Origin of the sequence: Streptomyces sp. NPDC090442, assembly GCF_044769405.1 — a bacterium.
In the GTDB taxonomy this organism is placed as follows: Bacteria; Actinomycetota; Actinomycetes; order Streptomycetales; family Streptomycetaceae; genus Streptomyces.
The window spans coordinates 1-55,013 of record NZ_JBIVXW010000033.1; the positions used below are offsets into that span (position 1 = coordinate 1).

Here is a 55,013-nt window from a genome sequence, read left to right on the forward strand (position 1 = left end):
CCGATGGTACTGCAGGGGGGACCCTGTGGGAGAGTAGGACGCCGCCGAACTCCTTTTGAAAGAAGCCTCGTTCTCCGAGTTTTACTCGGGGAGCGGGGCTTCTTTGCGTTGTGGTTGTGGTTGGAGCCTCGTTCCCGGGTTTGGGGGCGGGGCTCTTTTTGCGTTGTAGGGGTGGGTGGTCAGGGGGTGGGGAGGGAGGCTGAGGTGAGGAGGAGGGTGGGGGTGGTGTGCCAGTTGCCGAAGAGGGTGGGGTGGTGGGGGAGTTGGAGGCGGGCGGTGAAGGTGTGGGTGGTGGGGGCGAAGGTGATTTCGGCGTCGTCGAAGTCGAGGGGGCGGGGGGCGAGGGGGGCGTAGGTCTTGTAGACCGACTCCTTGGCGCTGAAGAGGAGGCGGTCCCAGGCGATGTCGGGGTGGGTGGTGGTGAGGTGCTGGAGGTGGTGGCGTTCGGTGGGGGTGGTGATGCCCTCGCGGACGGTGGGGGGTAGAGGGGCGTGGGGTTCGGCGTCGATGCCGAGGTGGGGGAGGTCGGTGGTGCGGGTCACGGCGGCGGCGCGGTAGCCGTCGCAGTGGGTGATGCTGCCGGTGATGCCGGGGGGCCAGGCGGGGGCGCCGGTCGGGCCGGGGAGGAGCGGGGCCGGCGGGAGGCCCAGGCGGGCCAGGGCGCGGTGGGCGCACTGGCGGGCGGTGACGAACTCGCGGCGGCGCTTGTCGCCGGCGTAGGCGATCGCGCGTTCCTCCTCCGGGAAGAGGCCGGTGGGGGCGGTGGGCGGTGGGTCACCGAGGGCGTCCTCGCCGACGGCGTGCGGGGGGAGGACGTGCTCGATGAGCATGCGGTGGCTCAACTCCTCGGTGGGGCGCGGTAGTAGACGGTCCGTGGGCTGACGACTCTATGTGACGGGGACGACAACGACGGCCGTTGTGAATCTAGGTCGCGTGACCTAGTGTCTGGGGTGTGGACGATGACCTGCAGCTCGATGTGAATGGTCCGGTGCTCGTGGTCGGCGGTTATGGGACCGTCGGCGGCGAACTGACCCGGCTCGCCGCCCCCTCCTGGCCCTTGCTGTTGACCGGGCGCACGCCCGAGCGCGGGCGGGCGTTGGCCGATGAGGTCGGGGCGGAGGTGCGGCGCTGGGACCTCAGCGATCCGGAGCCGTTCTCGGCGAAGGTCCGGGCCGTGATCAGTACGGTGAACGACCCGGACGACCGGGTGTTGCTGGCCGCCCTCCGGGGCGGGGTGCCGTATGTGGACATCACGCGGTGGACGGCGCGGTTGCAGCGGGCCGTCGCGATCGCCGCGGTCCATCCGCCGAAGGCGCCGGTGCTGTTGTCGTCGAGCTGGATGGGCGGGGTGACCACGCTGGTCACCGCGGCGCTGGCGGCCGAGCTGGGCGGGGCGGCCGGGGTGCAGATCGCGATCCGGTACGACCTGAAGGACCGGGCCGGGACGGACTCGGTGGAGTTCATGGACCGGCTGGGGCTGGACTACGAGGTCGTGGAGGACGGCGAGCGGCGGTCGATCATGCCGTTGAGCGACGCCGGGTTCGTGGACATCGGCGGGTACCGGACGAAGGTGGCGCGGCTCGACACGCCGGAGCAGTTCACGCTGCCGTTGGTGTTGGGGGTGGACACCGCCATCACGCGGATCGGGTTCAGCGCCAACTCGTCGACGTCGTCGCTGCTGGCGTTGAAGAAGACCGGGTTCTTCCGGTGGGGGCGGGGCGAGAAGTTCGAGAAGACTCGCCGGTCGATGTTGTACTCGCCGGGCGAGGGCGGTAGCGCGCTGCTGCGGATCGAGGTCCTCGGGCGGGGCGGGGAGCGCCGGACCGCGATGGTCAAGGACGCCGCGGGACAGGCCCATCTCACCGCCCTGGGCGGGCTGTTGGGGCTGCGCCGGGTGCTCGGGACGGACGGGACCGAGGCGCCGCGCGGGGTGGTGTTCCCGGAGATGACGCCGGCGCCGCAGGACGTGCTGGCCGAGCTGGAGAAGGCCGGGGTCGAGGTCACGGTGTCATGAGCGAGGAGAGGGACGGCGGCAAGCCGCACTTGACCCGGCAGGGCAGCCTGCGGCGGACGAGTCTGCTGGATGCCGCCGAGTCCGTGCTGGTCGCCAAGGGCAATGCGGACGCGTCGCTGCGGGCCATCGCCGGTGAGGCGGGTGTCCGGGTCGGGCATCTGCAGCACTACTTCCCGACCCGGGCGGACCTGATAAAGGCCGTGCTGGAGCGGGCGTTGGACCGTTCGCTGGAGCGGCTGGCGGAGACGACCGGGCTGCGGTTGGACCCGGCGGACCCCTCGGTCATCGAGGTGACGGAGGGGAGCCGGGCGGACGCCGCCGAGGTGGTGGCGGTGGTCCTGGCCGAGCAGGAGGACCCGCAACTGGTTCGGCTGTACGTCGAGGTGTGGGCGCTGGCGGCGCGGGACGAGGAGATCGCCGCGGTGGTCCGGGAGTTCTACCGGAAGTACGTCGCCTATGTGGAGGCTTTCGTGCAGCAGGGGCGGCCGGAGTGGTCGGCCGACCTCTGCCGGGCGCGGGCCGAGACGTTCGTGGCGTTGGTCGAGGGGGCGGCCCTGATGCGGTCGGGGATCGCCGGGAGCCGGTCGGGTGCGTTGGACGAGCAACTCGCCCGCCAGGCAGTGGGTTTGCTCCGGGACTGAGGAGTCGTTCCGGCGCGTGCAGTGCCGGCCGCCGGACATCAGGGCTCCGGGGTCGGGTCTCTTCGGGGTCGGTCGGCCCACGTCCGTCGCGGGATGCCGCGGGGCGGGGCCGGCGCCCGTCAGTCATGGCAGTTCTAGGGGGAGTTCGTCATGTCCGAAGTCATCGATCTGGCCGAGCTGGCGGCCACGCCGGGTCTGGAGCGGGAGCTGGAGCGGCTCGCCGCGGACCACGAGATCATCCGTACGCGGCAGTTGAACCAGCAGGAGACCTGGACGGTGCTGGGGGCCGCGCTGACCCGGGAGCTGTTGAGCGATCCGCGGCTCTCCAACGACGTGCACGCGCACGCGCCGCACGGGGCGCTGGTGCCGGGGCTCCAGGTGATGCTGCTGGAGCAGGACGATCCGGCGCACGCCCGGTACCGGCGGCTGGTGAGCGCGGCGTTCGCGTCCAAGGCGGTGCGGCAGCTGGAGCCGCGCATCGTGGAGATCACCCGGCAGTTGCTGGAGAAGCTGGGCGACAGCGGGACGGCGGACTTCATCGACGCGTTCACCTATCCGATGCCGCTGGAGGTGATCTGCGATCTGCTGGGGGTGCCGGGCGAGGACCGGGACCCGTTCCGGAAGTGGGCGATGGACATCTCCGCGGCGCCGTCGCTGGAGGCGATGCAGGCGTCGGCGGGCGAGCTCTTCGCGTACTGCATCGGGCTGATCCGGGCGAAGCGGGAGCGGCCGACGGAGGACCTGCTGAGCGAGTTGATCGCGGCGCGGTTCGAGGACGGCGGGGCGCTGACGGACGAGGAGTTGTCGTCGTTCGCCGCGGTGCTGCTGATCGCCGGGCACGACACGGTGACGAACCTGCTGGCCAACGCGTTGCACGAGCTGCTGACGCACCCGGAGCAGTTGGCCTCGCTGCGCGCGGACCGGTCGCTGGTGGGTCCGGCGGTCGAGGAGGCGCTGCGGTTCCGCGGGTCGGCGATGACGACGGTCAACCGGGTGGCCCTTGAGGACTTCGAGGCCGGCGGGGTCACCATCCGCAAGGGCGAGTTGGTGCGGTTCCTGCTGAACGCGGCCAACCGGGACGCGGAGGTGCGGGCGGACGGCCACACCTTCGACATCGGGCGGGCCACCGCGCAGCACATGGCGTTCGGGATGGGGCCGCACTTCTGCCTGGGGCAGCGGCTGGCCCGTCAGGAGGCGACGATCGCGCTGAACGAGATCCTGGACCGGTTCCCGACGCTGGAGTTGGGGGTGCCGGCGGGGGAGGTGCGGTGGCTGGCCTCGGACGCGATCCGGGGGCTGGCGGAGCTGCCGCTGCGGTACGCGCGGGAGACGGTGTAAGGGCGTAGTGCCCCCGCGGTCGGTGGTGCGCCGCCGGCCGCGGGTGGGCGCGGCGGGTCGATGCCCGTCGCGCAACGGCGTGATCCATAGGGGAGTTGGGGGAGGCAGGCATGCGGATCAAGGTCGATTACGAGCTGTGTGACGGGCTGGGGCAGTGCGCGCTGGTGGCGCCCGAGGTCTTCGCGCTGGACGACGACGAGCAGTTGGTGGTCGCGGCGGACCCGGCGCCGGAGCTGGCGGGGAAGGTGGCGGCCGCGGTGCGGGCGTGTCCGGTGCGGGCGATCTCGGTCGAGGGGGCCTGAGGGCCGTGCGCGAGGTCGTCGTGGTGGGCGCGGGGCTGGCGGGCGTCCGGGCCGGTGAGGCGCTGCGGGCCGGCGGCTTCACCGGGGCGCTGACGGTGGTGTCGGAGGAGGCGGAACTGCCCTACGACCGGCCGCCGTTGACCAAGCAGTTGGTGGCCGGGACGCTCACCGAGGCGGACATCCGGCTGGCGGGCGCCGAGGACTTCGGCGCCCGCTGGGTGCGGGGGACGGCGGCGGTCGGGCTGGACCGGGAGCGGCGCCGGGTGCGGCTCGCCGACGGGGCGGAGCTGCCGTACGACGGGCTGGTGGTGGCGACCGGGGCGCGGGCGCGGGAGTGGCCAGGGGAGGTGCCGGCCGGGGTGCTGACGGTGCGGGGGCTGGACGACGTCCGGGCGCTGCGCGCGGCGGTGGACGGCGGGGCCCGTGAGGTGGTCGTCGTCGGGGCCGGGTTCGTCGGGGTGGAGTTGGCGTCGTCGCTGGTCGGGCTGGGGCTCGGGGTGCGGGTGACGTTGGTGGAGCCGTTCGGGCGGCCGTTGCGGGTGTTGGGCGGGACGGTGCCGGACGTGGTGGCGGACGCGGCGGGCCGGGCCGGGGTCGTGTTGCGGCTGGGCGCCGGGGTGACGGGGTTCCGTGCGGAACGGGGTCGGGTCGCCGGGGTCGAGCTGGCCGACGGGGGTGTGCTGCCGGCCGCGTTGGTGGTGGTGGCGATCGGGATGGTGCCGGCGACCGGGTGGTTGCTGGGGTCCGGGTTGGCGCTGCCGGCGGGGCGGGTGCACTGCGACGAGCGGCTGTTCGCGCGGGCGGCGGGGGTGGCCGTGGCGCCGGATCCGCGGATCGTGGTGGCCGGGGACGTGGCCCGGTGCGATGCGGTGCGGTCGGCGGACGGGCCGGTGGCGTTGGAGCACTGGAGCAATGCGGCGGCGCAGGGGGAGTTGGCGGGGCGGAACCTGCTGGCGGGGCCGGCGGGAGCGGAGCCGTATGTGCACGTGCCGTCGTTCTGGACGTCGGCGTTCGGGCTGCGGATCAAGTCGGTGGGGCTGCCGGGGAGCGGGGACCGGGTGGTCGTGGAGGAGGGGGAGCCGGGGTCGGAGAAGGTGGTGGAGGCGCACTATCGGGACGGGCGGTTGGTCGGTGCGGTGAGTGTGAACCTGGGGAAGCGGTTGGCCGGATATGCGCGGCGGCTCCAGGCGGAGCGGGAGCTTCCGGCGGCGGGGGCGGAGGTCGCCGGGTGAGGGCGGCGCGGTCGGGCGGGTGGCCGGGAAGTGTCGGCCGTGGCCGGAATCGAGTGGACCTCTCGCGGAGTTTACGCGCGGTAACCCGCCGCCTTCCTGGGGTTTTTCGCGAGACCAGTCCCGTGTGAATTGCGCGTTAATTTTCGCGTTACCGCGAACCGTTCGTGGTTAACCCTTTCTTGCGTCGCTGGGTCACGTGACCTATCGCACAAACGAGTGACGCTCGTATGGGCCTCTGGTAACGTTTTTGTCGCGCCTCCAGTAGTGGGGCGGGACGGGCTTTGTGGGTGTGCCACAACGAAGTGGTCGCCGACCACGACTGCTCGTTCTTGGCAAGCAGGTGTCGGGGGATCATTTGCTACGGGGGATGGCCATGTGTAGCGCCTACGCAGGCGTCTAAATTCGGGGATTCCTAAGCTGGAATGTTCCCTTTCTCTTGTGCCCACGGGGCGAGTCTCTTGTGCCACGGGCCTAGCGCGTCGGGTTGACGACGCCATGTCACGCCCAGCGGGGCAAACCACCACATACCTTTCATTCACCTTTGCCGTGCGGCAGCCTGCCGTGGCGCTCGTCGACTGAAACTCGGCGCGACGTCACCAAGGTTCGCCAAGCGGGCTCCTAGTATCGCGCATTCATCGCGCTGCGCGTTTTCCGAAGCCGGTGGAACGCGCGTGAAAACACGCTGCCGAGTAATTTCTGCTGCCGTTTTCCGGGAATTTTCATGGCCGGTCGACGGTGGTGTCGAAAGCGCTCAGAAACAAGGAGAGAGCCATGCAGAACCCCTATGCGGCCGAGCAGATCCACGACATCGTGCGGGAGGGGTTGGCCCAGGTCCTGGGCACCGGCGTCGACGAGATCACCGCGGACGCCACCCTGGTCGGTGACCTGGGCGCGGAATCCCTCGACCTGGTCGAATTCCGCTTCGAGATGGAGACCAAGCTGGGCGTGACGCTGCCCAAGTCGAATGTCCTGGACCAGCTCGCGAACGCGCTCGGCGGCTCCGAGCGGCTCTACGACGAGCGCGGCGGGATCACCGAGCTCGCCGCCGACGTGCTGCGCCGCAGCGCCTTCGGCTACTCCGTGGAACAGGTGCACGCCGGCCAGCGCCCGCACGAGGTCGCCGCGGCGGCCACCAGCGCGCACTGGGCCGCCTTCACCCACGCGATCTTCGACCACCTGCCCGAGCAGTGCACCGAATGCGGCGCGGACAAGGCCGAGTTGGCGGCGTCCGGCAAGGCGATCTGCGCCGGCTGCGGCGCCGCGCTGGAGGCGGCCACCGGTGACGAGGTGATGGCCGAGGGCGTGCGGGCCGCGCTCGCCGCCGTCGGGGACGCCCAGCCCGTCGGCTGACCGCAGCGAGGCCGGTGCGGAAGGCGTCGCTCGTCGTGCGAGTCGTGCGAAAGGAAAGCAAGTGACACCCCACTCAACCAACGGGGCCGAACTCCCGACCAACGGGTCAGGGCCCGTGGCCCACGGGGCCGAACACGAGGTCGTGGTGACCGGGATCGGTCTGGTCGCCGGGCAACTCACCGACCCGGAGGCGCTGTTCGAGCACCTCGCGGAAGGACGCACGCTCATCGGTGAGCACCCGCTCCACTCGGAGTGGGGCGTCCCCTGCGCCGTCTCGGCGCACCTCGACCCCGAGGTCCAGCGGGAGCTGGCCGGGGCGGCGCCGGCGGAGGCCGGGCCGCTGGGGCCGGCCGGCGTGCTGGCCTGGCACGCCGCCGCCCAGGCGTGGGAGCGCAGCGGACTGCCGCGGCGGCTGGAGACCGAGCGCGGCGGCGTCTTCCTCGCCTGCAACCGCATGGTCATGGAGCCGGCCGAACTCACCGCGCTGGCCGCCCACGTGGACCACGACGCCGGCGCCCTGGACCTGGACGGCTACCTGGACCGCCTCGACGACGCGGGCACCGACGGCGGGCTCGACCCGCACCGGCACCAGAAGATCCAGCCGGACACCGCCACCGCCGCGCTCGCCGACTACTTCGGCGCGACCGGCGTGCTGGAGACCCGCGCGGACGCCTGTGCCGCCGGCGGCATGGCCATCGGCAGCGCCTACCGCTATCTGCGCAGCGGCGTGCTCGACGTGGCGCTGGCCGGCGGCGCGGAGACGCTGACCACGCTGGCCTCGGTCACCGCCTTCTACGGGGTGGGCGCGCTCGCCCCGGCGGCGGGCAAGGAGCCCGGCGAACTCAGCCGGCCCTTCGACAAGGACCGTTCGGGCTTCGTCATCGGGGACGGCGCGGCCTTCCTCGTCCTGGAGTCCCGGGCGCACGCCGAGGCACGCGGCGCCCGCATCCTCGCCAGGGTCGCCGGGTACGCCGGGGTGACCGAGGCCGGGAAGATGACGTCCAGTTCGCGGGACGGCTCGGACTACGCGGTGTGCATGCGGGCCGCGCTGACCGACGCGGGCCTCGCCCCCGAGGACATCGACCACATCAACGCCCACGGCACCTCGACCGAGGCCAACGACACCTGTGAGGCGGCGGCCCTGCACACCGTCTTCGGGGCGGGGGTCGGGGACGTCCCGGTCACCGGCAACAAGTCCGCGATGGGGCACTCGTTGGCCAACAGCGGGGCGGCCGAGGCGGTGCTGTCGGTGCTCAGCCTGCAGCGCCAGACGCTGCTGCCGACGCTCAACTTCGCCGAGCCCGACGAGGTCACCGCCGGGCTGGACGTCGTCACCGAGCGGCGCCCGGCACGGGTGCGGACGGTGCTGTCCAACTCCTTCGGCTTCGGGGGCCAGAACTGCTCCCTGATCCTGGCCCAGGCGGGGTGAGCGCGGCCATGACCACACACGACGTGCGACTGACCGCGCCCGGCCTCTACACGGCGGCCGGCACCGACCCGGGCGACCTGTGGGAGGCCCTGGTCGCCGGCAAGGACACCCGGCGGCCGGTCGCGGAACTCGCCGGTCCCTGGCCGGAGTTCGACTCGGCCTATTTAGTGGACGACCCGGACGCGGCCACCCTCGGGGTGCACCGCAGGGTGCTGCGCACCTCGGAGAAGCAGGCCCGGATGGCGCTCTACGGGGCGCGGTTGGCCCTGGCCGGCCCGGCGGAGGCCGGTCCGGTGGGCGGGCCCGGATGGGGGCTCTACCTCGGACTGCCCACGGTGGACGAGGAGTTGCTGCGGTTCGGCGCGCTGGAAGGGCTGCACCGGGCCGCCGGTTCGCCGGCCGAGGTGGCCGCCCTCTACGGCCGGGAGGTCCCGCCGTTCAGTGGGCTGTCCCACCTCAACAGCACCGCGGCCGCGCACATCTCGGCGGTCTTCGGGCTGACCGGGGCGATGGCCGCGTACTCGCCGTTCTCCGACGCGGGCCTGACGGCCCTGATCGACGGGGCGCTGTCGATCGCCGAGGGGGAGAACGAGGCGGCGCTGATCGGGGCGGTGAGCCCCAAGGTGCATCCGCTGCTCTTCGTCCAGTACGAGGAGTTGGGGTGGAACGGGGCCGTTCCCGGGGAGGGCGCGGCCTTCCTGCTCGCCGAACGGGCCGACGGCGACCCCGCCGGCACCGACGGCCCCCGGGCGACCGCCGCGGCCCCGGGGGCGCGGCTGGCCGGCTACGGGCGGGCCTTCGGCGCCGGGGAGGAGGACCGGGCCGAGGCGCTCGCCGAGGCCGTCCACGCGGCCCTGGAGACGGCCGGCACGGACGCCGACGGGATCGGCTGGGTGCTGCCCGACGCCGCCTGGACGCACACCGCCGCACGGGCCCAGGAGGCCGCGTTGGAGCGGGTCTTCGCCGGCGCCGCGGACCGGCCCGCGCACTTCACCGCCGAGCGGGCCACCGGGGTGCTCGGTCCCGCCCACCCGCTGGCGCACACCCTGCTGGCGCTGCACGGCCTGGCCACCGGCCGGCGGCTGGTCGCCGACGGCGACGCGGTCCGCGAGGAGCCGCTGCCTGCGCCGCGGGCCCTGGTGCTGGCCTGTGGCGCACGCGGCCAGGTGGGCGCCGTCGTACTGGAAGGAGCCGAGAAATGAGCCGCCGCGTCGTGGTGACCGGGCTGGGCGCCGTCTGCGGACTGGGGCTCGACTGGGAGACCATGTGGGAGGGGCTGATCGCGGGCCGCTCGGCGATCCGCGCCTGGCAGTTGCCCGGCGCCCCGGACTTCCCGGTGCGCTACGCGGCGCCGGTCGACGACGCGGCGTTCGCCGCGCGGTACGGCGCCGACGAGGGCCTGGCGGGGCCGCTGGAGCGGCGCACCCGGTTCGGGCTGGCCGCCGCCGCGCAGGCGCTGGCCGACGCCGGCGTCGCGGACCCGGGCGCGGTCGGCCGGATCGGTACCGCCGTCGGCTCCGGCGTGCCCGAGCGGGACCCCTACGAGCTGCTGCACGCCATCGGGGCGGACGGCCGGCCCAGTTGGCGCACGCTCTTCGAGCGGCGCGACCAACTGGACCGCGCCAGCGGCCTGTTCTGCACCAACGACGCGCTGGCCGCCGGGATCGCCGCCCGCCATCGGCTGCGCGGCCCGGCGCTGAACTTCTCCACCGCCTGCGCCGGGGCCACCCACGCCATCGGCCACGGCTTCCGGATGATCCGGCGCGGGGAGGTGGACGCGATGCTGGTGGGCGGCGCCGACTCGGTGCTCAACCTGCCGACCATGACTGGGCTGCACCTGCTGGGTGCCCCGTCCACCTCGGAGTTGTTCGGGGACCGGCTGTGCCGGGCCTTCGACCGGGACCGCAGCGGACTGGTGGCCGCCGAGGGCGCCGCCATGCTGGTGCTGGAGAGCGAGGAGAGCGCCCGCCGGCGCGGCGCCACGATCTACGCCGAACTGGCCGGTTTCGGCAGCTCGTTGGACGCCTACCAGGTCACCGCCCCGCACCCGGAGGGCCAGGGCGCCGCGCTGGCGATGCGCCGGGCGCTGGCGGACGGCGAGGTGGCGCCAAAGGCCGTGGACTCCATCAACGCGCACGGCACCTCCACCCCCCTGAACGACCCGATCGAGACCCGGGCGATCAAGGACGTGTTCGCGGCCGGCGAGCACTACCGGAAGCTGGCGGTCACCGCCAACAAGACCATGCTGGGCCATCTGATCGCCGCCGCCGGTGCGCCCGAGCTGATCGCCACCGTGCTGTCCGTACGGGACGGCATCGTGCCCCCGACGCTGAATCTGGAGAACCCGGATCCGGCCTGCGACCTGGACTACGTGCCCGAGAAGGCGCGGTACCAGGAGGTGTCGGTGGCGGTGAGCAATTCCTTCGGCTTCGGCGGCCTCAACGCCAGTCTGGTGGTGCGTGGTTATGAGCACTGACATCGATTCGAGCACCGAGACCCGGCCCGGCGCCGGGCGCGGTGCGCCCGACCCCGGCGCCTTCGACCCCGACGCGATCGTCGTCACCGGCATCGGCGCCGTACTGCCCACCGGGCGCGGGCCCGAGGCCCTGTGGACGGCCTGGCGCGAGGGCCGGCCCGCGCTCGTCCCCTACCAGGACCCCTACGTCCGGACGAAGAAGATCACCCACTTCGGGCACGTGCCCGCCGACCTCCAGCAGGCCAGCCGGGACAGCGTCCCCCACAAGCTGCGGAAGTTCGGCACCGCGTTCACCTTCAACGCGGTGCTGGCCGCCGAGGACGCCATGCGGGCGGCCGGCGAGGGCTGGCAGGAGATCCCCGAGGAGCGGCGCGGGCTCTACGTCGCCCAGGACGACTCCACCGAACTGAGCGTCGCCGCCTTCCACAAGGCGCTCGACCAGGCCCGCACCGACACCTCGCCGGGGATGGGCGCGGACCTGACCCGGGTGGTGGCCGAGGCGTTCGGCAACGCCGCCACGTTCAACCCGTTCACCGTCATCCGGGCGCTGAACAACAACACCCTGGCGCTGGTCAGCATCGCCCAGCGGTTCCGCGGCGACTGCGCGGCCTTCGTGCAGGACGCCGGGGCGGCCCTCGGCGCCCTCCAGCGGGCCGCGTTCAGCCTCCGCCAAGGGGACTGCGACACCGCGCTGGTGGTCGGCGCCGGCAGCTTCAACGAACCGCTGAAGCTGGCCGCGCAGTACCGCGCCGGCAACCTCACCGCCGGCGGCCGCGGCGCCGCCTCGCTGCGCAGCTTCGACGCCGGGCGGGACGGCACAGTGCTCGCCGAGGGCGCCGTCGCGCTGGTCCTGGAGCGGGCCGGGGACGCCGCGGCGCGCGGCGCCCGCGCCCTGGTCACGGTGTTGGGCGCGACGCTGCGGCCGACCGTGGACAGCGGCGTCGGACCGGCCGCGCTGGCCGAGAGCGCCCGCGGTCTGATGGCCGCGCACGGCGTGACGCCGGAGAGCCTCGGCGCGGTCCTGGCCGACGGCAAGGGCACCGTCCACCACGACGCGGCCGAGACCGAGCTGCTGCGCGCGCTGCTGAAGGACTCCGGCGTCCCGGTCAGCTCCCTGCGGCCGGTCACCGGCACCCTCGGCGCCGCCGGCCCGCTGGCCGAACTGGCGCTGGCGCCCAGCCTGTTCGCCGCCGGTGAGCTGCCGCCGATCCCGCACCTGAAGACCCCGCCGGACGGCGGCACCGACTTCGTCACCGGCGCGCCCCGGAAGCGGCGGATCGACTCCGTCCTCAGCCTGCACAGCAGTTTCAACGGGTTCGCGGGCGCCCTGCTCGCCGAGCGGCCGCACCTCGTCTAGGAGACAGCAGTCCATGTCAGCAACACACGCGTTCACCGAGTACGTGCAGCCCCAGATGGGCCGGGTGTTCACCGCCCTGGGACTGGACATCGAGTACGAGCGGGCCGAGGGCAACACCCTCTACCACCGCGATGACCAGGGCGAGTTGGTGCCGGTCCTGGACCTGATGGGCGGCTACGGCTCGCTGATCCTCGGCCACAACCACCCCGAGATCGTCGCGCACGCCAAGGAACTGCTGGACCAGCAGCGTCCCGTGCACGCCCAGTTCTCGCTGCGTGGCGAGGCCGGCCGGCTCGGCGCCGCGCTCAGCGACGTCGTCCGCCGGGAGACCGGCATCAAGGAGCCGTACCTGGCCACCTTCGGCAACAGCGGCGCCGAGGCCGTCGAGGCGGCCGTCAAGCACGCCGAGCTGGTCCGGGTGACCCGGGCGGCGGCGCTCGCCGAGGAGGTCGGCGCCCACCTGGAGGCCGCCGGCGACGCGCTGCGCCGCGGGACGGCCACCGTCGACCCCGACGCCTACCAACTCCCGGCCCTCCAGGGCCAGATCACCCCGGCCGCCGGCGTCGAGGCGCTGCTGGCCGCCGTCGGCGCGCACAACGCGGCGGCGCTGGCCACCAAGCCGCTCTTCCTGGCCCTGGAGCGGTCCTTCCACGGCAAGCTGGTCGGCAGCGTCCAGCTCACCTACAACGCCGGCTTCCGCGCCCCGTTCCAGAACCTCGGCACCCGGGTCCGCTTCGTCCCCATGGACCGGCCCGAGCTGCTGGACCGGATCGCCGAGGACGAGCGAGTGGTGCTGCTCGACGCCGAACTGGCCGACGGCCGGGTACGGATCGTCGAGCGGGACTTCCCGGCCCTCACCGCCTTCCTGGTCGAGCCGGTGCAGGGCGAGGGCGGCATCCACGCGCTCACCGCCGAACAGGGCCGCGCCATCCGGCTGTTCTGCAACAAGGTCGGCACCGCCCTGATCATCGACGAGGTGCAGAGCGGCATGGGCCGCTGCGGCGCCTTCCTGGCCAGCTCGCTGATCGGGCTGCGCGGTGACTACTACACGCTGTCCAAGTCGCTGGGCGGCGGCCTGGCCAAGGTCTCCGCGATGCTGGTCCGACGGTCGTTGTACCAGGGCGAGTTCGACCTGATCCACAGCTCGACGTTTGCCATGGACGACTTCTCCTCGGCCATCGGCCGCAAGGTCGTCGAGATGCTGGAGGCCGACGACGGGCAGGTCTACCGTCAGGTCACCGAGCGCGGCGAGCGGCTGCTGGAGATGCTCGCCGACCTCAAGTCGGCCTACCCCGACGTCATCGAGGACATCCGCGGCAAGGGCCTCTTCCTCGGCGTCCAACTGCGCGAACAGGGCGAGGCCCGCTCGATGGTGCTGCGCGGCAGCGCCTACACCGGCGCGCTGGGCTACCTCCTCTCCGGCTACCTGCTGCGCCAGGAACGGATCCGGATCGCGCCGACCGGCAGCGCCGGCAACGTGCTGCGCATCCAGCCGTCCGCGCGCCTCACCGACCAGGAGATCGAGCGGCTGCGCGGCGCCCTGGACCGGCTCTGCCGCATCCTGCGCTACGAGGACACCCTGCACCTGGTCCACCCGGCCAGCGACCGGACGATCCCCAAGCCGCGGGCCGAGATCCGCGACTTCCGCGGCGCGATCGAGGGCTACGAGCAGGGTGCGCCGCGCGACATCACCGGCCCGGTCCGCAAGGTGGCGTTCGTCAACCACCTGATCACCCCGGCCCATCTGCGGCAGGTGGACCCGGCACTGGCCGACCTCAGCGACGCCGCGCTGCGCTCCTTCGTCCTCGGCATGGAGCCGGTCAAGAAGGCCGCGCCGTACCCGGCCGTGCGGATCGACTCGCCGCTGGGCAGCGCCGTGGAGTTCGCGCTCTACCCGCTGATGGTGGGCTCCGAGCAGATGGGCCGCTACCTGGCGTCCGGGGACGTGGCCGGAATCCGGGCGGACGTCGAGGAGCGGGTGCAGGCGGCCCGCGCGGACGGCTGCGAGGTCGCCGGCCTCGGCATGTACACCTCGATCGTCACCAACAACTGCACCTCGCTCAACGTCCCCGGCATCGCGCTGACGTCGGGCAACGCGCTGACCGTCGCGATGGGCGTACGGGCCATGGAACGCGGCGCGCGCGACCGGGGCTTCGAGGTGGCCGACGCCACGCTGGCGGTGGTCGGCGCGGCCGGCAACATCGCCTCCGTCTACAGCCAGCTCTTCGCCGAGAAGCTCGGCAAGATCGTGCTGGTGGGCAGCCGGCGGGACGGCTCGGCGCGGCGCCTGCGCAACACCGTGCACGGCATCTACCAGGAGTGCTGGGCGCGGATCGCGGCCGGCGGCGAGCTGACCGGCATCCCGGCCCGGCTCGCCGAGGAGCCGCTGATCGCCAAGTGGCTGGCCGACGGGGCGTCCGCCGAGGGCGCGGGCGACGCCGACCGCGGCAAGGAGATCGCCGCCTACCTGGAGGAGCGGTACGGCACGGACCCGTTCCTGACCGTCGCCCAGGACACCGACGCGCTCCGCGAGGCGCAGTTGGTGCTGTGCGCCTCCAACAGCCCCGAACCGTTCCTGACCGGCGAGCACTTCGCCCAGGACGCGGTGGTCTGTGACATCGCGGTGCCCAACAACGCGGTGCCGGACCTGGCCGAGCAGCGGCCCGACCTGGCGTACATGCTCGGCGGCATCGTCGCCACGCCCAACGGCGAGGGCCTGCACCCCTCCGCGCGGGCGTTCCTGGAGGCCGGCCAGCTCTTCGCGTGCATGGCGGAGACCGCGCTGATGGGCCTGGCCGGCATCGACCGGCACTACTCCTACGGGAACATCAGCCGCCAGCAGGTCATCGACATCGCCGCCCTGGCCGACGCCCACGGGCTGCGGCTGGCCGACTACAAGAGCGCGCACTCGGTCTGAGCCCCGGGCGCCGCACGCGACCCGTCGCAGGTACCGCACCGCGTGCGGCGCCCGGCCCATGTGCCGTACGCCCCAATGGACTTGAGAGGACCCAAGCGTCATGGAATTCGCAGGCCAGGTGGCACTGGTGACCGGCGGCAGCCGGGGCATCGGACGCGCCATCGCCGTCAGACTGGCACAGGAGGGCTGCGACATCGCCCTCAACTACCGCAGCGCGACCACCGAGGCGGAGCAGGTCGCCGAGCAGATCGCGAAGCTGGGCCGCAAGGTCGAGCTGTTCCAGGGGGACGTCTCCGACCCCGAGGTGCCGCAGCGGATCGTCGCCGGCGTCCGCGCCTCCTTCGGGCGGCTCGACGTGCTGGTCAACAACGCCGGGATCACCCGCGACGAACTGCTGGTCAACCAGCGGCTCGCGGACATCCAGGACGTGCTGGCCACCAACCTCGTCGCCCCCATGCTCACCGTCCAGGCCGCCGCGCCGGCGATGCTGCGCCAGCGCTACGGCCGGATCGTCAACATCTCCTCGTCGGCCGCCTCCAAGCCGGGCCGCGGCCAGTCCAACTACGCGGCGGCCAAGGGCGGTCTGGAGTCCTTCACCAAGGCGATGGCGGTGGAGCTGGCCTCCCGGGGCATCCTCGTCAACGCGGTCGCCCCCGGCGTGATCACCACCGACATGACCGACACCATCCGCGCCCACGGCGAGGACGAGATCATGAGCCGGCTGCTGCTGAAGAAGTACGCCGAACCCGAGACGATCGCCGACGCCGTGGCGTACCTCGCGAGCCCGCGCAACACCTACACCACGGGCGAGGTACTGCACGTCGACGGCGGCCTGAAGATGGCGTGAGGGGCCGACCATGAGTGAACTGGACACCGCTGCCACGGCCGCCCTGGAAGCCGAACAGCGGCCCGTGCCGGGCGAGTTGGCCGGGCGGACCGCGGTGGTCACCGGCGCCGCCCAGGGCATCGGCCGCGAGGTGGCCCTGCTGCTGGCCGAGGCCGGCGCCGGCCACCTGGTCCTGCTCGACCGGGACGCCGCCCCACTGGACACCGTCGCCAAGGAGGTCCGCGACCTGGGCGCCGAGGTCACCCCGCTCGTCGCCGACCTGCGCGAGCGGGACGCGGTCCGCGGGGCCCTGCGCACCGCGCTGCGCGCCGCCGGGCCGCTGCACATCCTGGTCAACAACGCCGGCGTCGCCGACGAGAACGGCCCGGACGACGAGGAGACCTGGCTGCGGGTACTGGACATCAACCTGCACGGCACCTTCGCGGTCACCGCCGCCTGCCTGGAGCACCTCGTCGACCACGGCCGGATCGTCAACGTCTCGTCGATCCTCGGCAAGGCCGGCAAGATGCGCAACACCGCCTACTGCGCCTCCAAGCACGGCCTGATCGGCTACACCAAGGGCCTCGCCCTGGACCTGGCGTCCCGCGGCATCACCGTCAACGCGGTGCTGCCGGGCTGGATCGACACCCCCATGCTGCGCCGGGAGATCGCCGCCTCGGCGGAGGAGATCGGCGCCGACCCGGCCCGGATGCTGCGCCAGGCGCGCAAGTCCATCCCGCTGCGGCGGCTGGTCGAGGCGCGCGAGGCGGCCGAGTTGATCGGCTTCCTGGTGTCGGACCGGGCCGCGGCCATCACGGCGCAGTCGCTGACCGTCGACGGGGGGTACACCCGTGGCATGTAGCGTGCCCGCCGGCACCCTGCCGCGGCCCCGGACGGCGCCCGCCGCGGACCCGTGGCTGCGCCGGCTGCGCCCGGGCCCCGCGCACCCCGCCGCCGCGACCGCCCGGATCGTCTGCTTCCCGCACGCCGGCGGCGGCGCCGGCGCCTACCGGCGGCTGGCCACCGCGGTCGCCGCCCGCACCGCCGACGCCCGCCCGCACGAGCTGCTCGCGGTCCAGTACCCGGGCCGCAACGACCGGATCCGCGAGCCCCGCATCGAGGAGCTGACGGAGCTGGCGGCCGGCGCGCACCGCGCGCTGGCGCCCCTGGCCGACCGCCCGTTGGTCCTCCTCGGGCACAGCATGGGCGCCCTGGTGGCCTACGAGACGGCCCGCCTGTTGGAGCGCGACGGCCTCCGCCCCGCGCACCTGATCGCCTCCGGCGCCTGGGCGCCCACCCGGGTGCGCGGCGGCACCGTCCACCTCCGGGACGACGACGGGCTGATCGACGAGATCCGGCGCACCCAGGGGACCGACCCGCGGCTGCTGGACCACCGGGACGTGCTGGCCATGGCGCTCCCGGTGGTCCGCAGTGACTACAAGGCCGTGGAGACCTACCGGCACCGCCCGGGACCGCCGTTGGCCGCCCCGGTCACCGCGCTGACCGGCGACCGGGACCCGCTGGTGAGCATCGACGAGGCGGCGGCCTGGGCGGAGCACACCACCGGCGGCTTCCGGCTGCGGGTCTTCCCCGGCGGCGACCACTTCTATCTCACCGACCACTGGGCCGAGTTGGCCGACCATCTGGTCTCCGCCCCGCCGCGCCCGCTGGCGGCGCTGGCCGCCCCGTGATCCCCGGCCCGGTCCGTGGGGTGGGCCGGGGGCCGGCCCGTCCCGTTCAGGCCGGCGCGAAGTCCTGCGGCCAACGGGCCCGGGCCTGCTCCCGGGAGCGCATCGTGGCCAGCGTCAACAGGCCGCGCTGCCGGCCCGTCTGGAGGAGGTCGGGCAGCGCGGGCAGCGGGGCGAGCGCGGCGATGTCGTCCAGGACGAGGGTGAGTGGTGGGTCGAGCCGACCGGCGGATGACCGTTCGGCCATGCGGCGGCCGTGCTCGACCACGTGCGAGAGGAGTGCGGTGAGCAGCGGCATCGCACCCGGGTCGGTGCGCGGGTCCTCGATGGACTCGCCCACCAGGTAGAGCGTTCCCCCTTCGGCGACGAATGATTCGAGGGCGAGCGCATCCGATCGCAGCGGATTGCTGGCGTCCCGGATGTGCACCGAGGACAGCGCGGTCAGGGTGCGTCCCACCAACTCCCGGGCCATCTCGCGGCGTTCGGTGTGCGCGGTGAGTACCGACTCCAGCTCGCCGGCCTGACCGCCGGACGCCTTGGGGTTGGTCCGCAGGATGCGCACCGGCTCCTGGGCGCCGCCCGCCGCGTGCGCCCAACGGTGCAACTGGCGGAACGGGCGGCCGTCCAGCGCGGCGGCGTGCAGCCAGCAGCGCAACAGGGTCTGTGCGGCGTCCGCGAGCGCCGAGTCCAGGGTGCTGGCCGGGCGGACCGGGGCCAGCAGCGCGGCGGCCCGGGCGGTGGCGGTGACGATGTCCTCGCAGCCCGTGGTGGGCGACCAGCGCAGCCGGGCCGGGGTGTCCAGGCGGTGCGTGGGGTCGTAGGCCAGCAGCGGCCCCAGCTTGGCGCGGGCGTCGTTGGTCTCGGCCCAGAGCGCGGGGTCGGTGGTGGCGACGACCAGGGGGCCGGGCGCCGCGGTGGCGGCGGCCAGCGCCGCGGCCCGCGTGACGGCCCGCTCGCGGTCGAACTGGAGCCGGGGGAGGGCCGGTTCGCCGGCCGTGGCCGGCGGGGCTCCCGCGGCCGCGGCCACGACCGCGGGGATGTCGGCGGAGCGCTGCTCGGGCACCGGCTCGACGACCGGGGGTGCCGGCGCCGGGCTGGACGCCGCCGGAGGGGACGCCGCGGGACCGGCCGGCGCCACCGCGGCCTCCGGGGCTGACGGGGCCACCGGGACCGCTGGGGCTTCCGGCGCCACCGGAGCCTGCGGGGCGGCGGTTTGCGGCGCGGTCTGCGCCACCGGCGCCCCCGCGCCCTCCGCCACCTCGGGCGCCACTCCGGGCGCCCGCTCCGCCCGCGGCCCCGCACCGTCCCGCTGGGCCCGCCGCGCCGCCCGTACGGCCCGGTACCGGGTGACCGTCCCCAGCGCGAAGATGGCCAGCACCAGCAGCACCATCAACTCGCCGACGCACAGCCCCCAGAACAGGCCGTAGCCGGGCAGCTGGTCCTTCGGCGCGTCGGGCCAGGCCGCCGCGATGTCGTGCGGCGCGGAGACCAGGTGCGGCAGCGCCAGCGGCGTCCCGCCGTAGGTCACCCCCGACGGCCAACCGCCGTGTGCCAGCAGCCCGGCCAGGCCCGTCGCCGTCCACACCACCAGGGTCAGGCCGAGCAGGAAGCCGATCAGCCCCACCAGCAGCGCGTCGGGCACGCCCCGGCTCCGGGGCCGGCCGCCCCCGCGCCCGTAGCCGGGGCGCCCACCCCGGCCGTCCCCACGGTCGTCGTACGGACCGTAGCCGCGGCCGTACCCGTCCTCGTCGTATCCGCGCGTCACGCCACCGTCTCGCTCGACTCGTCCCGCAACTGCCGTTCCATCGCGATCGCTTCGGCCCGCGCCTCGGCCTCGGCGTCCGCCGCCAGCGCCAGCGCGCGCGCCTCGTCCGTCGGCAGCGCCGACGACTCGGTCATCGCCCGGTCCGTGTAGACCAGCGGGCGCTCGGCCTCGGTGATGAGGTGCTTGACCACCTGGACGTTGCCGTTGACGTCCCAGACGGCGATGCCCGGCGTCAGCGTCGGAATGATCTCCACCGCCCAGCGCGGCAGCCCCAGCACCCGCCCGGTGGCGCGCGCCTCGTCCGCCTTCTGCGCGTAGACGGTCCGGGTGGACGCCATCTTCAGGATCGCCGCCGCCTCCCGCGCCGCCGCCCCGTCCACTACGTCGCTCAGGTGGTGCACGACGGCCACGAAGGACAGGCCCAGCCGGCGGCCGAACTTCAGCAGCCGCTGGAAGAGTTGGGCCACGAACGGCGAGTTGATGATGTGCCACGCCTCCTCGACCAGGAAGATCCGCTTCTTGCGGTCCGGCCGGATCCAGGTGTGCTCCAGCCACACGCCGACGATCGCCATCAGGATCGGCATCGCGATGGAGTTCCGGTCGATGTGCGAGAGGTCGAAGACGATCAGCGGCGCGTCCAGGTCGATGCCGGCGGTGGTCGGGCCGTCGAACATCCCGCGCAGGTCGCCGTCGACCAGCCGGTCCAGCACCAGCGCCACGTCCAGCCCCCAGGCGCGGACGTCGTCTATGTCGACGTTCATCGCCTCCGCGGAGGCCGGCTCGGGGTGCCGCAACTGCTCGACGATGTCGGAGAGCACCGGCTGCCGGGGGCCGCGCGCGGCGCCGCCGGCCCCTTCCAGCTCCTCGTACTGGTTGAGCACCGCCGCGTGCGCGACCTTCAGGGCGAAGCCGGCACGCTCGTCCAGGCCGTGCCCCATGGCGACCTCGATGATCGTCCGGAGCAGGGCCAGTTGGCCGGTGGTGGTGATCGAGGGGTCGAGCGGGTTGAGTCGGATCCCGCCGTTGAGGGCCGCCGTCGGGTCCAGCCGGATGGGCGTTATTCCCAGCTCCTCGGCGATCAGGTTCCACTCGCCGACGCCGTCCTCGCCCTGCGCGTCCAGCACCACGACCTGCCGGTCCCGGAAGCGGAGCTGCCGCAGCACGTAGGTCTTCTCCAGCGCGGACTTGCCGTTGCCGGACTCGCCCAGCACCAGCCAGTGCGGCGCCGGCAGTTGCTGCCCGTAGAGCTGGAACGGGTCGTAGATGTAGCCCTTGCCGGAGTACACCTCGCGCCCGATGATCACGCCCGAGTCGCCGAGGCCGGGCGCCGCGGTCGGGAGGTAGACCGCCTGCGCCTGGCCGGTGGAGGTGCGTACGGGCAGCCGTGTCGTCTCCACCTTCCCGAACAGGAAGCTGGTGAAGGCTTCGGTGAGGGCACCGAGCGGATCGAACATGGCCATGACGTACGCGCCTCCCTGGGCTGTCAGCGGCGTTGGCGGCGTTAGCGGCGGATTCCGGTCGCGAACGGCAGGGTGTTCACGAACGCCCGGTGGTGCTCGCGGTCGCACCACTCCAGCTTGAGGTAGGACTTGCCGGCGGAGGCCCGGATGGTCCGCTTGTCGCGGGCCAGCGCCTCGGGCGAGCGCGAGGAGACGGTGAGGTAGCCGACGAGGTTGACCCCGGCCGCGCCGGACGCCAGGTCCTCGCCGCGCTGGTCCACCCGCCCGTGGTGCGCCACGTCCCGCGGGTCCACCACCCGGTTCATCTTCGCGGCCCGGCTGGCCTCCGCATCGTCGTTGGTCTTCTCCGTCAGCATCCGCTCGATCGCCACCTCGGTGGGCTCCAGGTCCATGCAGACCGCGACCGTGCGGATCACGTCCGGGGTGTGGACCAGCAGCGGCGCGAGGAAGTTGACGCCCACCGGGGTCAGCGGCCACTCCTTGACCCAGGCGGTGGCATGGCACCAGGGCGCCCGCGTCGACGACTCCCTGGTCTTGGCCTTGAGGTACGTCGGCTCGGTCGCGTCCAGTTCGGCCGGCCAGGCGTTGCCCCTGCTCATCGCCTGGATGTGGTCGATCGGGTGGTCCGGGTCGTACATGGAGTGCACCAGGGACGCCAGCCGCGCCTGCCCCAGCGGCTGGCGGACCCGGATGTCGGCCTCCGTCAACCGGGCGCAGATGTCGGTCAGCTCACGGGCCATCACCACCGCCAGCCCGGCGTCCCGGTCCAGCTTCCGGCGCAGCAGCCCGCCGCGCTGGGCGGCCGCGGCCCGGGCCATGGTGACCGCCTCGGCGGCCAGCTCCCGGTTGTAGTGCATGCACGCGACCAGATAGGCCCGGTGCTGCTCCGAGGAGGTCGACACCATCGACTGCAACTGGTCGTAGGACTCCTGGAGCCAGCGCGGGGAGCCGGCGTCTCCCCGTTGGGCGACGTCCTTGGCGTGCGCGTCCGGGTCGGCGGGCAGGGTGCGCGCCAACATCTGGAGCCGCGTGACGAAGCCGTCCCCGTTGGCGACGTGCTTGAGCAGCGTGCCGAACCGGTCGACCAGCGCCTCCTGGTCCTCGCTGTCGCGCAGCCCGACGCCCGGCCCCTCGATCTCGATCGCCGCGGTCACCGTCCGCCGGTCGGCGTGCAGCAGCACCGCGATCTCGTCCGGCCCGAACGGCGCCGACAGCCAGCTGATCCGCCCGATGCCGGGCGGTGGCCCGATCTCCACTTCCCTCCCGTCCAGCCGCACGCCGGCCTCCATCGCCCCGGAGCGGTACACCGCCCCTCCCTTGCGCACGGTACGGCGGAAACTCCGCCGGATCTCGAACCACTTGTAGAAGGTGCGCCCCCGGTACGGCACGTAGACCGCGGCCAGCCCCAGCATCGGGAAGCCCGTGAGGCTCGCGATCCGCAGCGGCAGCGAGGGCACCAGCAGCCCGCACATCATGCCGAGGAAGGCGCCGCCGATGATCAACGCGATCTCGCCGGTCTCCCGGTTCTTGCCGATGGCGGCATGGGGCCGGGCGCGGCCGATCAGATACGTGCGCCGCGGCGCGATCGGCTGGGACGGCGTGCTCAACGCCCCTCACCTCCTGGTGTGTTGCCGGTGCGGGGGGCGCCGGTACCGGGGTTGCTGCGGGGCGCCGGTGTGCTCGGGGCCGACCGGGAGCCGTGCGCGGCGACCCCGCCGGCCACCGCGTCGGCCGGCCGGGACTGCCCGCCCTGCGCGCCGCCCCCGTCCCCGCCCGAGCGGCGGGAGCTGTGCGTCTTGATGCCCTGCGACACCAGCGCCGCGGGCGACGAGATCATCGCGGCCGCCTGACTGCCGTCGGTGGCCCGCCCCTTGCTCGTCCGGGCCGACACCATCTCGTCGCCGAAGCCGGGCACGAAGCGGTAGATCACCGCGCTCGCGAAGATCGCCAGGATGATGATGGCGAGCCCGGACACCACGGCCGAGAAGGAGTTCGGCCCCTTGTCCCCGGACAGCGCCCCCGCGATGCCGAGCACGATCACGATCACCGGCTTCACCAGGATCACCGCGATCATGATCCCGGCCCAACGGCGCACGTGCCCCCACATGTTCTTGTCGACCAGCCCGGCGTACACCACGGTCCCCAGCAGCGCCCCGACGTACAGCAGCGCGGCCCGGACCACCAGTTCCAGCCACAGCACGCCGGCGGCCAGCACGGACACCAGCGACACCACGATCAGCATGATCGGCCCGCCGCCGATGTCCGTCCCCTTGGTCAACGCCTGCGAGAACGCCCCGAAGAAGGTGTCGGTCTGCGCCCCCGTCCCCTTGGCGATGATCTCGGTGACGCCGTCGGTCGCCGACACCACCGTGTAGAGGATCAACGGCGTGAACGCGGACGCCAGCACCGTCAGCCACAGGAACCCGACCGCCTCGCTGATCGCCTCCGTGAGCCGCACCCCCCGCACGGCCCGCTTGGCGACGGCGAGCAGCCACAGCACGAGCGTGAGCACGGTGGACGCGGCGAAGACCACCGCGTACTGCCGCAGGAACGCGGAATTGGTGAAGTCCACCTGCGAGGTGGCCTTCACCGCCTCCGACAATTTATCGACAATCCAGGCCGCGGCCTTGCCACACCCCTTGGCCAACGAACCGAGGGGGTCGAGGGGGTTGTTGTCGAGGGGGTTGCTCGGCAGCGAGCTGCCGCCCCCGGTGTGGTTCTGCTGCTGGCAGTCTTGCAGCGCAGGGCCGGTGAACCCGTCGCAGGGGTTCGGCGGCGCAGCCATGGCGCGCGTCGCGAGCATGAGGACGAGGGTCTGCGCGCCGGCCAGCCCGGCGACGACCGAGAACGCGCGGCGGCGCTTGGGCTTACCGGGCATAGGTAAAACCTCCGTAGCCTTGCACGGCCTTGGTCATGTCCTCCGCCGAAGCGGCCGGCTGGTCCTGCCCGACGGGCGCGGGGCCGTTCTTCTGCGTGAACTGGGTGACCTTCCAGTCCCCGCCCTGCCACTGCAGGTCGAAGGTGTTCGTGTACCAGCTCTCCGAGACCGGATTCTGCGACTTCGCTCCGGCGAGGCCGAAGAGCGCGGAGTACCAGACCGAGACCCGCGCGGTGTCGCCCTTGAACGCCTCGGCCTTCGTGCCGACGGGGTTCGCACGCGAGACGAACGTCAGACCCTCGGGGGCCGTGCCGTCCGGCTTGAGGCCGATCCGCCCGAGGAACGCGGGGTTCGCGTAGGCCTTGTCGAGGCTGGTCTTGCGTGCCGCCGCGACGGACGGCGCGTAGACGGAGCTCACGATCTCCTGGCGCCTGGCGGCGTCGTACATGCCGTCGCTGTTCAACGCCACCACATAGTTGGCCGCCGCCGACTGTGCCCCCTGTTCGGTCTTCGGGAAGCCGGAGGCGATGCTTCCGGTCTTGCCGGAGACCGGCTTGGTGCCGGTGGGGGCGGTCGGCTGGGCGGCCGCGCCCTGGTCCTTGCCGGAGCCGCCGGAGCTGGCGCCCGTCTCGTCGTTGCCGCTGCCGCCGCGGTTCGCGAAGGCGATCGCCGCGATCAGCAGGACGACCACGCCGACGACCGTGATGAGGTTGCGGCTGGAGAGGGTGGACCGGGTGCGGCGGGGTGGGCCGTAGGCGTCGCCCTCGCCGTCGGGGAGTCTGGTCCTGGTCTGGCCCGTGCCGGAGCCGTGGCCGTCGCCGTAGTTCCCGTCGTCGCCGATGCTCATCGCTCCCGTGCCCCCTCTGCCGCCATCGCCGCTGCCGCCCTCGCCGTCCCTGCCGTTGGTGTGCCGCCTTCATATGACCGTAGCCGCGTGGGCGCCGGCTCGGGTGAAGTGGTACGAGTACATCTCACCGTGACGGTTCCTCAGTTGCTGGGCGGCGGAGGCGAATGGGGGACTCTGGGCGGTTTGTGCCCGTCCGTCGAACGCCCGCCGCGGGCTGCTGGTCTCCGGAACCACCTGTCCCCGCGACGCGGCCGGCCCAATCGGCCCGCTGGTGGCGGGAGTGGGCACGTCGTGGCTCGGGGCCCGGCGATCCGGGGTGAAGGAGCGTCAGCATGGGGCCTCGGACCGGGAGGTGGGACGTGCGGGGGTACGGGAGGGCACGGGACGGCGGAGAGGGGACGGACGGGGGCGCATGCGGGGCGGCGCGGGGACGGGCGCGTGCCGACGTGCGCGGTGTACCGACCGGTGGTGGCGGGCAGGGCCGGGGTGGTGGCCGTGCCGCCGGGCGTCCGGACGGGCCTGCGGCCGGTGGTGCCGGGCCGCCGGGTCGTTCGCGCGGGCTGCCGGTCGGCCAGGGCTCGTCCGACGGGTCGGGGTCGGACGGGCCCTAGACGGCCATGCCGTAGACGATGGTGAACAGCGTGCCCAACGAGCCGATGATGAAGACCCCGGTGAGGCCGGCCACGATCAGGCCCTTGCCCTGCTCGGCGCTGAAGGTGTCGCGCAGCGCGGTGGCGCCGATGCGCTGCTTGGCGGCGCCCCAGATGGCGATGCCGAGGCAGAGCAGGATCGCCACCGCCATGATGACTTCGACCATCACACGGGCCTCGTTGCCCAGGCTGCCGAACGGTCCCCAGTCCGGGGCGATTCCGCCGATGATGGTGGTGATGTCGCCCTTTTGGGCTGCAATGAACATGTGTGAACTCACCGCCCCTTTATGGATAGTTGCCTGACCGTGCCGCACGGCACGGATTCAGTCTCTATCTTCGCTGACAAAGACGCCATCAGATGTCGACTTGACGGCTTTCTTCGACAGATCCGGTGGGAGTGCCGTGTGCACGGCCCTCTTCGCGTCCCGTCGGGCGCCATTGTCTCACCGTGTGTATCACGGGCGATAACGCTGGGCAACGACTGTCTGTCGTTGATTGTCAAGGATGGTGAGGGACTGTCAGGGGCGGGTATCTGCGGGTGGGGGCCTGGTGGCGGTTGGCGCGGCGGAGCGGTGTTCACGGGGACCGGGCGCCGACGGGCGTCGGCAGGAGCCGGCAGGCGTCGAAAGTGGTCGACGGAGCGTCAGGAGCGCCGTGGGCGCGCCGATGTGACGCGAATCGCACACCGTTCGAAGCGCCCCGTGCGCCGGTCCGTGCGCCGCGGTGCGGCGGCCCCGCGCGCCGAGGCCGACGAAAGGGCTGTGAACCGGGCCTGAATGGGGGAGGGTTGGGGGGTGCGGAAATTCTGGGTTACCAGCGGGCTCGGGGTGGGGCTGATGCTCTGCCTGGTCGGGCTGCTCGTGATCGGTACGTACGGGGCGGCCGCCGGGCTGGCCGGGGCCACCGGCCGGGCGGTCGGGCTGGCCAAGGGCGCGGTGCCGGCCGCGTACCAGTCGCTGGTGCAGAAGTGGGGCACCCTCTGCCCGGCCCTCAGTCCGGCGCTGTTGGCGGCGCAGCTCTATCAGGAGAGCGGGTGGAACCCGCGTGCGCAGAGCCCCGCGGGCGCCCTCGGCATCGCGCAGTTCCTCCCAGAGACGTGGGCCACCCACGGCATCGACGGCAGCGGCGACGGCAAGAAGGACATCTGGGACCCGGCGGACGCCATCCCGTCGGCGGCCTCCTACGACTGCGAGTTGGCCCGTTACGTGAAGGACGCACCGGGCGACTCCACCGCGAACATGCTCGCCGCGTACAACGCGGGCGCCTACCGCGTCATCCAGTACAGCGGCGTCCCGCCGTACGGCGAGACGCAGAGCTACGTGAAGAGCATCACGACCCTGGCCAAGAGCTTCGAGGCGCCGACCGCCCCGGTGGCCTCCTCCCAGCAGGCGTCGGCCGCCATCTACTACGCCCAGGAGAAGCTCGGCACGCCCTACCTCTGGGGCGGCAACGGCACGGCGGACGACGGCGGGCGGTTCGACTGCTCCGGGCTGACCAAGGCCGCGTACGACTCGGTGGGCATCGAGCTGCCGCGGGTGGCCAACGACCAGTGGAACGCCGGCCCGCACCCGAAGCGGGACGAACTCCTCCCGGGAGACCTGGTGTTCTTCGCCCACGACCTCAACGACCCGCGGACCATCCACCACGTGGGCATCTACGTGGGCGGCGGGTACATGATCAACGCGCCGTACACCGGGGCGGTGATCCGGTTCGACAAGATCGACCAGCCCGACTACATCGGCGCGACGCGCGTGACGTCCGATGGCGCGAAAGCGCTGCCCACCGGGAGCGGTGCTTGACCATGGGTTCTGAACTGCGGTGATGTGTCAAGTTCCGATAACGTCCTGGTGATCATCCCGTGGAGAGTGGAACGCCGGAGGTGGGTGGCGCGTTTCCTTGGCGTGGGAACGCAAGCGCCCTGTCGACGGTTCGCGCTCGACGGCCACACAGATCGGCAACGGGGGTTGGCAGCACGTAGGCGGCGCACGCGCGCGCGGAAGATAAGGGGCCACGGCAGATGGCTGGACTCGCATTCGAGGGGCCCAACCCCGATGTCGACGTGCTCGACGGCATCAACGGCCTCGCGAAGCACGCCCCGCAGTGGGTGAACCGTGCGATGGAGTTCATCGGTGAGTACGGCCTGATCGCCGCCCTCGGGGTGCTGTGTCTGCTCGCCTGGTGGTCCGCCCGCCGCAAGCCCGAAGGGCCGGCCGCGATCGCCGGGTTGGTGTGGGCGCCGCTGGCCGCCGGGCTGGCGCTGCTGGCCAACGTCCCGATCCGCGGCTTCGTCGAGCGGCCGCGGCCGTTCAAGGACCATGCCGGCCTTGCGGTGTTGGTCCCGGGCAAGAGCGACTTCTCGTTCGTCAGCGACCACGCCACGCTCACCATGGCCGTCGGCGTCGGCCTGTTCGTCGCGCACCGCCGCTTCGGGCTGATCGGCATCGCACTGGCGCTGCTGGAGGGCTTCAGCCGGGTCTACATGGGCGTCCACTACCCGACCGACGTGATCGGCGGGTTCGCCCTCGGCACGGCCGTCGCGCTGCTGCTGGCGCCGCTCGCGCAGGCGCTGTTGGTGCCGCTGATGACGGCGGTGGAGCGCTCCCCGTTGCGGTGGCTGGTGCGGGCGTCGGGGGTGGCGGCGGAGCCGGCCGCGGACGGGCGCGGCGCGGAGTCCGGGCCGGCACCGGTGGTCAGCGCCGAGCCGGCGCTGCGCCGCCACGCCGAGCGGGACAAGGACCTGGCGGCCTGACGACGACTGACGGCACCGACGGAACGCAGCGCGCTGGCCCGGCCCCGGAGTGGGGGTCGGGCCAGCGGCGTTCTCGGGCGGGCGGGGCGCTCAGAGGGCCTGCGCGAAGGTGCTGAACAGCCGCTGCGGGTCGTAGGTCTGCTTGACCTTGTCGAGGCGGGCGGCGGCCGTCCCGTAGTAGGCGGACTTCCAGTCGGTCAGGGCGGCGTCGGTGTAGTTCTGGTAGGCGGCGCCCGAGGAGTGCCGTTGCATCGCGCCGTGGAAGCCGTTGAGCCAGGCGGTGCCGGCGGTGCCGGTGCCGGCGGCGGACCAGGACGTCAGGTACTGGGCGAGGAAGCGGGAGCGGCGGTGGACGAAGGCGGTGTCGCCGGTGCCCACGCGGTTGATGGCGCCGCCCAGCGCGGTGAGCGCGACGTTGCCGGCGACGCCCTTGCGGCCGCCGGCCTCTATTTGGGAGAGCAGGGTCTGGACGCCGGCCGCGGACAGCGAGCGGTCGAAGAAGTGCGAGCGGGCCGCGTAGGTCTCCCGGCCCAGGGTGCCGGCGCCGTTGTGGCCGGGCAGCGTGCCCTGCATGTGGCACTGGGCGTTGGACTTCTTCGAGCAGCCCGCGTACGCCTCCATCGCCTCCAGGTAGCCGATCGGGGTGAGGCTGACGTGGCTGGCCGGGCCGGGGCCGCCGGGCTGGTCGGCCAGCTTGTCCACGGCGTTCTGGAGGTCGCGGTAGCCGCCCAGGGAGAAGGCCGCGACGGAGACGCCCGGGGTGCCGCCCGGTCGGGCGTCGAAGTGGGTGGTGGACCATATCTCGTCGGCCTGGTCCGGGCCCCACTTCTGCCAGGAGCCCAGCACCGCCGCGGCCTTGGCCCACGGCCAGGTCATGTACGCCATCACCGCGCGGGGCGCCGGGTGGGTGCGAAAGCGCAGCTCGGTGACCACGCCGAAGTTGCCGTTGCCGGCGCCGCGCAGCGCCCAGAAGAGGTCGGGGTGGTGGCCGGCGTCGCAGTCGACGGTCTTGCCGTCGGCGGTGACGACGGTGGCGCCGACGAGGCTGTCGCAGGTCAGCCCGTACGCGCGGGAGACCACCCCGTGGCCGCCGCCGAGGGTCAGGCCGGATATGCCGACGGTGGGGCAGGAGCCGCCGGGTACCGTCACGCCGTGCGCGCCCAGGCCCTCGTAGACGTCGATGAGCTTGGCGCCGGCGCCGATCCGGGTGGTGCCGCCGGAGGGCGCGCCGACCTTGTTGAGCGCCGAGACGTCGATGACGAGCTTGCCGTTGCCGCTGGAGAAGCCCGCGTAGGAGTGGCCGCCGCTGCGGATGGCCACGGGGGCGTCGTAGCGGCGGGCGAAGGCCAGGCACTCGGCGATGTCGCCGGGGTGCTTGACGTAGGCGATGGCGGACGGCTTCAGGGCGTCGAAGCGGGTGTTGTAGAGGCGTCGGGCGGTGGCGTAGGAGGCGTCGGAGGCACGTATCAGGTCGCCGTCCAGGCCCTTGCCGAGCGCGCTCCAAGCGGCTTGCGTGGTGGGGGACTTGGCGGCGGCCGCGGTGTTGACGGTGCCGCCGGCCGCGCCGCCGGAGGAGGCCGCGGCCGAGGCGCCGCCGGGCCCGTCGCAGCCGGTGGTCCAGGCGAGCGAGGTGGTGGCGAGTCCGCCGCCGGCCATCAGGAGTGTGCGCCGCTTCACTGGGATGAATCCCCCTTGGTTGTCGTACGGTCCGGCCCCTGCCCGGCCGGTCCGGCCGGCCGGTGGTCGCGGGGCGTGTGCGCCGGGGCGCCGCACCTGGCGGGACCGGCCGGGGGTGCCCCCGTGCACGGGTGACGTCCGGTTTGCGAGTGAAGTCCGTTGCCCAGTGGTGCTGTTGCGCCCTCACTCCTCAGATGCGGCGCGGGGGGTGGTGGGTTCCCGGAACGGACCGGGTCATTCCACGGGGCGGCCGGGATCGGCGTCGTCGGCGCCCCGCACCGCGGCCAGATGGCGCTCGGCGTCGGTGCGCGCCTGGGAGCGGGCGCGGCGGGCCATCCCGGTCCAGCCGCACGCGCAGCGTGCCAGGCAGAAGGCACCGCGCTCGGTGGTGGAGGTCTGATGCGGGACGCGTTCGGGCACCCGGCCACGCTACGCGCCCCAGGTGGCGTTGCGTGACGAGGCCCCGGAACGGTCGTTGAACGGATCGGTCGACGCACCGTCAGACGAGCCGGCGGCGGGACGTCCGACCGTCCCGAGCGGACCGGCCGGCCCAGGCGGTCCCGAGCACGAGCGGCCGAGGGGGCTCGTACGCATGGTGGTGCAGGACAGGCGAGGCGGTGCGGTCGCCGCGGCCGTGGCGTGCGGGACGGGTCTGGTGGCGGGGCTGCTGGCGACGACGGGCTGTTCGTCGGAGGGGGTCGCGGCGGACGACCAGGCGCAGCCGGTGCGCGCCGCGGTGCGGGCGACGGGCGCGGTGGAGCTGCAGCGCGGCATCGAGGCGCTGCTCCGGGCGGGCACCGCCAAGGTGCGGACGGCGATGGAGACGGTCAGCGGCGGGACGCGGGTGGCGATCCGGGGCACCGGGGGCTACGACTTCGCCGCCGGCAGTGGGCAGTTGAGGGTGGTGCTGCCGGATCTGAAGGGCAAGCCCAGCGGCGGTCACCAGCCGATCACCGAGATCCTGGCGCCCGGCGCGCTGTTCATGAAGAACCGCGGGGCGGGGGTGCCGGCCGACAAGTGGGTGCGGGTGGACACCGCGGCGCTGACCGACGGGAACCTCGTCACCGGCGGGGCGACCGATCCGCTGGCCGCCGCCGAACTGCTGCGCGGCGCGCGGGAGGTGACGTACCAGGGGCAGGAGCGGCTGGGCGGGGTCGCGGTGCGGCACTACCGCGGGACGGCCGATCTGGCCGCGGCCGCCGGGGCGGCGTCGGCGCGCACCCGGCCCGCGCTGGTGGCGGCGGAAAAGGGGTTCACCACCGCGCTGGTGCCGTTCGACGCGTATCTGGACGACGCCGGGCGGCTGCGCAAGGTCCGCCAGCGGTTCCGCTTCGCCAACGGGGCGCCGAAGGGGGCGGCGGTGACGTCGACGACCGTGCTGTACGGGTTCGGCAGCAGGGTCGCGGTGCGGCTGCCGGAGCGGCGCGACATCTACACCGGGAAGATCGCCTCGGCGCCCTCGTAGGCCGCGGCGTCCGCGCCGGCCCGCCGCCGGAGCGGAAATGGTCCTTCCGTGCCATGTGCGCGGCGGGCGGCCCTCCTTACGCTGTCGGTAGCCACCACGGCGTGGGAAGGCGCTCGAAGGAGGAGGTGTCGGACGTGCCGGCCCATCGCCATCCGACCGTTCAGGACCAGGTGGCCCTCGTGGAGATCGACCTCACCGGTGAGTTGATGATCGCGGCGGCGGCCGCGAGCGAGGACCGGCTGAGCACCGACCGGATCGACGAACTCCTGCACGTGGTCGGGGTGCCACGGGGCGAGGGGGGCGACCGGGAGACGCCGGACCCGCGCTGACGGGCCCGCGGACGGGCCGCGGACCGCCGGACGTCAGCTCCGCAGCATCCGCTCGATGGCCTTGGTCGCCTCCTGGACCTTGGCGTCGATGGCCTCCGGCCCCTTGGTGGCGGCGTCGGCGACGCAGTGCCGCAGGTGCTCCTCCAACAACTGGAGCCCGAAGGACTGCAGGCCCTTCGTGCTCGCCGAGACCTGGGTGAGTATGTCGATGCAGTAGACGTCTTCTTCGAGCATCCGCTGAAGGCCCCGGATCTGACCCTCGATGCGGCGCAGTCGCTTGATGTGTGCGTCCTTTTGCTTGGCGTAGCCGTGGCCGCCGGGCGCGGAATTTTCCACAGCGGTATCGGTCACAGATCCGGTGCCGACGACGGGGTCGGATTTCGGTTGGGGGCCGTGGCAGGCCGCGGCGGGTGCGGTCCCGCCGCTGGTGTCCGCGTCCGTGGTCGTCATGGCCATCTCCCGTGGTATTGAGGCGATCCGTATACCCCAGGCGGGTATATCGTACCGAAGTTTTCGGGCCCTCGCGGTACCCCGTGCAGAGCATGCTGCCCGATAGGCGACACTGAAGGAATGCCGATTAGCTGGGTTAGCTGTGGCTGGATGATGCGCCTAGCATCAACTCGACCGAATCCGATGTACCCCGAGGATTTCACGTGCGCTTTCGTCTGACCCCCAGGGAGACGAGCTTCTACGACATGTTCGCGGCGTCCGCGGACAACATCGTCACAGGCTCCAAACTCCTGATGGAACTGCTCGGGGCGGACGCCTCCGCACGGGCCGAGATCGCCGAACGGATGCGAGCGGCCGAGCACGCCGGGGACGACGCGACGCACGCGATCTTCCACCAGCTCAACTCCTCGTTCATCACGCCGTTCGACCGCGAGGACATCTACGCGCTGGCCTCGTCGCTCGACGACATCATGGACTTCATGGAGGAGGCCGTCGATCTGGTCGTCCTCTACAAGATCGAGGAACTCCCCAAGGGCATCGAGCAGCAGATCGAGGTGCTGGCGCGGGCGGCCGAGCTGACCGCCGAGGCGATGCCGAACCTCCGCACGATGGCCAACCTCACCGAGTACTGGATCGAGGTCAACCGCCTGGAGAACCAGGCCGACCAGATCCACCGCAAGCTGCTGGCCCACCTCTTCAACGGCAAGTACGACGCCATCGAGGTGCTCAAGCTCAAGCAGGTCGTGGACATCCTGGAGGAGGCGGCGGACGCCTTCGAGCACGTCGCCAACACCGTCGAGACCATCGCGGTCAAGGAGTCCTGACCCTTACGCCATGGACACCTTCGCGCTCATCGTGACCATTGGGGTCGCGCTCGGATTCACCTATACCAACGGCTTCCACGACTCGGCGAACGCGATCGCGACCTCGGTCTCGACGCGGGCCCTGACCCCCCGGGCCGCGCTGGCGATGGCGGCCGTGATGAACCTCGCCGGCGCCTTCCTCGGCAGCGGCGTCGCCAAGACGGTCAGCGAGGGACTGATCGCAACTCCCCACGGCAGCAAGGGGATGGGCATCCTCTTCGCCGCGCTGCTCGGTGCCGTGGTCTGGAACCTCGTCACCTGGTACTTCGGTCTGCCGTCGTCCTCCTCGCACGCGCTGTTCGGCGGCATGGTCGGCGCGGCGCTGGCCGGCGGGACGCAGGTGATCTGGTCGGGGGTGATCGAGAAGGTCGTCCTGCCGATGTTCATCTCGCCCGTCATCGGGCTGGTGCTCGGCTACCTCGTGATGGTCGCGATCCTCTGGCTGTTCCGGAAGGCCAACCCGCACAAGGCGAAGCGCGGCTTCCGCATAGCGCAGACCGTGTCGGCGGCCGGCATGGCGCTCGGGCACGGCCTCCAGGACGCCCAGAAGACCATGGGCATCGTGGTGATGGCGCTGGTCATCGCCGATGTCGAGACGGCCGACGACGCCATTCCGCTGTGGGTCAAGCTGGCCTGCGCGATCACCATGTCGCTCGGCACCTACGCGGGCGGCTGGCGCATCATGCGGACGCTGGGCCGGCGGATCATCGAGCTGGACCCACCGCAGGGCTTCGCCGCGGAGACCACCTCCGCGTCGGTGATGTACCTGGCGTCCTTCATGTTCCACGCGCCGATCTCCACCACCCACGTCATCACCGCCTCGATCATGGGCGTCGGCTCGACCAAGCGCCCGCGCGCGGTGCGTTGGGGCGTGGCCAAGAACATCGTGATGGGCTGGTTCATCACCATGCCGGCCGCGGCGCTCGTCGCCGCCCTGGCGTTCTGGTTCATCAAACTCACCTTCGCCTGACGCCGGTGGGCGCACGACGGTGAAAGGGCCCGTCCCCGGGTTACGGGGGCGGGCCCTTCGTCCTGCGGTGGCACCGCCATGCAGCACCGCAGGACACCGGAGGCGGCCGACGGACTAGCCGAAGCGGCCGGAGATGTAGTCCTCGGTGGCCTGGACCGACGGGTTGGAGAAGATCCGCTCGGTCTCGTCGATCTCGATGAGCTTGCCGGGCTTGCCGACGGCCGCCAGGTTGAAGAACGCGGTGCGGTCCGAGACCCGCGCGGCCTGCTGCATGTTGTGGGTGACGATGACGATCGTGAAGCGCTCCTTGAGCTCCCCGATGAGGTCCTCGATGGCGAGCGTGGAGATCGGGTCGAGCGCGGAGCAGGGCTCGTCCATCAGCAGCACCTGCGGCTCGACCGCGATGGCGCGGGCGATGCACAGCCGCTGCTGCTGGCCGCCGGACAGGCCCGAGCCCGGCTTGTTCAGCCGGTCCTTGACCTCGTTCCAGAGGTTGGCGCCCTTGAGAGAGCGCTCGACGATCTCCTTGAGCTCGCTCTTCTTGTAGCTGCCGTTGAGCCGCAGGCCGGCCGCCACGTTGTCGAAGATGGACATCGTGGGGAACGGGTTGGGGCGCTGGAAGACCATGCCGACGGTGCGCCGGACGGCCACCGGGTCGACGCCCGGGCCGTAGAGGTTCTCGTCGTCGAGCAGCACCTTGCCCTCGACGCGGCCGCCGGGGGTGACCTCGTGCATCCGGTTCAGGGTGCGCAGGAAGGTCGACTTGCCGCAGCCGGAGGGGCCGATGAAGGCGGTCACCGAGCGCGGCTCGACGGTCATCGAGATGTCGTCGATGGCCTTGTGGGAGCCGTAGTACGCGTTCAGGCCGCTGACGTCGATGCGCTTGGCCATGTCAATCACTGCTTCTTTCGTGGTGGGTGGCTGGTCAGCGGCCGGCCTTGGGGGCCTTCCAGCGGGCGATGCCGCGGGCCACCAGGTTCAGGACCATGACGAAGGCGATCAGCACGAGTGCCGCGGCCCAGGCCCGGTCGTAGGAGGCGTCGGAGCCCTGCTGCCACTGCTGGAAGACGTAGAGCGGCAGGGACTGCTGGGCGCCCTCGAAGGGGTTGTTGTTGATCGTCTTGGCGCCCCAGACCAGCAGCAGCACCGGGGCGGTCTCGCCGGTGATGCGGGCGATGGCGAGCATCACGCCGGTGGTGATGCCGCCGATCGACGTCGGCAGGACGACCTTGAGGATCGTGCGCCACTTCGGGACGCCGAGGGCGAGCGATGCCTCGCGCAGCTCGTTCGGGACCAGCTTGAGCATCTCCTCGGTGGAGCGGACCACCACCGGCATCATCAGGATCGCCAGCGCCATCGAGCCGGCGAAGCCGGACGGGCCGAAGCCGAGGATCAGGATCCAGACGGAGAGGACGAACAGGCCCGCGACGATGGAGGGGATGCCGGTCATCACGTCGACGAAGAAGGTGACGACCTTGGCGAGCTTGCCGCGGCCGTACTCGACGAGGTAGATCGCGGTCAACAGCCCGAGCGGGGCGGCGATCAGCGTCGCCAGTCCGACCTGCTCCAGGGTGCCGATGATCGCGTGGTAGACGCCGCCGCCGGGCAGCGCGTCGGGCAGCGTGCCCATCGAGTGCGACAGGAAGTACCCGTCGAGGACCTTGGTGCCGCGGTCGACGGTCTCCCACAGCAGCGAGGCCAGTGGCACCACCGCGAGCAGGAAGGAGGTCCACACCACGCTGGTGGCCAGCCGGTCCTTGGCCTGGCGGCCGCCCTCGACGGCCGCGGTCAGCACGTAGGTGACGACGAGGAAGAGCAGCGCGGCGATCAGACCCCACTGGACCGTCGAGTCGAGGCCGGCGGCCAGCCCGATGCCGCAGCCGACGGCGACGGAGACCAGGGCGAGGACCGGCAGCGTCCAACGGGGGAGCCGGGACTGCCTGAGGGAAAGCGGGGTGCGCGGCTCGGCGACCTTGCGGTGGCGGTGGCTGGTGGCGACGGTCATGAGGAGGCCCCCGAGTACTCCTTGCGGCGGGCGATGATCAGCCGGGCGGCGCCGTTGACGAGCAGGGTGATCACGAAGAGGACGAGGCCGGAGGCGATCAGGGCGTCCTGGCCGAAGGTGTCGGCCTCGCTGAACTTGCTGGCGATGTTCTGGGCGAAGGTGCCGCCGCCCGGGTCCAGCAGGCTGGCGTTGATCAGGAAGCTGGGGGAGAGGACCGTGGCGACCGCCATCGTCTCGCCCAGCGCGCGGCCCAGGCCCAGCATGGAGGCGCTGATGACGCCGGAGCGGCCGAAGGGGAGCACCGACATCCGGATCACCTCCCAGCGGGTGGCGCCGAGGGCCAGCGCGGCCTCCTCGTGCATCCGCGGGACCTGGAGGAAGACCTCCCGGCTGACGCTGGTCACGATCGGCAGGATCATGATCGCGAGCAGGATGCCGACGGTGAACAGCGAGCGGGCGGCCCCGTCGCTGTAGCTGAGGATCCCGGTCCAGCCGAGGTAGTCGTTCAGCCAGCCGTAGAGGCCGCTCAGGTGCGGGACGAGGAAGAGGGCGCCCCACAGGCCGTAGACGATGCTGGGGACGGCGGCGAGCAGGTCGATGACGTAGCCCAGCGGCGAGGCCAGCTTGCGGGGCGCGTAGTGCGAGATGAACAGCGCGATGCCGACCGCGACCGGGACCGCGATGAGCATGGCGATCACCGAGCTGACGACCGTGCCGAAGGCGAGGACCGCGATGCCGAACTTCGGCTCGGTGCCGGTGGCGTTCCAGTCCAGGGTGGTGAAGAAGTTGGCCTTGTCGCCGGATATGGCGAGGACCGAGCGGTAGGTGAGGAAGGCCGCGATGGCGGCCATGATCACCAGCAGGGCTATGCCGGAACCCCGGGAGAGCCCGAGGAATATTCGGTCACCGGGGCGGACCGCCTTGCCGGAGACCGATGCGGTGGCCGGTGGCGGTGTGTCGGATAGAGGAGGGGAGTAGTCCATGGGTTTCTCCGGTCTGCGGAGCCCGGGGGGCTCCGGCGCGGCGGTGCACCGGACGGGCGGTGGTCGGGCCGTGTGGCCCGACCACCGCCCGGTGGGTCAGGAGAGCGTGGCGACGGTCTTGCTGACCTTGTCGGCGATCTCGGTCGGGAGCGGGGCGTAGCCGAGTGCCTTCAGGGCGTCCTGGCCGTCCTTGCTGGAGATGTAGGTGAGGAAGGACTTGGTGGCCGGCAGGGTGTCGGCCTTGTTGCCCTTGTCGCAGACGATCTCGTTGGTCACCAGGGTGATCGGGTAGGCGCCCTCGGCCTTGGTGGCGTAGTCCAGCTTGAGCGCGAGGTCGCTGCCCTGGCCGGCCGGCTTGGCCGCGGCGATCGCCTTGGAGGCGTTGTCGACGGTGGCCTCGACCGGGGCCTTGGCACCGGTGTTGATCTTGACCGTGGGGATCTTGCCGGCGGTGGCGTAGGACAGCTCGAAGTAGGAGATGGCGCCGCTGGTCTGCTTGACCTGCGAGGAGACGCCGGCCGAACCGGACGCCGCCTGGCCGCCGGTGCCCTCCCACTTCTTGCCCGGCTCGTGCTTCCAGGCGCCGCCGGAGGCGCTCTTGAGGTACTTGGTGAAGTTGTCGGTGGTGCCGGAGTCGTCGGAGCGGTGGAACGCCTGGATCTTCAGGTCCGGCAGCTTGGCGCCCGGGTTGAGCTTCTTGATCGCCGGGTCGTTCCAGTTGGAGATCTGCGAGTCGAAGATCTTCGCCAGGGTGGGCGCGTCGAGGACGAGGTTGTCCACGCCGGGAACGTTGTAGCCGACCGCGATCGGGCCGCCGACCATCGGCAGGTCGATCGCCTGGCCGCCCTTGCAGACGGACTTCGACTTGGCGATCTCCTCGGGCTTCAGCGGGGAGTCGGAGCCGGCGAACGCGGTCTGGCCCTGGAGGAAGGTGGTGATGCCGGCGCCGGAGCCGGTGGGCTGGTAGTTGATCTCGGTGCCCTGGCAGGCGCCGGCGTAGTTCTGCACCCAGACGTCCATGGCGTTCTTCTGCGCCGAGGAGCCGGAGGCGAGCAGCTTGCCCTTGCCCTCGCACTTGATGTTGGCCGCCTTGGCGGAGCTGCCGCCGCTCCCGCCGCTCCCGCCGCTGGTGTTGTCAGAGCCGCACGCGGAAAGGGCCAGGGCACCGGAGACGGCGAGAGCGCCAACGGCGAGGGCGCGAACCCGGTTTTTGCGCTGAAGCTGCTTCACTGTCGAGAGTTCCTTCCTGGTGCGCGCCGTTTCCTCGGCGTGCGGGTGGTGGCGTGGTGGGCGGTGCCGTCGCCTGACGGCGCACCGCGCACTCGGTACGGCCGAAATTAGGCAGATCAGGTGAAGCGGCCGATGGAGCGGAGTGAACGCACGGTGAACCTCGGCCGTCGGCTGCGTGCGGCGCGGGCCGGCGCGACCGCCGGCTCCGGGACGCCCGCCCGGTCGTGAAATGCCACTCCGGAGCGCCGCGTTCGGGGCGCGGGCGCCCGTCTCCCGACGAAACGGCCCGTCGCCCTGTTGGATTACCGGTCGGTATGGCAGCATCCGCGCCGAAGCGCGCACATGAATCGGTGCGGAACGAGCCGGAGGTGACCGGTGGGGAGCCAAGGGGCACAAAGGGGCGTTCGGGACGTGGCGGGGGAGCGGGGCGCACGGGGCGCACGGGGTCTACGGGGCAGCCGGTTGGCGCTCTGCACCGCGGTCGTGCTCTGCGCGACGGGGCTGCTCGGCGGGACGGCGACGGCGGCGCAGCGGACGCCCGCCCCGAGCCCGCCGCCCGACGGCGGGGCGCGCCCTCTCGACGAGGTGCGCAAGGAGATCGAGGGGCTCTACCGCGCGGCGGAGCGGGCCACCGACGCGTACAACGCCGCCGAGGAGCAGGTCCAGCTCCAGCAGAAGAAGATCGTCGAGCTGGCCCGCACCATCGTCGCCGCGCAGGGTCGGCTGGCCGTCCTCAAGCGGCAGGCCGGGGCGCTGGCCAGCGCGCAGTACCGGGCGGGCGGCATTCCCCCCGAGGCGAAGCTGGTGCTCAACGCCGACCCCGAGGCGTTTCTGGCCAACGCCGATCTGGTCCGCAAGGGGCAGCAGGCGGTCAAGGGCGTGATCGGCCAACTCACGCACCTCAAGAGCGACTTGGAGGGCTACGCCCAGGACGCCAGCCGCCGCTGGGAGCAGCTGGAGGCCAATCGCCAGAAGAAGGACGCGGCCCGCAAGCAGATCAACGACAAGATCGACGCGGCGAAAGCGCTGGAATCCCGGCTGGCCGCCAAGGAAAAGGACCGGCTGCGAAAACTGGAGGACGACCAGGCGCTGTTGACCCAGCAGAAATGGCTCGACTCCGGCGCACTCCGGGACATCCGCGGAAAAGCCACTGAGCAGGGCAAGAAGGCGATTTCCTACGCCACTTCGCAGATCGGCAAGGATTACGTCTGGGGCGCGGTCGGCCCCAACACCTTCGACTGCTCCGGGCTCACCCTACGGGCCTGGCAGGCCGCCGGCCGGACCATTCCGCGCACCTCGCAGGAGCAGTGGCGACAACTGCCCCGGGTCCCGCTCAAGGAGATGCGCCCGGGCGACCTCGTCATCTATTTCTCGGACGCCAGTCACGTCGGGATGTACCTCGGGGACGGCGCGATCGTGCACGCCCCGCGCCCCGGCCGGCAGGTGACCATCACGGGCGCCGGCTCGATGCCGATTCTCGGGGTGGTCCGGCCGGACGACGGGCGGGCCGGCTGACGGGGCGGGCCGGGCGGCACGGAAAGATTCCGGACATTCTCCGGCCGCCCATTGTCGCCCGCTTACCGTCGATTACCCCCCTTTCTCCGTGTGTTCGGCGCCGCGTCACGCGCCGTGTTCCGCGTGGCATCCGTTACTCGTCCCGCGCCGCCTTCCCCGCCGTAGGGAGAATCGACGGCGTTACCGGAAGTCAACCGGCGACCGGATTGGGCAATTTCTCCGGTATCGGTCGGGGGTGGCGCGGGGCTGGCTTTCCGTAGCGATCCGGTAGCGGATTGCACTCGGGTGGGGTGATGTTCGTCATTCCCCTTACCGGGCTCCCCAGGTGAAGTGCCATATCGGCGTTGGCATATGACGAAGGCCGCGTGCCAAAGGGCATTCCGCGCCCGGCGCTCCGGACGCTATGGTCGCCATTCGATGCCCGGTAGCGCCCTGCTCAGCCGACCGACGAGCGGGGTCGAGCCGGGCACGGTGGTGCACCGGTCGGTGCGCCGCCGCACCCCTCGGGGGGAGGGAAGGAAGCAGACCCATGCCCGTACCCGTACCGCACCCGCGGACGGCCGTGCTGCCGCACCAGGCAGGACCGGTGAACGCAGGCTGCGCGGAGACCCGCGCGGCCGCCGCCGGCATGCCCGCGCACGGGGGCTGCTCCGGGGCTTCCCCCGCTTGGCGGGACGCGCCCCACGGGCCCGCCGGTTCCGCCCCACTGTCCCGGGATCTCCCGGAGGCCGGAATGCCGCGGCCCGCCGCGGACCCTCGACTTCCGGCCGGCCGGAATGCTGCCCACCCGGTGACCGGCCATGCGCCCACCATCGGGACCAAGACCGTGGCCTCCGCCACACCACCCGACCCCGCGGCCGGGCCCGCCGCCGCGGAGCCGGCGCCCGAGCCGCCCGCCCACGGGCTGACGCTGCTCCTCATAGGCGAGGACCCGAACAACCACGTTCCGGAGATGTGGGACTGGGCCGGCCGCAAGGTCCGGTTGCGCACCGCCCGCAACCTCACCGAGGCCGAGCGGCTGCTCACCGACGACGTGGACTGCATCCTGCTCGACCTCACCCCGGCCGAGCCGGCCGGCCGCGAGGACCGCGACGGGACCCGCGCCGGCGACTCCGGCGACGAACTGGCCGCCGTCCGGGCCGTGCTGCGCATGGCGCCCGCGCAGGCCGTCCTCGTCCTCACCTGCGAGACGGACGCCGAGCGGGCCGCCGACGCGGTGCGGGTGGGCGCCCAGGACTACCTCTTCCGCGACGAGTTGGACGGCAAGGTGCTCAGCCGCGCGGTCCGCTACGCCGTGGAACGCAAGCGCGCCGACCTCGCCCAGCGCCAGCTCACCGAGTCCCGGCTGCGCGCCCAGGAGAACGCCCGCCTGGAGCGCGGCCTGCTGCCCACCCCGCTGCTCGACGGCTCGGAGCTGCGCTTCGCCGCCTGCTACCGGCCCGGCCGCAGCCGCGCCCTGCTCGGCGGCGACTTCTACGACACCGTCCGCACCCCGGACGGCACCGTGCACGCGATGATCGGCGACGTCTGCGGCCACGGCCCCGACGAGGCCGCGCTCGGCGTCGAACTGCGCATCGCCTGGCGGGCGTTGACCTTCGCCGGGCTCTACGGCGACGAGCTGCTGGCCACGCTCCAGAAGGTGCTGGAGAACGAGCGCCCTGACGACGAGATCTTCGCGACGCTGTGCACCGTCGACATCTCGGCGGACGGCCACCGGGCCGGGGTCTGCCTGGCCGGTCACCCCGCGCCCCTGCTGGCCCGCGCCGGACAGCAGCCGGAGCTGCTGCCGTACGAGTTCGGCGGCCCGGCGCTCGGGCTGCTGCCGCAGGCCCGCTGGCCGCGCCGCCAGGTCGAGTTGGGCGCCGCCTGGAGCCTGCTGATGTATACGGACGGCCTGATCGAGGGCCGGATCGGCGAGGGCACCCGGCGCCTGGGCCAGGAGGGCATGACCGAACTCGTCACCCGCCAGATGGCCGGTGGCCTGCAGGGCGAGGAGCTGCTGGAGGCGTCGGTGCGCGAGGTGCGCGCGCTCAACGGCGGGGAACTCACCGACGACGTGGCGGTGCTGCTGCTGGACCGGCGGTAGCCGGCGGGGTCGGCGGGCCCCGGGCCCGCCCGGGCTCAGCGGCCGCCGTTGTACGGCCCGTAGGGGCCGTCCGAGCTGGAGCCCTTGTGCCAGCCGCGGCCGCCGCCGCTCACCGCGCGCAGCGCCGGTCGGACGTCGACGGTGTAGACGATCACCGCGATCACGCCGATGATCGGCAGGAACGACAGCAGCGGCAGCAGGAACAGCAGCGCCGTGGCGATCCCGAGGAAGACCAGCCACATCGCCTTGTTGTGCTTGTCCGCCGCGCGGTAGGCGGCGTCGCGGCGGGTGGCCGCGTCGACGAGCATCACGGCGGCATACACGCCGAGAGCGAGCTGAACCCAGCTCAGGACGCTCTGGAATCCGTAAATCAGCACGCCGTCCACCACCCGTTAGCCGTTCACCCAGGAAACTCGGTCTGTCATCTCGGTCCGTGGGGCCCTTTCCGCCCCACCGTACCCGGACAACGGGCCGGGCACGTGAGGAGTGCCCGGCCCGCCGATGGATCACCGCTCACCGGTGGCTCACTTCGCCGACGGCGGGGTGCTCTTCCTCGCCGGGCCCGCGACGGGCTTGCGCGGCACGGCCGGCTTCTTCGCCGTGGCGGTCTTGGGCTCGGTGGAGGCGGTGGCCTTCGCCTGGGCGGGGGCCCCGTTGGCCGGCACGGTCTTGGCGCGGCCGTTGCCGGAGACGTCGCCCGCGCCCTCCTTGGCCGACTGCGGCTCGATCGCCACCGCCAGCTCCTCGACCTGCTCGGCGGCGCCGCCGCGCCAGTTCTGCACCGCGCCGCGGCCGCGCTCGGCCAGCTCGTCGTAGGTCTCGCGGGCCTGCACGGCGACCTCGGCGGCCCGGCCGACGCCGCGCAGCGCCAGCTCCTGTGCCTGGTCGCGGAACTTCTTCAGATCCCCGTCGAGCGAGCCCAGCAGCTCGGTGAGCTTGTCCTGGGCCTCCTTGGCCTGCTTGGTGACCAGGGCCTGAATGTCCTTGGGGTCGGTGCTGCGGACGGAGTCGAAGCGCTTGGGCGCCTCGGCCTTGAGCTTCTCGACCAGCTGCGGCACCTCGCCCAGCTTCTCGGCGGCCAGGTCGGCGGTACCGGCCAGGGCGTACAGCGGGGTCGCGTCGGTCAGGGCCTTGCGGAGGTCATCGGTGGTGATGGCCATGACGTGGTTCCTCCTGGAAACGATGGGGTTGCTCAGGTGGCGTGCGGGCCGCCGTCGGCCTCTGTCTCGTGGGGGTGGCCCCCGTCCTCGGACCCGTCGCCGGCCTGGTGCGCGGCGCCGTCGGTCGCGGCACCGCCGAGCCCGTTCTCCTTGCGGAAGGACTCGTAGATCTGCAGCAGGACCTGCTTCTGCCGCTCGTTCAGCGACGGGTCGGTGAGTATCGCGGTCTGCACCCCGGCGCCGTCCGGGGCACGCCGCTCGTCCAGGATTCCGGCCTGGACGTACAGCGTCTCGGCGGATATCCGCAGCGCCTTGGCCAACTGCTGGAGGATCTCCGCGCTCGGCTTGCGCAGCCCGCGCTCGATCTGGCTGAGGTACGGGTTGGACACCCCCGCGGCATCCGCGAGCTGCCGCAGGCTGAGCTGCGCGGTGCGCCGCTGCTCCCGCAGGAACTCGCCGAGGTTGCCGACATTGAGTGATGCCATGCCTCGATACTGCACGGTAGCGCTAACTATTGCAAGCAAGTGCTAGCAGGAGTGACGCGACCTTGGCGGGGCGGGCGGCGACGCCGACCCGTGGCGGTGCCCCGCGTGACGCCGTGTCGCGCGCAGGGGGCGTGGCGTTGTCGACGGGCGCTGTCGGTGGGGTGTCGGCGGTGCGTCGGTGGGCTGTTGGTGGTCGCTGCGACTGTGGTCGAGGACCGGGGCGGGGGTGGCGGACCGTAGGCCGCGGCCGGATCGCCGTCCCGTCATCCCGTCGTCTCGTCCCGTCGTGATCGTCGTGCCTCGTGCCATAAGGGAGCCCCGCATGTCGTCCGTGCCGCCCGTGTCCCCCGTGCCGTCCGTCCCGCACTGGGACGTGCACCGGCTGCCGTCCGCCGACGGCAGCACCTTCCTGGTCACCGGCGGCAACGCGGGCATCGGGTACTTCGTCGCCGAGCAGCTCGCCGCGACCGGGGCCGTCGTCATCCTGGGCAGCCGGAACCCGGCGCGGGCCGAGGACGCCCTGGGGGCGCTGCGCGCCCGGGTTCCCGGCGCACGGGTACGGGCCGTCCGGATGGACCTCGCCGACCTCGCCTCCCTCCGGGGCGCGGTGGAGTCCCTGGAGGTGACGCGCCTCGACGCGGTGGTCCACAACGCCGGGGTCGCGCTCGACGGGCCGGCGCGCCAAGAGACCGGCGACGGGCACGAGTTGATGTTCGGCACCAACCACCTCGGGCACTTCGCGCTGACCCGGTGGCTGCTGCCGCTGCTGTCGGCCGCGCCGGCGGGCCGCGTGGTGACCATGGGGAGCTTCGCGGCCAAGACCGAGCGGCTGGACCCGGACGACCTTCAGTCCCGGCGCGACTACCGGCCCAAGCGCACCTACGGACGGTCCAAACTGGCGCAGATGCACTTCGGGTTCGAGCTGGACCGTCGGCTGCGGGCCGCCGGCAGCCCGGTGGCGAGCGTGGTGGTCCACCCCGGCGGCGCCCTCGACTCCCGCACCCCCACCCGCCCGCCGGTGCACGTCCGGACCGCCGGCGCCTGGCTGCGCGGACTGCCCGCGGCCGCCGTCCTCCAGGGCAAGCACGCCGGGGCGTGGCCGGCGGTGCGCGCGGTGCTCGATCCGGGCGTGCGCGGCGGGCAGTTGTGGGGACCTCGGGTCCTCGGCCTGCGCGGCCGGCCGCGCAACGAGCCGCGGTGGCGCAACCTGGCCGACACCGAGGTCGCCGCCCGACTCTGGGCGGACAGTTGCGCGTTGACCGGGGTCGAGCCGGTTGCCACGCCGTGAACGGGCCGGGCGACCGGAGCCGCCCGGTCACCCCCATACGGGGGCGTAGGGCGGCCCCATAGGGTGGGCGGGCACGATCTCGCACAGCAACAGACGGGGGTGGCCATCATGGCGCGCAAGGCGGACGCGGACCCGATACGACGGCGGCTGCGCTCCGGCACCGTCATCCTCGGCGGCATGGGGACGCTCGCCGCCGCCCTCACCTCCTGCGCATCGGAGCCGGACAAGCGCTGCGTGGACCCGAACAGCTATGACGCGGCCCAGGGTTACCGCGTGGTCAGCCCGGCGCAGTGCAAGGGGAGCGCGGCGCCCGGCAGCACCGCGAGCGGCCGGTGGTACTACGGCTCCGGCAGCTCCGGCCGCTACGTCAGGGGCGGCTCGTTCGACAAGAGCACCGCCGTCACCCGCGGCGGTTTCGGCTCCCGGTCCGGCTCCTCCGGCGGCTGACCGCGCGATGCGCCGCCACAGCACCGAGCCCCGCCCCGACTGGCAGGCCACCGTCGAGGCCCAGGGGCTGATCTACCCGCTCACCCGGTACCCGGACGACTCGCTGCGCCCCTACTGGGACGAGAGCGCCTACTACTCCTTCACCGCCGACGAGGTAGAGGAGTTGGAGGAGGTCGTCGCGGAACTGCACGGCATGTGCCTGGCCGCCGCCGAGCACCTCGTCGCCCACGACCGGCTCGCCGACCTCGACATCACCGACCCCCGGTTGGCCGCCCGGGTCGCCGAGGCATGGCGCCGCCGCGCCGAACTGCCCTCCCTCTACGGCCGGTTCGACCTGCGCTACGACGGCCGCGGCCCGGCCAAGCTGCTGGAGTACAACGCCGACACCCCCACCTCCCTGGTGGAGGCCGCCAGCCCGCAGTGGTTCTGGATGGAGGACCGGTTCCCGGCCGCCGACCAGTGGAACTCGTTGCACGAGCGGCTGGTCGCCGCCTGGCGGCGGCAGGCCGCGCTGCTGCCTCCCGGCGCCCCGCTGCACTTCGCGCACTCGGCCGACGACGAGCTCGGCGAGGACCTGATGACCGTCGCCTACCTGCGCGAGACGGCCGAACAGGCGGGCCTGGCGACCGAGGCCATCGCCATGGAGGAGATCGGCTGGGACCCGCTCTCCGGCCGTTTCGTCGACCAGCGGCTGCGCTTCGTCCGGGCCTGCTTCAAGCTCTACCCCTGGGAGTGGCTGGCCACCGACGCCTTCGGCCCGCACGTTCTGGACACCCTCGACAACGGCGGCGCCACCGGCGCCACCCTGTGGATCGAGCCCGCCTGGAAGATGCTGCTCTCCAACAAGGCGCTGTTGGCCGTCCTTTGGGAGCTGTTCCCCGACCACCCCAACCTGCTGCCCGCCTACCTGGACGGCCCCCGCGACCTGCCCGCCGGCCCTGGTTACGTCGCCAAGCCACTGCTGGGCAGAGAGGGCGAGGGCGTCATCGTCCACCCACCGGGGGCCGACCCGGTCCGGCCCGAAGAGCCCTGCTGCTACCAGGCGCTGGCCCCGCTTCCCGACTTCGACGGCAACCGGGTGGTGCTCGGCGCCTGGGTGGTCGACGGCGAGCCGGCCGGGCTCGGCATCCGCGAGTCGGCCGGCCTGGTCACCGATGGCTACGCCCGCTTCCTGCCGCACGTCATCCGGTGAGCACTCCCGTGCGGGCGCGGCGGCCTCCTGCTGACCGCCGTGTGGGGGCTCGCCGCATCCCGATGGCCGACGTCGCGCGCACCGCCGCCCCGAGGGGTACCGGGCTGCCCAACCGCCCGGCTTCTGCTACTCCTTGAGCCAGAAGCCGACGGCGTCCAGCCAGGCGTCGAGGAGGTCGCGGTCGCCGGTGATCTCGACCGGGCCGGTGTGCGCGCCGACCGGCCCGGGCGTCGGGCCGCGGGTGGGGAGGCGGCCGTAGACGAGCAGCAGGAGGTCGCTCAGGGCGCCGCGGACGGTGGTGGTGGTCGGCGTGGCGGGGGTGTCGGCGGGCGGGCGGTGCCAGGTGAGGGCGTCGGCCTCCAGGCCGATCAGCCAGTCCGCGGCGGCCTCGGGGGCGGCGTCGGTGGCCTGGAAGCGGAGGCTGTGGCCGGCGCCCATGAACGCGCATATCCGCGGCCTGGGTTCGAGCACCACCGGCAGTGAGCCGAAGGACATCCACTCGTCGAGGGCGTCGAGGGCGACGTCCCCGACGACGGCGAACGGGCGGTCGGCCGGGGCCGGGCCGGCCGGGGACTGCGCGGTGGCGAAGGTGGCGTCCGCGCGGTGCACCACCGTCTCGTGCGTCATCCGGCGGGCCCAGAAGGCCGGTGTGCCGCCCGGGGCCACCGTCCAGACCGCGGTGTCGGGCCCGGCGGTGCGCAGGACGTCGGCCAACTGCTCGGCGCCCTCGGTGAGCCAGGCGCCGAGCGCGGCCGCGTCCACGTCGGCGTGGCCGGTGACGTCGTCGACCAGGTCGTCGGGGACCGGGCCGGTGGCCCTGGTCCGGATGATGGTGTCGACCCAGCGGTGCGCACCGCCGAGGTGGCGCACCAACTGGGCGAGCGTCCAGCCGGGGCAGGTGGGCACCGGGGCCGTGAGGTCGGCGTCGGACAGGCGGGTGCTCAACAGGGCGGTCTGAGCGACGATTTCGGCACAGTGGCGGTCATAGCTCATCGAAGCCATGTGCCCACCGTACGGCGCCCCACCGACAACGGCGAAGGAGTTACCCGCTACGGAGTCGCGGCGGGCCCGGGGGCGGCCGGGCGGGTGCCGATGACGACGGTGGCGAAGAGCTCGTCGGAGGTGGCCACGTGGGGCACCAGCCCACTGCGCCGGAAGGTCTGCACCGCCCGGGCCGCCTGGCGTTCGCCGGTCTCCACCAGGAGGTGGCCGCCCGGCGCCAGCCACCGGGGCGCGGCCGCGGTGACCCGCCGCAGCACGTCGAGCCCGTCCGCGCCGCCGTCGAGCGCCACCCGGGGTTCGTACTCGCGGGCCTCCGGCGGCAGCAGCTCGACCTCCTCGGTGGGGACGTAGGGCACGTTGGCCGTCAAGACGTCGATCCGCCCCCGGAGTTGGACGGGAAGCGGGGCGAACAGGTCACCCTCGTAGACCAGTCCGCCGGCGGCGGCCACGTTGCGGCGGGCGCAGCGCACCGCGGCCGGTTCGATGTCGGCGGCGTGCAGCTCGACCTCGCCCAGTGCGGCGGCCAGGGCGGTCCCCACGGCGCCGGAGCCGCAGCACAGGTCGACCACCACGGGGCGTCGGCCGGCCCGCCCGGTGGCCCCGCGCCCGAGGGTGACCGCCTGGTCGAGCAGGAACTCGGTGCGCCGGCGCGGTACGAAGACCCCCGGGCCCACCGCGACCCGCAGGCCGCCGAACTCGGCCCAGCCGAGGACGTGTTCCAGGGGGTGACCGGACGCCCGCCGTTCCACCATGGCGGCGAGGTCGGCCGGGGTGCGGGCGGTGTCGATCAGGAGCGCGGCCTCGTCCTCGGCGAAGACGCAACCGGCGGCGCGCAGACGGGCGATGACCGGGGCCGGCGGTGCGGCGGTGGTCCGGGGTGACGGGTGGGACGACATGGTGGTGAGCCTTTCGGGATGCCGTGCGGCGCGTCCCGGGTCACGGATGTCGGGCGGTCACCTGGAGCCGGTGGACGCACGGACGCGAGACGGGAGCACCTGCCTGGACTGGCGGGGAATCGGTCTCACCTCCTCGGTGCGGCACGGGCGGGCGCGCTCCGGCGCGACGGTGCGTGCCGGTGGCGGGGGCAACAGTACCCGACCTGGTGCGCGGGCCCGGCGCGCTCGCCGAAGGCCCCGGGTGGTGTCTGCCCGCCGCACCCCGTCCGCGCATCAAGTGCCGGAAAGTACTTGTCAGTTTGGAAAGTTCTTGTCAGCATGGTGAGTGTCGAAAGTGTGAGCGATGAAGGGGAGTGTCATGGGGGAGTACGCGTCCAACGACGCCGCGGCCGCGCTGGCCCGCGCGACGCAGTTGGGTTCCACGGTCCGCGAGGGCACGCGGTGGTACGTGCGGTACCAGTACGTCTACGGCGCCGCGGCCGGCCTCGCGGTGCTGGCGATCGGGCTGTGGAAGGCCCCGTACGGAGTGGCGGTCGGCACCGGATTCTGGGTGGCCATGGTGGCCTGGCTCTCGGTCTACGCGGCCCGACAGCCCGTCGCCCGCCAGGGGTTCGGCATCCGACACGGCATCATGATCGGCACCTGGGCGCTGCTGTACGCCGCGGTGCTGACGCTCGGCGTGATCTTCTTCCCGGGCGTGGCCGCCTGGTGGGTGCCGGGAGCGGTGGTGGTCGCCCTACCCGGGTTGATAGGCGGGTATCTGGAGGCCCGTCGGTGACGGGGCGGAGCGAGACGACCCGCGGGGCGACCCGCGAGACGCGCACCGAGCGCGCGGTGTCGACGGACCCCAAGTCCCCCGGCGGTGCCGCCGCGTTCGCCGGCGGCCATCCGCGCCACGGGCTGGACGAGGTCATCCACGCCCCGGTCCGCTTCTCCATCGTGGCGACCCTGGCGGCCGCCGAGAAGGCCGAGTTCGCGTTCGTCCGCGATACCGTCGAGGTCAGCGACTCGGTCCTCTCGCGGCAGGTCGCCACGTTGGAGAAGGCTGGCTATGTCGCGGTCACCAAGGGGTACATCGGCAAGCGCCCGCGCACCTGGCTGGCTCTCACGTCGGACGGCCGGGCGGCCTTCGCCGCGCACTGCCGGGCCCTGCGCGCCATAGCGGGCGACGACACCTGACGGCACGGGGCGGGGGTGGGCGAGCGCGGCCCGCGAAGTGCCGTCGTGCAGAGATCGGTTGACGTGGAGTGCACTCCAACTCCTACCGTCTGAGGCGGGTTGGGGACCGCGGTCCCCGGGCCGGCCCCGGCCGGCCCGCCCGTTCCGTTCGCCGCACGTCCCAGGAGGTAGCAGCATGACCGAGATTCCCACCCGCCACCTCGGCGGCCTCGCGGTGTCCGCGCAGGGCCTCGGCTGCATGGGGATGAGCCACGGCTACGGCGCCTCGGACGACGACCAGTCGATCGCCACCCTCCACCGCGCGCTCGACCTCGGCGTCTCCCTGCTGGACACCTCCGACTTCTACGGCTCCGGCCACAACGAGGAGTTGATCGGCAGGGCGATCGCCGGTCGGCGCGACGAGGTGGTGCTGGCCACCAAGTTCGGCTTCGCCAACCGGCTCGGCGAGCCCACCCGGATCCGTGGTGACGCCGCCTTCGTCCGCGAGGCGTGCGACGCCTCGCTGCGCCGCCTCGGCGTCGACCACATCGACCTCTACTACCAGCACCGCGTCGACCCCGACGTCCCCATCGAGGAGACCGTCGGCGCGATGGCGGAGCTGGTCGCGGCGGGCAAGGTGCGCCACCTCGGCCTCTCCGAGGCGGGCGCGGAGACCATCCGGCGGGCCCACGCCGTCCACCCGATCGCCGCGCTGCAGAGCGAGTGGTCGCTGTGGACCCGCGACCTGGAGGCGGAGATCGCGCCGCTCTGCCGCGAACTGGGCATCGGCCTGGTCCCGTTCTCTCCGCTCGGCCGCGGGTTCCTGACGGGGCGCTACACCTCCGTCGAGGGCCTGCCGGAGTCCGACGTGCGCCGCACCCAGCCCCGCTTCGCCGACGGCAACCTCGAACAGAACCTCGCGATCGTGGCCAAGCTGGAGGAGCTCGCCGCCGAGAAGGGCGTCACCACCGGCCAGTTGGCGCTGGCCTGGGTGCAGCACCGCGGCGACGACGTGGTCCCGATCCCCGGCACCCGCCGCGAGAAGTACCTGGAGGAGAACCTCGCGGCGCTGGAGGTGACCCTCTCCGCCGAGGAACTCGCCGCCATCGACGCCACGGCCCCCGTAGGCCAGGTCGCCGGCACCCGCTACGACGCGGTGAACATGACCTACGTCAGCAAGTGACCCCGTGGGCACGGCCGGCCGCCGCCCCGGCTCACGCCGGCGACATCACCTCGTAGAGATTGCGGTCGGCGTCGACGAAGAACAACCCCCTGGGGCACAGCGGATGGTCGACGCTGCCGTTGTCCGGGCGGCCCGGGTCGTTGCCGTAGGGGACGCCGGCGGAGCGGAGCCGGGCGAGGATCCCGTCGAAGGTCTCCGGGTCGACGTCGAAGGCCAGATGGTGGCCCTGGGGGTCCGGGACGGTCATGAAGTCCAGGGTGAGCGTCCCGTTCACCCGGACCGGGGCGAAGTGCCCGTTCCGGCCGGCCGGCGGCAGCTCCGCCAGGCCCATGACCGAGGCGAAGAAGCGGGCCGCCGCCCGGTGATCGGTCGCCGGGACGATGGTGTGGTTGAGGCTGACCGGCATCAGGCGCTCCCCGGCTTCGCGAGGGTGCCGTGCAGCAGCACGGAGATGAGCTCCTCGGGAGCGAGCGGCGCGTCGGTCGGGTCGGCCGGTGAGGGCAGCCGGCTGAAGAGCAGGCCCAGGAAGGCGGCGGCCACCCGCTCGGGGCTCAGCCGCAGCGCCTCCCGGTCCGGCTCGATCAGCTCCTCCACGGCCTCCCGCAGCGCGGCGAAGGACCGGGCCCGCCCGTCCTCCGGCGGCGCGCCGCCCGCCCGCGCCCGGTCCGGCCGCCCGCGATCACCGCGGTGTCCGGTGGCGTAGAGGCTCCGCAGCACGGTCCCCATGCGCTCCATGTGGGCGCAGAGGGCCTCGGCGGCCTCGGTGAGCCGCGCGGTCAGCGGTTCGTCGAGCGGGATCGAGGCCAGTTCGCGCAGCACGTGATCGACGCCCGCGGCCTCGGCCAGGCAGGCGTCCAGCAGGGCGTCCTTGTCCTTGAACGCGCGGAAGACGGTGCCCTCGCCGATCCCGGCGGCGCGGGCGATCTGGCTGGTGGTGACGGCCGTCCCGTGCTCGGCGACCAGCGGCAGTGCGACCGCGACGATCATCGCCCGGCGCTGCTCGACGCTCATACCGGGAGCGCGACGCCGAGAAGGCTGCCGGGCTAGGGGAGTTGAGGATTTCGTCATGCCCTCGACGCTACGGAGTGAGTACTCACTCCGTCAATGCCCGGTGCGCGACGCAAGGCCCCTGATCCGTGCGCAAGAGGCGGCCCCGCCCCGCACGCGAAGGCGCCCACCCCTCCGCGAGAGGCGCCCCCACCCCGCCCTCCCTAGACTTCGAAGAGAGCGGGCCGCCCCGGCCGCGGGCCGGCCGACCCGCGGCGACGACCGGTGCGACCCGAGGGTGGCGAGCCATGCGGTGGAAGCTGGAGCTGGTGCCCATTCCGGTGCGCGACGTCGAGCACGCCAAGCGGTTCTACAGCGAGCAGGTGGGGTTCACCGTCGACCACGACCTTCGCCTCGGCGACGGCGTGCGCATCGTCCAGTTGACCCCGCCGGGCTCACACTGCTCGATCGTCCTCGGCGCCGGCGGCGGGGTGACACGGGTGCGCCCCGGCTCGGTGCAGGGCGTGCAGCTCGTGGTGCCCGATGTGGTCGCGGCCCGCGGCGAGTTGCTGGCCCGCGGGGTGCCCGTCGGGCCCGTGCAGCACGTGGCGGACGGCACGCTGGCCGACGGCCCCGGCGGGGCCTGGAACTCCTTCGTCTACTTCGACGACCCCGACGGTAACGGCTGGGCGATCCAGGAGGGCGCCGCGGAGCCCGCCGCCCCGGGGGACGGGGCGTGACCCGGGATCAGCGCGGGCGTCCCAACGCCCGCCGGATCACCCCCTGTCCGGATGCCGCCGGGTCCAAGCGGCCTCCAGATGGGCCATGTTGGTGCGCCCCCAGGCGCCCAGCGGGGCGAGCGCCTCGGTGAGCGACGCGCCCAGCCCGGTCAGCGCGTACTCGACCCTCGGCGGCACCTGGTCGAACACCCGACGGTCGACGATGCCGTCGGCCTCCAACTCGCGGAGCTGCTGGGCCAGTACCTTCTCGCTGATGCGTGGCAGCTCGCGGCGCAGTTGACCGAACCGCCGGGGCCCCTGGCCGAGCGCCCACAGCAACAGGACCTTCCACTTGCCGCTGACGACGTCCACCGCGGCGTCCAGCCCGCACTCGTAGGGCCCCGTGCGCCCGCCCATGTCGATCCCCTCGCGTTCCCCGCACCCGTCCGTGCGTCAAGTATCGACGATCCCGGCCGGGCGCGGGGTGGCTCAGTTGCCGTACGGGCGGGCGATGCGCGCCTCCCGCAGCGCCACGGCCCACCAGCCGAGTTGGCGCAGCAGGGCGTCGGCGGCCTGGGCGGGCGGGGCCGGGTCGTGCAGCTGCCCCTCGTCGTCGAAGGGGCCGGCGGGGAGCGCGAAGCTGACCGTCTCGCGGATGGTCGTGGCGTGCAACTCCGCGAAGACCAGGCGCAGTTGCTCGACCGCCCGCAGGCCGCCGGAGATCCCGCCATACGAGACGAAGCCGACCGGCTTGGCCTGCCACTCGGCGCGCAGCAGGTCGATGGCGTGCTTGAGCGGGGCCGGGAACGAGTGGTTGTACTCCGGCGTGATCACGACGAACGCGTCCGCCTGCTCGACGCGCTTGGCGTAGGCGAGGAACTCCTCGCTGCCGGGCCGGAGTTCGTACGGGCGGACGGCGTCTAGGTCGATGACGTCGAGGAGGAGGTGCGGGTGCGAGGCGCCGACGTGCCGGGTGAACCACTCGGTGATGACCGGGGCGAACCGGCCCTCACGGGTGCTGCCGACGAGGACGGCGAGGGTGAAGCGCTCTGCGGACATGGGAGGTCCTTCGTGACGGAGTGGGTGTGACGCCCCAGACGCTAGAACCTCAATCAAACTTGAGGTCAAACGGCGGAAGGGCGGGGTGCGGCCCGCCCCCGGCGCCGGTCGTCACCGGGCTCCGCCCGTCACTCCGCGCCGAACAGCTTCAGCAACTCCGTCTTCTGGAACATCCGGGCCGTCTCGATCGCCGACGGCGTGCCGGCCGCCGGGTCCGCGCCGTGCGCCAGCAGGACCTTGACGACCGCGTCCTCGCCCTTGAACACCGCGCCGGCGATGGGGGTTTGACCCCGGTCGTTGGGGCGGTCGGCGTCGCCGCCGCGCTGCAACAGGGCCTCCACCGTCGTCGGGTGGCCGTGGTAGGCGGCCAGCATCACGAGGGAGTCGCCCTTGTCGTTCGTCAGGTTGGCGGGCACGCCCGCGTCGACATAGGCGGCGACGGTGTCGGTGTCACCGTGGCGTGCCAGGTCGAACACCTTGGCCGCGAGCTGGAGCACCTCGGGGTCGTGCGCGTGCTCGACCGCCTCGGGTCCCTGCTGCGGGGAATGCGCGTCGCTCATGGTGGCCGGCCTCCTGCCGTGGTGGATGGTGAGCGCGCAGGTGTTGCGGCTCACCGCCACTCTAGATTTACCCGGCCCCGCGCGTGACGGATGCGGGGGCCCGGATTCCACCGGAGCCGCCGGGGCCTCCGCCGGCGGGGCCCGGCGGAGGCCCACCCCGCCGGGAACCCCCTACGGGGCCGGTCAGAACGCCGCGCGGATCTCGCCCACCCGGCTGCCGCCGCCGTGCAGCGGCACGTCCTCGATGCGCGCGAGCACCGGGTCGTCCACGCCCAGCTCGCGCAGGACCCGGGCCAGCACGGGCCCCAGCGTCCGGGTCGCACCGTCGTCGATCTTGAAGGCCAGCGCCCGGCCGTCGGGCAGCGCCAGCGCCTGCACCGCCTCGGCACCCATCTTGGACAGCGTGCCGGGCAGCGCCTGCATCAGCCAGGTGTCGGGCCGGCGGGTACCGGCCACGTACTCGGGGTGCGCCCGCATCGCGTCCGCCACCCGCCGCTCCGGCGTGCCCGGCTCGGCCAGCACGAAGTGGCGGTAGGCCCGCGCCAGCCCCGTCAGCGAGAGCGACATCAGCGGGGCGCCGCAGCCGTCCGTGCCGATGTGGGCGACCTCCTCGCCGCCCGCCGTGCGCACCACGTCGAGGACGAGCTGCTGGAGCGGGTGGTCTTGCTCCAGGTACGTCGGGAGCGGCCAGCCGTTGAGCGCGCAGGCGGCGAGCATCGCGGTGTGCTTGCCGGAGCAGTTCATGGCGAGTCGGTCGCGGACCTTGCCGGCGGCGAGATAGTGCTCGGCCTCCTCCGGGTCCAGCGGCAGGTCAGGCGGCGTCTGGAGCTGCTCGGCGGCCAGCCCGTGCTCGGCGAGCATGGTCCGGACCAGATCGAGGTGGAAGCCCTCGCCGGAGTGGCTGGCCGCGGCCAGCGCCAGCCGCTCACCGGAGAGCTCCAGGCCGGCCCGCAGGATCGCGGCCGCCTGCATCGGCTTGTTCGTGGAGCGGGGGAAGACCGGCGCGTCGACGTCGCCGAGCGCCCGCTCCACGCTCCCGTCGGCGGCCAGCACCACCAGCGAGCCCCGGTGCCGCCCCTCGACGAAGCCGGACCGGACGACCTCGGCGAGCACCGGCGACGGCCCCGAGGGCGTCGCCGACGCCGCGGACGGCGACTGCTCGGGTATCGGGGTGGGCGAGGAGGAGGTCTTCGACGGGGTCACGGCCGGCCTTCCGGGGACGGGACCCGCGGCCCCGGAGGCGGCTTGTGGCCGATCAGGACAGCAGGTCGTCTACTTGCGCTTCGCCTTCACGGTACCTGCGGGCGATTTCCGCACTGCAATCGTCGGTGGTGCGCTGCAGGGACTGGCGGCGCTGCGAGATGCCCCGCTCGTGGCGGATCAGC

The 55,013-nt window shown here is 72.8% G+C and carries 55 protein-coding genes (1 of these 55 running past the window's edge); 29 read left to right on the plus strand and 26 right to left on the minus strand.

Annotated elements, in window-relative coordinates; genetic code table 11:
- Positions 1-179: 179 nt before the first annotated feature.
- Positions 180-830, minus strand: coding sequence for a 4'-phosphopantetheinyl transferase (locus ACIQU6_RS23090; protein ID WP_403483555.1), 651 nt, complete (start codon positions 828-830; stop codon positions 180-182).
- A gap of 158 nt (positions 831-988) precedes the next feature.
- Here ACIQU6_RS23090 and ACIQU6_RS23095 point away from each other — a divergent pair, with 158 nt between their 5' ends.
- The 14 genes from ACIQU6_RS23095 (at position 989) to ACIQU6_RS23160 (ending at position 17,573) form a co-directional block, all read left to right on the plus strand.
- Positions 989-2,014 (plus strand): saccharopine dehydrogenase, encoded by a 1,026-nt coding sequence (locus ACIQU6_RS23095; RefSeq protein WP_403483645.1) that lies wholly within the window; start codon positions 989-991, stop codon positions 2,012-2,014.
- Positions 2,011-2,655, plus strand: a complete 645-nt coding sequence (locus tag ACIQU6_RS23100) for a TetR/AcrR family transcriptional regulator (RefSeq protein ID WP_403483556.1) — start codon at positions 2,011-2,013, stop codon at positions 2,653-2,655. The genes ACIQU6_RS23095 and ACIQU6_RS23100 overlap by 4 nt, the downstream gene beginning before the upstream one ends.
- A 150-nt stretch (positions 2,656-2,805) precedes the next feature.
- Positions 2,806-3,993: a cytochrome P450 gene (locus ACIQU6_RS23105; protein ID WP_403483557.1), complete on the plus strand. Its 1,188-nt coding sequence runs from the start codon at positions 2,806-2,808 to the stop codon at positions 3,991-3,993.
- A gap of 110 nt (positions 3,994-4,103) precedes the next feature.
- Positions 4,104-4,295, plus strand: coding sequence for a ferredoxin (locus ACIQU6_RS23110; protein WP_403483558.1), 192 nt, complete (start codon positions 4,104-4,106; stop codon positions 4,293-4,295).
- Between the two features lie 5 nt (positions 4,296-4,300).
- The gene (locus ACIQU6_RS23115) at positions 4,301-5,527 is read left to right on the plus strand and encodes an NAD(P)/FAD-dependent oxidoreductase (RefSeq protein ID WP_403483559.1); all 1,227 of its coding nucleotides are present in this window, start codon (positions 4,301-4,303) and stop codon (positions 5,525-5,527) included.
- A gap of 771 nt (positions 5,528-6,298) precedes the next feature.
- Positions 6,299-6,877 carry an acyl carrier protein gene (locus ACIQU6_RS23120; protein WP_403483560.1) on the plus strand — a complete coding sequence of 193 codons (579 nt, stop codon included), beginning with the start codon at positions 6,299-6,301 and terminating at the stop codon, positions 6,875-6,877.
- A gap of 61 nt (positions 6,878-6,938) precedes the next feature.
- Positions 6,939-8,306: a beta-ketoacyl-[acyl-carrier-protein] synthase family protein gene (locus ACIQU6_RS23125; RefSeq protein ID WP_403483561.1), complete on the plus strand. Its 1,368-nt coding sequence runs from the start codon at positions 6,939-6,941 to the stop codon at positions 8,304-8,306.
- An 8-nt stretch (positions 8,307-8,314) separates the two neighbouring features.
- Positions 8,315-9,508 carry a beta-ketoacyl synthase N-terminal-like domain-containing protein gene (locus tag ACIQU6_RS23130; RefSeq protein ID WP_403483562.1) on the plus strand — a complete coding sequence of 398 codons (1,194 nt, stop codon included), beginning with the start codon at positions 8,315-8,317 and terminating at the stop codon, positions 9,506-9,508.
- Complete coding sequence (locus tag ACIQU6_RS23135) at positions 9,505-10,782, plus strand: beta-ketoacyl-[acyl-carrier-protein] synthase family protein (RefSeq protein ID WP_403483563.1); 1,278 nt, start codon at positions 9,505-9,507, stop codon at positions 10,780-10,782. The genes ACIQU6_RS23130 and ACIQU6_RS23135 overlap by 4 nt, the downstream gene beginning before the upstream one ends.
- Positions 10,772-12,139 (plus strand): beta-ketoacyl synthase N-terminal-like domain-containing protein, encoded by a 1,368-nt coding sequence (locus ACIQU6_RS23140; protein WP_403483564.1) that lies wholly within the window; start codon positions 10,772-10,774, stop codon positions 12,137-12,139. The genes ACIQU6_RS23135 and ACIQU6_RS23140 overlap by 11 nt, the downstream gene beginning before the upstream one ends.
- A 13-nt stretch (positions 12,140-12,152) precedes the next feature.
- A complete protein-coding gene (locus ACIQU6_RS23145) occupies positions 12,153-15,056 on the plus strand; it encodes an aminotransferase class III-fold pyridoxal phosphate-dependent enzyme (protein ID WP_403483565.1) in 2,904 nt (967 codons plus the stop codon).
- Between the two features lie 100 nt (positions 15,057-15,156).
- On the plus strand, positions 15,157-15,903 hold the full coding sequence (locus tag ACIQU6_RS23150) for a 3-oxoacyl-ACP reductase family protein (protein ID WP_403483566.1): 747 nt from the start codon (positions 15,157-15,159) through the stop codon (positions 15,901-15,903).
- A gap of 10 nt (positions 15,904-15,913) precedes the next feature.
- The gene (locus tag ACIQU6_RS23155) at positions 15,914-16,744 is read left to right on the plus strand and encodes an SDR family NAD(P)-dependent oxidoreductase (protein ID WP_403483567.1); all 831 of its coding nucleotides are present in this window, start codon (positions 15,914-15,916) and stop codon (positions 16,742-16,744) included.
- A complete protein-coding gene (locus tag ACIQU6_RS23160; RefSeq protein WP_403483568.1) occupies positions 16,734-17,573 on the plus strand; it encodes a thioesterase II family protein in 840 nt (279 codons plus the stop codon). The genes ACIQU6_RS23155 and ACIQU6_RS23160 overlap by 11 nt, the downstream gene beginning before the upstream one ends.
- Before the next feature lie 46 nt (positions 17,574-17,619).
- Here the strand turns inward: ACIQU6_RS23160 and ACIQU6_RS23165 are convergent, their stop codons facing one another.
- From ACIQU6_RS23165 to ACIQU6_RS23190, 6 genes are all read right to left on the minus strand, one after another.
- On the minus strand, positions 17,620-19,335 hold the full coding sequence (locus ACIQU6_RS23165; protein WP_403483569.1) for a TraM recognition domain-containing protein: 1,716 nt from the start codon (positions 19,333-19,335) through the stop codon (positions 17,620-17,622).
- Positions 19,332-20,789, minus strand: a complete 1,458-nt coding sequence (locus tag ACIQU6_RS23170) for an ATP-binding protein (RefSeq protein WP_403483646.1) — start codon at positions 20,787-20,789, stop codon at positions 19,332-19,334. Before ACIQU6_RS23170 ends, ACIQU6_RS23165 begins: the two co-directional genes overlap by 4 nt.
- 47 nt (positions 20,790-20,836) lie before the next feature.
- Positions 20,837-22,402: an SCO6880 family protein gene (locus tag ACIQU6_RS23175; RefSeq protein WP_403483570.1), complete on the minus strand. Its 1,566-nt coding sequence runs from the start codon at positions 22,400-22,402 to the stop codon at positions 20,837-20,839.
- A complete protein-coding gene (locus ACIQU6_RS23180; RefSeq protein ID WP_403483571.1) occupies positions 22,399-23,673 on the minus strand; it encodes a hypothetical protein in 1,275 nt (424 codons plus the stop codon). Before ACIQU6_RS23180 ends, ACIQU6_RS23175 begins: the two co-directional genes overlap by 4 nt.
- Complete coding sequence (locus ACIQU6_RS23185) at positions 23,663-24,520, minus strand: hypothetical protein (RefSeq protein ID WP_403483572.1); 858 nt, start codon at positions 24,518-24,520, stop codon at positions 23,663-23,665. The genes ACIQU6_RS23180 and ACIQU6_RS23185 overlap by 11 nt, the downstream gene beginning before the upstream one ends.
- Positions 24,521-25,127: 607 nt before the next feature.
- Positions 25,128-25,436 (minus strand): hypothetical protein, encoded by a 309-nt coding sequence (locus tag ACIQU6_RS23190; protein WP_221906050.1) that lies wholly within the window; start codon positions 25,434-25,436, stop codon positions 25,128-25,130.
- Positions 25,437-25,964: 528 nt separating this feature from the next.
- On the opposite strand from ACIQU6_RS23190, the gene ACIQU6_RS23195 reads away from it, so the two are divergent.
- Both ACIQU6_RS23195 and ACIQU6_RS23200 read left to right on the plus strand, forming a co-directional pair.
- Positions 25,965-26,969, plus strand: coding sequence for an NlpC/P60 family protein (locus ACIQU6_RS23195; RefSeq protein ID WP_403483573.1), 1,005 nt, complete (start codon positions 25,965-25,967; stop codon positions 26,967-26,969).
- Between the two features lie 218 nt (positions 26,970-27,187).
- Complete coding sequence (locus ACIQU6_RS23200) at positions 27,188-27,919, plus strand: phosphatase PAP2 family protein (protein WP_403483574.1); 732 nt, start codon at positions 27,188-27,190, stop codon at positions 27,917-27,919.
- Between the two features lie 90 nt (positions 27,920-28,009).
- Here ACIQU6_RS23200 and ACIQU6_RS23205 read toward each other — a convergent pair whose 3' ends face one another.
- Both ACIQU6_RS23205 and ACIQU6_RS23210 read right to left on the minus strand, forming a co-directional pair.
- Positions 28,010-29,596, minus strand: a complete 1,587-nt coding sequence (locus tag ACIQU6_RS23205; RefSeq protein ID WP_403483575.1) for an FAD-binding oxidoreductase — start codon at positions 29,594-29,596, stop codon at positions 28,010-28,012.
- A gap of 234 nt (positions 29,597-29,830) precedes the next feature.
- On the minus strand, positions 29,831-30,016 hold the full coding sequence (locus ACIQU6_RS23210; protein ID WP_403483576.1) for a hypothetical protein: 186 nt from the start codon (positions 30,014-30,016) through the stop codon (positions 29,831-29,833).
- A gap of 172 nt (positions 30,017-30,188) precedes the next feature.
- Here ACIQU6_RS23210 and ACIQU6_RS23215 point away from each other — a divergent pair, with 172 nt between their 5' ends.
- Together ACIQU6_RS23215 and ACIQU6_RS23220 are read left to right on the plus strand one after the other, a co-directional pair.
- Positions 30,189-31,061: a hypothetical protein gene (locus ACIQU6_RS23215; RefSeq protein ID WP_403483577.1), complete on the plus strand. Its 873-nt coding sequence runs from the start codon at positions 30,189-30,191 to the stop codon at positions 31,059-31,061.
- 101 nt (positions 31,062-31,162) lie between these two features.
- Positions 31,163-31,390, plus strand: coding sequence for a hypothetical protein (locus tag ACIQU6_RS23220; protein ID WP_403483578.1), 228 nt, complete (start codon positions 31,163-31,165; stop codon positions 31,388-31,390).
- 33 nt (positions 31,391-31,423) lie between these two features.
- Here ACIQU6_RS23220 and ACIQU6_RS23225 read toward each other — a convergent pair whose 3' ends face one another.
- Entirely contained in the window at positions 31,424-31,840 is a 417-nt protein-coding gene (locus ACIQU6_RS23225) for a metal-sensitive transcriptional regulator (RefSeq protein WP_403483579.1), read from the minus strand.
- Positions 31,841-32,043: 203 nt separating this feature from the next.
- Here ACIQU6_RS23225 and ACIQU6_RS23230 point away from each other — a divergent pair, with 203 nt between their 5' ends.
- Positions 32,044-32,664 carry a DUF47 domain-containing protein gene (locus ACIQU6_RS23230; protein WP_403483580.1) on the plus strand — a complete coding sequence of 207 codons (621 nt, stop codon included), beginning with the start codon at positions 32,044-32,046 and terminating at the stop codon, positions 32,662-32,664.
- 10 nt (positions 32,665-32,674) lie between these two features.
- A complete protein-coding gene (locus ACIQU6_RS23235; RefSeq protein WP_403483581.1) occupies positions 32,675-33,673 on the plus strand; it encodes an anion permease in 999 nt (332 codons plus the stop codon).
- 114 nt (positions 33,674-33,787) lie between these two features.
- On the opposite strand, the gene pstB is transcribed toward ACIQU6_RS23235, so the two are convergent.
- The 4 genes from pstB to pstS all read right to left on the minus strand — a co-directional run bounded on the left by pstB (position 33,788) and on the right by pstS (position 37,891).
- Positions 33,788-34,564, minus strand: a complete 777-nt coding sequence (gene pstB, locus ACIQU6_RS23240; RefSeq protein ID WP_403483582.1) for a phosphate ABC transporter ATP-binding protein PstB — start codon at positions 34,562-34,564, stop codon at positions 33,788-33,790.
- Between the two features lie 34 nt (positions 34,565-34,598).
- The gene (pstA, locus tag ACIQU6_RS23245; RefSeq protein ID WP_403483583.1) at positions 34,599-35,678 is read right to left on the minus strand and encodes a phosphate ABC transporter permease PstA; all 1,080 of its coding nucleotides are present in this window, start codon (positions 35,676-35,678) and stop codon (positions 34,599-34,601) included.
- Entirely contained in the window at positions 35,675-36,661 is a 987-nt protein-coding gene (gene pstC, locus ACIQU6_RS23250) for a phosphate ABC transporter permease subunit PstC (protein WP_403483584.1), read from the minus strand. Before pstC ends, pstA begins: the two co-directional genes overlap by 4 nt.
- Positions 36,662-36,757: 96 nt before the next feature.
- Positions 36,758-37,891, minus strand: a complete 1,134-nt coding sequence (gene pstS, locus ACIQU6_RS23255) for a phosphate ABC transporter substrate-binding protein PstS (RefSeq protein WP_403483585.1) — start codon at positions 37,889-37,891, stop codon at positions 36,758-36,760.
- Between the two features lie 462 nt (positions 37,892-38,353).
- On the opposite strand from pstS, the gene ACIQU6_RS23260 reads away from it, so the two are divergent.
- Positions 38,354-39,406: an NlpC/P60 family protein gene (locus tag ACIQU6_RS23260; protein ID WP_403483586.1), complete on the plus strand. Its 1,053-nt coding sequence runs from the start codon at positions 38,354-38,356 to the stop codon at positions 39,404-39,406.
- Between the two features lie 529 nt (positions 39,407-39,935).
- A complete protein-coding gene (locus ACIQU6_RS23265) occupies positions 39,936-41,492 on the plus strand; it encodes a SpoIIE family protein phosphatase (protein ID WP_403483587.1) in 1,557 nt (518 codons plus the stop codon).
- 35 nt (positions 41,493-41,527) lie between these two features.
- Here ACIQU6_RS23265 and ACIQU6_RS23270 read toward each other — a convergent pair whose 3' ends face one another.
- From ACIQU6_RS23270 to ACIQU6_RS23280, 3 genes are all read right to left on the minus strand, one after another.
- The gene (locus tag ACIQU6_RS23270; RefSeq protein WP_403483588.1) at positions 41,528-41,869 is read right to left on the minus strand and encodes a DUF2516 family protein; all 342 of its coding nucleotides are present in this window, start codon (positions 41,867-41,869) and stop codon (positions 41,528-41,530) included.
- A 147-nt stretch (positions 41,870-42,016) separates the two neighbouring features.
- Entirely contained in the window at positions 42,017-42,652 is a 636-nt protein-coding gene (locus ACIQU6_RS23275) for a hypothetical protein (protein WP_403483589.1), read from the minus strand.
- A gap of 32 nt (positions 42,653-42,684) precedes the next feature.
- On the minus strand, positions 42,685-43,137 hold the full coding sequence (locus ACIQU6_RS23280; protein ID WP_403483590.1) for a helix-turn-helix domain-containing protein: 453 nt from the start codon (positions 43,135-43,137) through the stop codon (positions 42,685-42,687).
- Positions 43,138-43,459: 322 nt separating this feature from the next.
- Between ACIQU6_RS23280 and ACIQU6_RS23285 the strand changes: the two genes are divergently transcribed.
- From ACIQU6_RS23285 to ACIQU6_RS23295, 3 genes are all read left to right on the plus strand, one after another.
- Positions 43,460-44,425, plus strand: a complete 966-nt coding sequence (locus tag ACIQU6_RS23285) for an SDR family NAD(P)-dependent oxidoreductase (RefSeq protein WP_403483591.1) — start codon at positions 43,460-43,462, stop codon at positions 44,423-44,425.
- 108 nt (positions 44,426-44,533) lie between these two features.
- Positions 44,534-44,872 carry a hypothetical protein gene (locus ACIQU6_RS23290; protein WP_403483592.1) on the plus strand — a complete coding sequence of 113 codons (339 nt, stop codon included), beginning with the start codon at positions 44,534-44,536 and terminating at the stop codon, positions 44,870-44,872.
- A 7-nt stretch (positions 44,873-44,879) separates the two neighbouring features.
- Positions 44,880-46,064, plus strand: a complete 1,185-nt coding sequence (locus ACIQU6_RS23295; RefSeq protein WP_403483593.1) for a glutathionylspermidine synthase family protein — start codon at positions 44,880-44,882, stop codon at positions 46,062-46,064.
- A 126-nt stretch (positions 46,065-46,190) separates the two neighbouring features.
- Here ACIQU6_RS23295 and ACIQU6_RS23300 read toward each other — a convergent pair whose 3' ends face one another.
- Both ACIQU6_RS23300 and ACIQU6_RS23305 read right to left on the minus strand, forming a co-directional pair.
- Positions 46,191-47,066 (minus strand): maleylpyruvate isomerase N-terminal domain-containing protein, encoded by an 876-nt coding sequence (locus ACIQU6_RS23300; RefSeq protein WP_403483594.1) that lies wholly within the window; start codon positions 47,064-47,066, stop codon positions 46,191-46,193.
- 47 nt (positions 47,067-47,113) lie between these two features.
- The gene (locus ACIQU6_RS23305) at positions 47,114-47,962 is read right to left on the minus strand and encodes a putative protein N(5)-glutamine methyltransferase (RefSeq protein WP_403483595.1); all 849 of its coding nucleotides are present in this window, start codon (positions 47,960-47,962) and stop codon (positions 47,114-47,116) included.
- Between the two features lie 358 nt (positions 47,963-48,320).
- On the opposite strand from ACIQU6_RS23305, the gene ACIQU6_RS23310 reads away from it, so the two are divergent.
- From ACIQU6_RS23310 to ACIQU6_RS23320, 3 genes are all read left to right on the plus strand, one after another.
- Positions 48,321-48,740, plus strand: coding sequence for a hypothetical protein (locus ACIQU6_RS23310; RefSeq protein WP_403483596.1), 420 nt, complete (start codon positions 48,321-48,323; stop codon positions 48,738-48,740).
- Between the two features lie 56 nt (positions 48,741-48,796).
- Entirely contained in the window at positions 48,797-49,141 is a 345-nt protein-coding gene (locus ACIQU6_RS23315) for a winged helix-turn-helix domain-containing protein (protein WP_403483647.1), read from the plus strand.
- Between the two features lie 175 nt (positions 49,142-49,316).
- Positions 49,317-50,303 (plus strand): aldo/keto reductase, encoded by a 987-nt coding sequence (locus ACIQU6_RS23320; protein WP_403483597.1) that lies wholly within the window; start codon positions 49,317-49,319, stop codon positions 50,301-50,303.
- Positions 50,304-50,334: 31 nt separating this feature from the next.
- Here ACIQU6_RS23320 and ACIQU6_RS23325 read toward each other — a convergent pair whose 3' ends face one another.
- Together ACIQU6_RS23325 and ACIQU6_RS23330 are read right to left on the minus strand one after the other, a co-directional pair.
- On the minus strand, positions 50,335-50,709 hold the full coding sequence (locus ACIQU6_RS23325; RefSeq protein WP_403483598.1) for a VOC family protein: 375 nt from the start codon (positions 50,707-50,709) through the stop codon (positions 50,335-50,337).
- The gene (locus ACIQU6_RS23330) at positions 50,709-51,314 is read right to left on the minus strand and encodes a TetR/AcrR family transcriptional regulator (protein WP_403483599.1); all 606 of its coding nucleotides are present in this window, start codon (positions 51,312-51,314) and stop codon (positions 50,709-50,711) included. Before ACIQU6_RS23330 ends, ACIQU6_RS23325 begins: the two co-directional genes overlap by 1 nt.
- A 284-nt stretch (positions 51,315-51,598) precedes the next feature.
- Here ACIQU6_RS23330 and ACIQU6_RS23335 point away from each other — a divergent pair, with 284 nt between their 5' ends.
- A complete protein-coding gene (locus ACIQU6_RS23335; RefSeq protein ID WP_403483600.1) occupies positions 51,599-52,030 on the plus strand; it encodes a VOC family protein in 432 nt (143 codons plus the stop codon).
- 36 nt (positions 52,031-52,066) lie between these two features.
- Here the strand turns inward: ACIQU6_RS23335 and ACIQU6_RS23340 are convergent, their stop codons facing one another.
- The 5 genes from ACIQU6_RS23340 to ACIQU6_RS23360 all read right to left on the minus strand — a co-directional run.
- The gene (locus ACIQU6_RS23340; protein WP_403483601.1) at positions 52,067-52,426 is read right to left on the minus strand and encodes a winged helix-turn-helix transcriptional regulator; all 360 of its coding nucleotides are present in this window, start codon (positions 52,424-52,426) and stop codon (positions 52,067-52,069) included.
- Positions 52,427-52,498: 72 nt separating this feature from the next.
- Positions 52,499-53,068, minus strand: a complete 570-nt coding sequence (locus ACIQU6_RS23345; RefSeq protein ID WP_403483602.1) for an NADPH-dependent FMN reductase — start codon at positions 53,066-53,068, stop codon at positions 52,499-52,501.
- A gap of 128 nt (positions 53,069-53,196) precedes the next feature.
- Positions 53,197-53,628: an ankyrin repeat domain-containing protein gene (locus ACIQU6_RS23350; protein ID WP_403483603.1), complete on the minus strand. Its 432-nt coding sequence runs from the start codon at positions 53,626-53,628 to the stop codon at positions 53,197-53,199.
- A gap of 183 nt (positions 53,629-53,811) precedes the next feature.
- Positions 53,812-54,795: an asparaginase gene (locus ACIQU6_RS23355; protein WP_403483648.1), complete on the minus strand. Its 984-nt coding sequence runs from the start codon at positions 54,793-54,795 to the stop codon at positions 53,812-53,814.
- Between the two features lie 88 nt (positions 54,796-54,883).
- Positions 54,884-55,013: the 3' portion of an ABC transporter substrate-binding protein gene (locus ACIQU6_RS23360; protein WP_403483604.1), read on the minus strand. Its footprint extends 638 nt past the window's final position; the window shows 130 of its 768 coding nt (coding positions 639-768); its start codon lies beyond the right edge, outside the window — the gene reads right to left on this strand; its stop codon occupies positions 54,884-54,886.

Excerpts from the sequence above, each read along its gene's own strand:
- ACIQU6_RS23135 (WP_403483563.1), top strand. The coding sequence starts at position 9,505 with ATGAGCCGCCGCGTCGTGGTGACCGGGCTGGGCGCCGTCTGCGGACTG.
- ACIQU6_RS23105 (WP_403483557.1), top strand. The coding sequence starts at position 2,806 with ATGTCCGAAGTCATCGATCTGGCCGAGCTGGCGGCCACGCCGGGTCTG.
- ACIQU6_RS23235 (WP_403483581.1), top strand. The coding sequence starts at position 32,675 with ATGGACACCTTCGCGCTCATCGTGACCATTGGGGTCGCGCTCGGATTC.
- ACIQU6_RS23305 (WP_403483595.1), bottom strand. The coding sequence starts at position 47,962 with ATGTCGTCCCACCCGTCACCCCGGACCACCGCCGCACCGCCGGCCCCG.
- ACIQU6_RS23155 (WP_403483567.1), top strand. The coding sequence starts at position 15,914 with ATGAGTGAACTGGACACCGCTGCCACGGCCGCCCTGGAAGCCGAACAG.
- ACIQU6_RS23300 (WP_403483594.1), bottom strand. The coding sequence starts at position 47,066 with ATGGCTTCGATGAGCTATGACCGCCACTGTGCCGAAATCGTCGCTCAG.
- ACIQU6_RS23130 (WP_403483562.1), top strand. The coding sequence starts at position 8,315 with ATGACCACACACGACGTGCGACTGACCGCGCCCGGCCTCTACACGGCG.
- ACIQU6_RS23265 (WP_403483587.1), top strand. The coding sequence starts at position 39,936 with ATGCCCGTACCCGTACCGCACCCGCGGACGGCCGTGCTGCCGCACCAG.
- ACIQU6_RS23110 (WP_403483558.1), top strand. The coding sequence starts at position 4,104 with ATGCGGATCAAGGTCGATTACGAGCTGTGTGACGGGCTGGGGCAGTGC.
- ACIQU6_RS23335 (WP_403483600.1), top strand. The coding sequence starts at position 51,599 with ATGCGGTGGAAGCTGGAGCTGGTGCCCATTCCGGTGCGCGACGTCGAG.
- ACIQU6_RS23290 (WP_403483592.1), top strand. The coding sequence starts at position 44,534 with ATGGCGCGCAAGGCGGACGCGGACCCGATACGACGGCGGCTGCGCTCC.
- pstB (WP_403483582.1), bottom strand. The coding sequence starts at position 34,564 with ATGGCCAAGCGCATCGACGTCAGCGGCCTGAACGCGTACTACGGCTCC.
- ACIQU6_RS23330 (WP_403483599.1), bottom strand. The coding sequence starts at position 51,314 with ATGAGCGTCGAGCAGCGCCGGGCGATGATCGTCGCGGTCGCACTGCCG.
- ACIQU6_RS23145 (WP_403483565.1), top strand. The coding sequence starts at position 12,153 with ATGTCAGCAACACACGCGTTCACCGAGTACGTGCAGCCCCAGATGGGC.
- ACIQU6_RS23170 (WP_403483646.1), bottom strand. The coding sequence starts at position 20,789 with ATGTTCGATCCGCTCGGTGCCCTCACCGAAGCCTTCACCAGCTTCCTG.
- ACIQU6_RS23310 (WP_403483596.1), top strand. The coding sequence starts at position 48,321 with ATGGGGGAGTACGCGTCCAACGACGCCGCGGCCGCGCTGGCCCGCGCG.
- ACIQU6_RS23345 (WP_403483602.1), bottom strand. The coding sequence starts at position 53,068 with ATGTCCGCAGAGCGCTTCACCCTCGCCGTCCTCGTCGGCAGCACCCGT.
- ACIQU6_RS23090 (WP_403483555.1), bottom strand. The coding sequence starts at position 830 with ATGCTCATCGAGCACGTCCTCCCCCCGCACGCCGTCGGCGAGGACGCC.
- ACIQU6_RS23295 (WP_403483593.1), top strand. The coding sequence starts at position 44,880 with ATGCGCCGCCACAGCACCGAGCCCCGCCCCGACTGGCAGGCCACCGTC.
- ACIQU6_RS23120 (WP_403483560.1), top strand. The coding sequence starts at position 6,299 with ATGCAGAACCCCTATGCGGCCGAGCAGATCCACGACATCGTGCGGGAG.
- ACIQU6_RS23275 (WP_403483589.1), bottom strand. The coding sequence starts at position 42,652 with ATGGCCATCACCACCGATGACCTCCGCAAGGCCCTGACCGACGCGACC.
- ACIQU6_RS23340 (WP_403483601.1), bottom strand. The coding sequence starts at position 52,426 with ATGGGCGGGCGCACGGGGCCCTACGAGTGCGGGCTGGACGCCGCGGTG.
- ACIQU6_RS23150 (WP_403483566.1), top strand. The coding sequence starts at position 15,157 with ATGGAATTCGCAGGCCAGGTGGCACTGGTGACCGGCGGCAGCCGGGGC.
- ACIQU6_RS23185 (WP_403483572.1), bottom strand. The coding sequence starts at position 24,520 with ATGAGCATCGGCGACGACGGGAACTACGGCGACGGCCACGGCTCCGGC.
- ACIQU6_RS23180 (WP_403483571.1), bottom strand. The coding sequence starts at position 23,673 with ATGCCCGGTAAGCCCAAGCGCCGCCGCGCGTTCTCGGTCGTCGCCGGG.
- ACIQU6_RS23320 (WP_403483597.1), top strand. The coding sequence starts at position 49,317 with ATGACCGAGATTCCCACCCGCCACCTCGGCGGCCTCGCGGTGTCCGCG.
- ACIQU6_RS23325 (WP_403483598.1), bottom strand. The coding sequence starts at position 50,709 with ATGCCGGTCAGCCTCAACCACACCATCGTCCCGGCGACCGATCACCGG.
- ACIQU6_RS23140 (WP_403483564.1), top strand. The coding sequence starts at position 10,772 with ATGAGCACTGACATCGATTCGAGCACCGAGACCCGGCCCGGCGCCGGG.
- ACIQU6_RS23190 (WP_221906050.1), bottom strand. The coding sequence starts at position 25,436 with ATGTTCATTGCAGCCCAAAAGGGCGACATCACCACCATCATCGGCGGA.
- pstA (WP_403483583.1), bottom strand. The coding sequence starts at position 35,678 with ATGACCGTCGCCACCAGCCACCGCCACCGCAAGGTCGCCGAGCCGCGC.
- pstC (WP_403483584.1), bottom strand. The coding sequence starts at position 36,661 with ATGGACTACTCCCCTCCTCTATCCGACACACCGCCACCGGCCACCGCA.
- ACIQU6_RS23215 (WP_403483577.1), top strand. The coding sequence starts at position 30,189 with ATGGTGGTGCAGGACAGGCGAGGCGGTGCGGTCGCCGCGGCCGTGGCG.
- ACIQU6_RS23100 (WP_403483556.1), top strand. The coding sequence starts at position 2,011 with ATGAGCGAGGAGAGGGACGGCGGCAAGCCGCACTTGACCCGGCAGGGC.
- ACIQU6_RS23280 (WP_403483590.1), bottom strand. The coding sequence starts at position 43,137 with ATGGCATCACTCAATGTCGGCAACCTCGGCGAGTTCCTGCGGGAGCAG.
- ACIQU6_RS23285 (WP_403483591.1), top strand. The coding sequence starts at position 43,460 with ATGTCGTCCGTGCCGCCCGTGTCCCCCGTGCCGTCCGTCCCGCACTGG.
- ACIQU6_RS23225 (WP_403483579.1), bottom strand. The coding sequence starts at position 31,840 with ATGACGACCACGGACGCGGACACCAGCGGCGGGACCGCACCCGCCGCG.
- ACIQU6_RS23200 (WP_403483574.1), top strand. The coding sequence starts at position 27,188 with ATGGCTGGACTCGCATTCGAGGGGCCCAACCCCGATGTCGACGTGCTC.
- ACIQU6_RS23350 (WP_403483603.1), bottom strand. The coding sequence starts at position 53,628 with ATGAGCGACGCGCATTCCCCGCAGCAGGGACCCGAGGCGGTCGAGCAC.